Source organism: Micromonospora sp. NPDC047762 (assembly GCF_043204655.1).
Taxonomy (GTDB): domain Bacteria; phylum Actinomycetota; class Actinomycetes; order Mycobacteriales; family Micromonosporaceae; genus Micromonospora.
In genome coordinates, this window is sequence record NZ_JBIDCQ010000017.1 from 1 (window position 1) to 51,675 (window position 51,675).

General features: G+C 67.7%; 40 protein-coding genes and 3 pseudogenes. 27 read left to right on the top strand and 16 right to left on the bottom strand.

The genetic code is table 11. From position 1 onward, the window contains the following. The first annotated feature begins 118 nt into the window (after positions 1-118). The 8 genes from ACGF3C_RS32800 (at position 119) to ACGF3C_RS32835 (ending at position 6,381) form a co-directional block, all read left to right on the top strand. Positions 119-796, top strand: coding sequence for a diguanylate cyclase domain-containing protein (locus ACGF3C_RS32800; protein ID WP_393227618.1), 678 nt, complete (start codon positions 119-121; stop codon positions 794-796). Between the two features lie 107 nt (positions 797-903). Next, positions 904-1,491: a hypothetical protein gene (locus tag ACGF3C_RS32805; RefSeq protein ID WP_393227620.1), complete on the top strand. Its 588-nt coding sequence runs from the start codon at positions 904-906 to the stop codon at positions 1,489-1,491. Positions 1,492-1,699: 208 nt separating this feature from the next. Then, the gene (locus tag ACGF3C_RS32810; protein WP_393227621.1) at positions 1,700-2,098 is read left to right on the top strand and encodes a hypothetical protein; all 399 of its coding nucleotides are present in this window, start codon (positions 1,700-1,702) and stop codon (positions 2,096-2,098) included. A 136-nt stretch (positions 2,099-2,234) separates the two neighbouring features. Continuing rightward, a complete protein-coding gene (locus ACGF3C_RS32815) occupies positions 2,235-2,648 on the top strand; it encodes a hypothetical protein (RefSeq protein ID WP_393227623.1) in 414 nt (137 codons plus the stop codon). Between the two features lie 126 nt (positions 2,649-2,774). Continuing rightward, positions 2,775-3,866 carry a M23 family metallopeptidase gene (locus ACGF3C_RS32820; protein ID WP_393227625.1) on the top strand — a complete coding sequence of 364 codons (1,092 nt, stop codon included), beginning with the start codon at positions 2,775-2,777 and terminating at the stop codon, positions 3,864-3,866. A gap of 99 nt (positions 3,867-3,965) precedes the next feature. Beyond that, positions 3,966-4,637, top strand: a complete 672-nt coding sequence (locus tag ACGF3C_RS32825) for a hypothetical protein (RefSeq protein WP_393227627.1) — start codon at positions 3,966-3,968, stop codon at positions 4,635-4,637. Next, positions 4,634-5,803, top strand: coding sequence for a DUF4314 domain-containing protein (locus ACGF3C_RS32830; RefSeq protein ID WP_393227629.1), 1,170 nt, complete (start codon positions 4,634-4,636; stop codon positions 5,801-5,803). Before ACGF3C_RS32825 ends, ACGF3C_RS32830 begins: the two co-directional genes overlap by 4 nt. Before the next feature lie 95 nt (positions 5,804-5,898). Beyond that, positions 5,899-6,381, top strand: coding sequence for a hypothetical protein (locus ACGF3C_RS32835; protein ID WP_393227631.1), 483 nt, complete (start codon positions 5,899-5,901; stop codon positions 6,379-6,381). A gap of 91 nt (positions 6,382-6,472) precedes the next feature. On the opposite strand, the gene ACGF3C_RS32840 is transcribed toward ACGF3C_RS32835, so the two are convergent. Further along, entirely contained in the window at positions 6,473-6,622 is a 150-nt protein-coding gene (locus ACGF3C_RS32840; protein WP_393227633.1) for a hypothetical protein, read from the bottom strand. Between the two features lie 117 nt (positions 6,623-6,739). On the opposite strand from ACGF3C_RS32840, the gene ACGF3C_RS32845 reads away from it, so the two are divergent. From ACGF3C_RS32845 to fxsT, 9 genes are all read left to right on the top strand, one after another. Continuing rightward, the gene (locus ACGF3C_RS32845; protein ID WP_393227635.1) at positions 6,740-7,918 is read left to right on the top strand and encodes an AAA family ATPase; all 1,179 of its coding nucleotides are present in this window, start codon (positions 6,740-6,742) and stop codon (positions 7,916-7,918) included. Positions 7,919-7,955: 37 nt separating this feature from the next. Next, a complete protein-coding gene (locus ACGF3C_RS32850; RefSeq protein WP_393227636.1) occupies positions 7,956-9,593 on the top strand; it encodes a VWA domain-containing protein in 1,638 nt (545 codons plus the stop codon). 260 nt (positions 9,594-9,853) lie between these two features. Beyond that, complete coding sequence (locus ACGF3C_RS32855) at positions 9,854-10,465, top strand: hypothetical protein (protein ID WP_393227638.1); 612 nt, start codon at positions 9,854-9,856, stop codon at positions 10,463-10,465. After that, positions 10,462-11,004, top strand: coding sequence for a hypothetical protein (locus tag ACGF3C_RS32860; protein ID WP_393227640.1), 543 nt, complete (start codon positions 10,462-10,464; stop codon positions 11,002-11,004). Before ACGF3C_RS32855 ends, ACGF3C_RS32860 begins: the two co-directional genes overlap by 4 nt. 106 nt (positions 11,005-11,110) lie before the next feature. After that, positions 11,111-11,479, top strand: coding sequence for a hypothetical protein (locus tag ACGF3C_RS32865; protein ID WP_393227641.1), 369 nt, complete (start codon positions 11,111-11,113; stop codon positions 11,477-11,479). Positions 11,480-11,495: 16 nt separating this feature from the next. Continuing rightward, a complete protein-coding gene (locus ACGF3C_RS32870; RefSeq protein ID WP_393227643.1) occupies positions 11,496-11,957 on the top strand; it encodes a DUF4262 domain-containing protein in 462 nt (153 codons plus the stop codon). Positions 11,958-12,606: 649 nt separating this feature from the next. Beyond that, positions 12,607-16,320, top strand: coding sequence for a hypothetical protein (locus ACGF3C_RS32875; protein WP_393227645.1), 3,714 nt, complete (start codon positions 12,607-12,609; stop codon positions 16,318-16,320). 193 nt (positions 16,321-16,513) lie between these two features. Further along, positions 16,514-16,711, top strand: coding sequence for a hypothetical protein (locus ACGF3C_RS32880; protein WP_393227647.1), 198 nt, complete (start codon positions 16,514-16,516; stop codon positions 16,709-16,711). 827 nt (positions 16,712-17,538) lie between these two features. Next, complete coding sequence (gene fxsT, locus ACGF3C_RS32885; RefSeq protein ID WP_393227649.1) at positions 17,539-19,317, top strand: FxSxx-COOH system tetratricopeptide repeat protein; 1,779 nt, start codon at positions 17,539-17,541, stop codon at positions 19,315-19,317. A gap of 694 nt (positions 19,318-20,011) precedes the next feature. Here fxsT and ACGF3C_RS32890 read toward each other — a convergent pair. From ACGF3C_RS32890 to ACGF3C_RS32905, 4 genes are all read right to left on the bottom strand, one after another. Then, complete coding sequence (locus ACGF3C_RS32890; RefSeq protein ID WP_393227651.1) at positions 20,012-21,310, bottom strand: hypothetical protein; 1,299 nt, start codon at positions 21,308-21,310, stop codon at positions 20,012-20,014. A 215-nt stretch (positions 21,311-21,525) separates the two neighbouring features. Then, entirely contained in the window at positions 21,526-24,348 is a 2,823-nt protein-coding gene (locus tag ACGF3C_RS32895) for a BTAD domain-containing putative transcriptional regulator (RefSeq protein ID WP_393227652.1), read from the bottom strand. Positions 24,349-24,721: 373 nt separating this feature from the next. Next, positions 24,722-26,821: a hypothetical protein gene (locus tag ACGF3C_RS32900; RefSeq protein WP_393227654.1), complete on the bottom strand. Its 2,100-nt coding sequence runs from the start codon at positions 26,819-26,821 to the stop codon at positions 24,722-24,724. A gap of 1 nt (position 26,822) precedes the next feature. Then, complete coding sequence (locus ACGF3C_RS32905; RefSeq protein ID WP_393227656.1) at positions 26,823-28,562, bottom strand: Hsp70 family protein; 1,740 nt, start codon at positions 28,560-28,562, stop codon at positions 26,823-26,825. A 325-nt stretch (positions 28,563-28,887) separates the two neighbouring features. On the opposite strand from ACGF3C_RS32905, the gene ACGF3C_RS32910 reads away from it, so the two are divergent. From ACGF3C_RS32910 to ACGF3C_RS32925, 4 genes are all read left to right on the top strand, one after another. Further along, a complete protein-coding gene (locus ACGF3C_RS32910; RefSeq protein WP_393227658.1) occupies positions 28,888-29,865 on the top strand; it encodes a DUF6745 domain-containing protein in 978 nt (325 codons plus the stop codon). A gap of 152 nt (positions 29,866-30,017) precedes the next feature. Then, positions 30,018-30,176: a hypothetical protein gene (locus tag ACGF3C_RS32915; protein ID WP_393227660.1), complete on the top strand. Its 159-nt coding sequence runs from the start codon at positions 30,018-30,020 to the stop codon at positions 30,174-30,176. After that, entirely contained in the window at positions 30,176-30,409 is a 234-nt protein-coding gene (locus ACGF3C_RS32920; RefSeq protein WP_393227662.1) for a hypothetical protein, read from the top strand. Before ACGF3C_RS32915 ends, ACGF3C_RS32920 begins: the two co-directional genes overlap by 1 nt. Positions 30,410-30,543: 134 nt before the next feature. Next, complete coding sequence (locus ACGF3C_RS32925) at positions 30,544-30,795, top strand: hypothetical protein (protein WP_393227664.1); 252 nt, start codon at positions 30,544-30,546, stop codon at positions 30,793-30,795. A gap of 53 nt (positions 30,796-30,848) precedes the next feature. Here ACGF3C_RS32925 and ACGF3C_RS32930 read toward each other — a convergent pair whose 3' ends face one another. Next, positions 30,849-31,517 (bottom strand): HNH endonuclease family protein, encoded by a 669-nt coding sequence (locus ACGF3C_RS32930; protein ID WP_393227665.1) that lies wholly within the window; start codon positions 31,515-31,517, stop codon positions 30,849-30,851. Positions 31,518-32,343: 826 nt separating this feature from the next. On the opposite strand from ACGF3C_RS32930, the gene ACGF3C_RS32935 reads away from it, so the two are divergent. Then, entirely contained in the window at positions 32,344-33,525 is a 1,182-nt protein-coding gene (locus ACGF3C_RS32935; RefSeq protein WP_393227667.1) for a restriction endonuclease, read from the top strand. A 640-nt stretch (positions 33,526-34,165) separates the two neighbouring features. Here ACGF3C_RS32935 and ACGF3C_RS32940 read toward each other — a convergent pair. Further along, positions 34,166-34,837 (bottom strand): hypothetical protein, encoded by a 672-nt coding sequence (locus tag ACGF3C_RS32940; protein ID WP_393227669.1) that lies wholly within the window; start codon positions 34,835-34,837, stop codon positions 34,166-34,168. A gap of 72 nt (positions 34,838-34,909) precedes the next feature. Here ACGF3C_RS32940 and ACGF3C_RS32945 point away from each other — a divergent pair, with 72 nt between their 5' ends. Beyond that, positions 34,910-35,533 carry a hypothetical protein gene (locus tag ACGF3C_RS32945; protein WP_393227671.1) on the top strand — a complete coding sequence of 208 codons (624 nt, stop codon included), beginning with the start codon at positions 34,910-34,912 and terminating at the stop codon, positions 35,531-35,533. Positions 35,534-35,950: 417 nt separating this feature from the next. On the opposite strand, the gene ACGF3C_RS32950 is transcribed toward ACGF3C_RS32945, so the two are convergent. Both ACGF3C_RS32950 and ACGF3C_RS32955 read right to left on the bottom strand, forming a co-directional pair. Further along, positions 35,951-36,124: a hypothetical protein gene (locus tag ACGF3C_RS32950; RefSeq protein WP_393227673.1), complete on the bottom strand. Its 174-nt coding sequence runs from the start codon at positions 36,122-36,124 to the stop codon at positions 35,951-35,953. 769 nt (positions 36,125-36,893) lie between these two features. After that, entirely contained in the window at positions 36,894-37,691 is a 798-nt protein-coding gene (locus tag ACGF3C_RS32955; RefSeq protein WP_393227675.1) for a hypothetical protein, read from the bottom strand. 487 nt (positions 37,692-38,178) lie between these two features. Between ACGF3C_RS32955 and ACGF3C_RS32960 the strand changes: the two are divergent. Beyond that, positions 38,179-38,960: pseudogene (locus ACGF3C_RS32960) on the top strand (transposase family protein). Positions 38,961-39,693: 733 nt separating this feature from the next. Here the strand turns inward: ACGF3C_RS32960 and ACGF3C_RS32965 are convergent. Both ACGF3C_RS32965 and ACGF3C_RS32970 read right to left on the bottom strand, forming a co-directional pair. Continuing rightward, positions 39,694-40,590 carry a hypothetical protein gene (locus ACGF3C_RS32965; RefSeq protein WP_393227676.1) on the bottom strand — a complete coding sequence of 299 codons (897 nt, stop codon included), beginning with the start codon at positions 40,588-40,590 and terminating at the stop codon, positions 39,694-39,696. Between the two features lie 632 nt (positions 40,591-41,222). Continuing rightward, positions 41,223-41,927, bottom strand: coding sequence for a hypothetical protein (locus tag ACGF3C_RS32970; RefSeq protein WP_393227678.1), 705 nt, complete (start codon positions 41,925-41,927; stop codon positions 41,223-41,225). A 116-nt stretch (positions 41,928-42,043) separates the two neighbouring features. Between ACGF3C_RS32970 and ACGF3C_RS32975 the strand changes: the two are divergent. Next, a pseudogene (locus tag ACGF3C_RS32975) lies at positions 42,044-43,336 on the top strand (IS701 family transposase). A 272-nt stretch (positions 43,337-43,608) separates the two neighbouring features. Here the strand turns inward: ACGF3C_RS32975 and ACGF3C_RS32980 are convergent. The 3 genes and pseudogenes from ACGF3C_RS32980 to ACGF3C_RS32990 form a co-directional block, all read right to left on the bottom strand. Next, positions 43,609-44,319, bottom strand: a complete 711-nt coding sequence (locus ACGF3C_RS32980; RefSeq protein WP_393227680.1) for a hypothetical protein — start codon at positions 44,317-44,319, stop codon at positions 43,609-43,611. A gap of 225 nt (positions 44,320-44,544) precedes the next feature. Further along, positions 44,545-45,006, bottom strand: a complete 462-nt coding sequence (locus ACGF3C_RS32985; RefSeq protein ID WP_393227689.1) for a hypothetical protein — start codon at positions 45,004-45,006, stop codon at positions 44,545-44,547. A 32-nt stretch (positions 45,007-45,038) separates the two neighbouring features. Beyond that, positions 45,039-45,245, bottom strand: a pseudogene (locus ACGF3C_RS32990) (helix-turn-helix domain-containing protein); the annotation flags it as partial. Positions 45,246-45,655: 410 nt separating this feature from the next. Between ACGF3C_RS32990 and ACGF3C_RS32995 the strand changes: the two are divergent. After that, positions 45,656-47,662, top strand: a complete 2,007-nt coding sequence (locus ACGF3C_RS32995; protein WP_393227682.1) for a site-specific DNA-methyltransferase — start codon at positions 45,656-45,658, stop codon at positions 47,660-47,662. Next, complete coding sequence (locus ACGF3C_RS33000) at positions 47,659-50,199, top strand: DEAD/DEAH box helicase (RefSeq protein ID WP_393227684.1); 2,541 nt, start codon at positions 47,659-47,661, stop codon at positions 50,197-50,199. The genes ACGF3C_RS32995 and ACGF3C_RS33000 overlap by 4 nt, the downstream gene beginning before the upstream one ends. Before the next feature lie 450 nt (positions 50,200-50,649). Here the strand turns inward: ACGF3C_RS33000 and ACGF3C_RS33005 are convergent, their stop codons facing one another. Both ACGF3C_RS33005 and ACGF3C_RS33010 read right to left on the bottom strand, forming a co-directional pair. Continuing rightward, positions 50,650-51,006 (bottom strand): hypothetical protein, encoded by a 357-nt coding sequence (locus tag ACGF3C_RS33005; RefSeq protein WP_393227686.1) that lies wholly within the window; start codon positions 51,004-51,006, stop codon positions 50,650-50,652. Between the two features lie 37 nt (positions 51,007-51,043). After that, positions 51,044-51,559, bottom strand: a complete 516-nt coding sequence (locus ACGF3C_RS33010; protein ID WP_393227687.1) for a hypothetical protein — start codon at positions 51,557-51,559, stop codon at positions 51,044-51,046. Between the last annotated feature and the right edge of the window lie 116 nt (positions 51,560-51,675).

Here is a 51,675-nt window from a genome sequence, read left to right on the forward strand (position 1 = left end):
ATCTTCTTCCCTAGACAAGAGGAATGATCGACCAAGGGCTGTCCCCATGATCAGCCGGGGTCGATGCCACCGCCCCGCAGGTTAAAGATCAAGCTTAACGCACAAGGAGCGACGTCAAGTGTGTCACCTGAGCTCGTATCTCGCGGCGGCCGGCGGAGTCCTCGCCGGTCTCGCCGTCGCCGCGGCACTGCTCGTCCGGCAGCGGCACCTCATTCACCATCTGCGGCGGGCGTTGGGTGCCCGCGACCGTGACCGGTCCTACTGGCATCGGCTGGCCACGCACAACGACACGACCGACCTGCCGAACCGGCGGGCCCTGTGGACGCACCTTGAGGCCACGTTCTCGCTCGGGGAGCCGCTCGGGCTCGTCCTCATCGACCTAGATCGGTTCAAGCAGGTCAACGACACCTACGGCCACGAGTACGGCAATGACCTGTTGCGCGAGGTCGGACGCCGCCTTAGGGCCCTCGGGCCGTCGGTAGCCATGTCCGCGCATCTCGCCGGCGACGAGTTCGCCCTCGTCGTGCACGGCGACGACGGCGAGGTCGAGGCTGCCGCCGCGGCCGCCCACCGGCGCATCTCGAAGCTCCCGTACGAGATCGCCGGGCAGCAGGTGATCGTCACCGCCAGCGTCGGCTACGCGCTCGCCGAGCCGGACATGCTGGCCCGCGACCTCCTGCACGCGGCCGACCAGGCCATGTATCTAGCCAAACGCACGCGCTCTGACGTCTGCGCCCACGACCCGGACCACACCACGCCGCAGGGCATCGCTATCCGTTACCGCGACCTGCGATAACACGCCCTTGGCGTGAGAACCGCACCCCGTCCCCGCACGCACCAGGAGCCCTGCAGGCGATTCGGCCTGCGGGGCTTCGCGTTTATCAAGGAGCCCGATTCCCCGTGATGTCCTTCGACGCCGTTCACACCCTGACCGGGGGCCTGCTGCACGTTGAGGCCAGCGCCGACCTGCTCGGCTGGGGCCGCCCGCCGCTTTTGCTGCTCGTCCAGGACCGGCCGGCCCCAACCGCACCGCGGGGCACGCGACACCAGGTGCGCGCCGCGCGCCTGCCGTTCAACGACGCCCGCATGGGCCGCTACCGCGCCGGACTCGCCGACCTCCTGCCGGACCTCGCCACCGCGCTCGACATCAACCAGCCGGTCGCCCGGCCCACACTGGCCGCCTGCGTCAATGTCGGCCTGATCATGGACCTCCTCGCCGATCCCACCCCCGGACTCCACTTGCTGGCCTGGGCCCTTTGCTACGAGGACGTCCTCGTCGAGTCCGACGACCTGCGCGAAGTCCGCCGCGTTGACGCGGTCGACGCCGACCGCCGCGGCTACCGGATCACGAGCCTGCGGGGCGAATCGCACCCCGTGGTCCGCGTCGACGATCACGCCGACCACGACGACGCCCCGGCTACTCGCACCGCGCTGGCGCGTCTCGTCCAGACCACCACCAGACCCGGCCACTTCACACCGACGGCTCGCTGACGGCCGCCGACGCTGCGCTGGGAGCGCGGGTCCCGACCTCACCAGCGCGCTGAGCCCTACGGCACCAGCCAAGCAGACGACTTGACCTTCATCGAGAGCGAAGCGTCGATCTACAGGTCATTGTCCGGGGCAGCCATCAGGCATAACGCGGCCGGCCCCGACCGGGCGGTGACCCCTGGCCCATAACCCCGACGGAAGGTCGCCCGCCATGTCTGACCGCAGCCGAACCCGCCCGTCCCACCTCGCCCTCCTCCCCCGTGACGTCACCGACCCCCTGCTGTGGCGGCTGGCCGTGGACGTCCTCACCGCCCATCAACCCGGACCCGGCAATCGGTGCGTCAACCTGCAGTGCGCCGACCAGAGCGGGCCGTGTTCGGCCGCGAGGCAGGCGCAACGGGCGATGTGTGCCGCGCGCGCCGCACCACCGTCACAGCCGGCACCTGGCGGAGAACCCACACCACAACCGCCGGCCCGCGACGCTCTCGGATTCGTCGGCTGGTTCACCAACGGCCTCGCCGCCGCTGCCACCCACTTACTGCCGCGGGTCCCGCATCGGCTGCCCCGCCGCGTCCCCGGCGCGGCCCTGACCGCCGTCTGCGCCGCGTAGCCGCAGCCCAGGCCAACGACCAACGCCACCTGGCCCGGACCAATGACCCGTCACGACCTTCGACCGCGTGGCCCACCACGGCCGCGCGGTCGTCGCCGTACCCGAAACGCTCCATCACAACGAGGAGATATGACCCGTGGCAATCATCTGCTACGTCAGCGCTATCGATCCCGCGCAGCCGGGCACCGTCCACGCCCGCTACGTCCACTTCGACGGCTACCCGCTCAGGCTCATCGCGGAACTACGCAGCATCTGGGCCACCACCACCCGCCGCGACACTCAAGTTCTTATCGACGCGGTCCTCGCCTACGACTGGTACTACCTCGGATCCGACGTCACCCCAGACACCCGGTCGTTCCGTCATCAGCATCCCGTCGGCGGTGTGGGCGTGACGTTCGACGACACCGATCCTGAGCCCGTCACTGTCTTTCCGCTCAGCCGTGCCGTCGACCTCGACGCCTCGTGGGTCTACGTCATCAACCCCGCCGACGACACCGTCACCGTGCACACCGGCGACGGCGATCCGGTGGGCGTCCACAGCCTCGGCTAATCGGCATCTCGGAGGACCAGTCATGTCCGATCGCGCCTCTTACCTCGCCCGTTTCCAGGTCACGCCCGACCGCGCCTGCGCCGCGCGGCCCGACCGTACCCGCCCGATCATCCGGCGGGAGCCGACGTGACGCTCCGATCTCTGGTACCCGTCGCGGTGGCGCTCGTCGCCGTTTTCATGCTCTGCGCCGGTGGGCTCGGCGGATTCCTCGGCGGCGGCACGGCTGCCGCCGAGTGTGTCCCCACGGCCACCTCACCCGGCTTCGCGTCAACCATCACCGCGTCGTCACCCGCGCCGCCACGCCGGTGGCCGGCGATCGGCGACTGGGACAGCGACCAGGTCGCTAACGCCGCCGCGATCGTCACCACCGGCGCCCGACTTCGGCTACCAGCGCGCGGCTGGGTGATCGCGGTCGCCACCGCCCTGCAGGAGAGCACCTTGCGGAACCTGCCCGGTGGTGACCGGGATTCGGTCGGGTTGTTCCAGCAGCGCCCCAGCCAAGGGTGGGGCACTCCCGCCCAGCTTCAGGACCCCGTCTACGCGTCGGAGAGGTTCTTCGAGAAGCTGGCCACGCTCAAGGGCTGGCAGGCGATGCCGCTCACCGAGGCCGCCCAGGCCGTGCAGGTCAGTGCCTTCCCCGACGCCTACGCGACGTGGGAGGGACCGGCCACCCACCTGGTCACCGCGATCGCCGACGCCGCCGGCCTACCCAGCGATGGCCTGGCCACGTGTGGGGCCACCGGCCCGTGGACGCAGCCGATCCTCGCCCCTGTCGGGTCGGGCTTCCGCGGCTCGGACCGGCCCGGTCACAACGGCGTCGATCTCAGCGCCGCGCGCGGCACCATCATCCGCGCCGCGTCCGCCGGGACCGTCCGGACCGTCGCCTGCAACGCCGTCTACGCCGACACCGGCGCCGATTGGGGCTGCGACCGCGACGGCGACCCCGCTCGCACGCGGGGGTGCGGCTGGTACGTCAACATCGACCACCCCGGCGGCCTACTTACCCGCTACTGCCACATGGATCAACCCCCGATGGTGACGGTTGGGCAGCCGGTCGCCGCAGGCCAGCCCATCGGCGTCGTCGGCTCCACCGGCCACAGCTCCGGCCCGCACCTGCACTACGAGTTGCACCACAACGGCGATGCCAGCCCGAACGGCGCCATCGACCCTGTGCCCTTCATGGCGGCACATGACGCCCCGCTCGGCACAAGGTCCTAGCGCGATGCCGGCGGCCCCATGGTCACCCAGCTCGACGGCCGTTCCGTTTGCGGACGACCGCCGCAACCCCGATCCACGAATCCCCCAGGAGGAAGGCACGTGAGCACACCCGTCCTGATCGGTGTCGCCGCACTCCGCGGCGGGTACACCGCCCGCTCCATCCAGCTTGCCGAGGACCCGGAGGTCCTGGTGCCGCTGCTGCGCCGGATCTGGACCGACACGTTCGGCCGCGACACCGACGCCCTGGCTGCCGCGCTGCTGGCCCGCACCTGGTCAAGCCTCGCCGTCAACCCCACGCCTCGGCGATGGCATCGGCAGCCGCCCGTAGCGGGGCTGGGCTGCACGGCCGTCACCGAGAACGACATCATCCGGCAGGGCTCGCTGCGGGAGGACCTCGACGGGGTCGACGAGTGGATGTACCTGCTGCGCCCCGACCAGCGGCTGCTGGTGGCGTACGAGGCGACGGTCCACGGCCGCTGGCTGCGCCACGGCGTCCACCACCTCGACCCGGTCGAGGACCTGTTCGTCACCACACCCGCCCTCGACGAGGGCGGTCCGGAGATGACCGTCTGCACCGTCTGCGGCGCCGTCGACGAAATCGACCACGTCGAGAACCCGTCCATGGCCGGCTACGGCCACGACACCGCCACCAGATGCACCCGCTGCGACTCCTCGGTCGCCACCGACCCGATGTTCGGCGCCCACATCACCCGCAAGCCCTGGCCACCGCACGCCCCCACCAAGGGTCACGCGACAGGCGGCACCCGATGAGCACGCCCGACCCGACGCCACCACCGCCCGCCGCTGGCGACGGCCTGTCCACTCACCGATCGGAGAGCACCATGACCTACCAGCCCGGCCAGCGCGTCGCCCTGGTCCACACCAGCGACCCGCACACCCAGTTGCGGCCCGGCGACGCCGGCACCGTCCGCCGCCACGACCAGCAGCAGCACATCGTCGAGATCACCTGGGACAGCGGCTCGGCCCTGTCGATGTGCCTCGACGCCGGCGACCGCATCCAGCCGGTCACCACCACCCCGCCGGCCACCGGTGGACCAGTCGACGAGGCCGCCGGATGGGCCGCCGCACTGCGGCGGATGGGCGCCGCCGGCATCGAGGCCGGCCACACCGCCGCCGAATGGTGGGCCCAGGACACCATCGGTACCCGGGCCAGCAGCGACACCCGCCTGGCCGCCCGCCGGGTCCTCGCCGGCATCGGCGAAGGAGATCCCGCCGTCCTCGGCGCCCTACCCCGCTACACCTCGGCTGGGGAGGCGGTCGACACCGCCGGATGGGAGCTGTTCGCCGACGCCACCGGCGACGCCACCGGCTGGTTCGGGCTGCGCATCCAGCAGCGCGACGAGGCGATGACCGTCTACCGCGACGCCTTCGACACCGCCGCCACCGACCGGATCTCCGACCTGTGTCACCTCGCGGCCAGCCCCACCGGCCACGACGTGTCCCACCTGCGCCCCGAGAGGGTCCGTGTCGGCGACGTCGGCGTGTTCTCCGGCGAATGGGCGCTGACCACTGGCCCGGACGGCGACGACCGCATCGCGGTCGGCTTCGTCGGCACCCTGATCGACCACTGGAACGGGTGGGCGGTGTTCTCCTGCAGCCGCATCGTGGCTGAGGCGATCGTCGCCGAGCATCAGCGGCACCGCGACCAGTATCGCGACAGCCTGCGGGACGAGGGCGTGCCGGCGGACGAGCTGGACCGTCGGGTAGACGCCGCGCTGGCCAACCTGTCCTTCGACGGCGACGTCATCATCGCCGACCAACGCGCCCTGTCCGACGACCCGGACGCCATCGACCGCATCGCCCCCGACGGCGACGGCCGGTACGTGGTGATGGGCCGCAACTGGCGCTGGGAAGCCGTCGACCCGTACGCCTGCGATCGGATCGTCGGCGACCTGCCCGACCCCGATCAGGCATAGGCCGGCCCGAGAAAGCCCCACCCCCGCGTCACCGCAAGCCGGGCCGACATCGGCCGCCCCCGCCACGACAGGTAAGACCAATAGGAAGGAACCCCATGGCCATCCGTAGCCAAGAGGAAGTCGTCACCCGGGTTTGGGCTCTCCGGGCCAACCTCGGGGACATCTTCGGCTTCCGGGAGGAGGTGCTCGTGGAAGCGCTCGATCTCGACCACGCCCGCCAAGTCCTCACCCCCCGCCACCCGAGCGAGTGGAACCAGCGGGTCGACCACGAGACCTACGCCCGGGACTACTTGCGATTCGCCATCAGAAAGATCATCGACCACCGGGGCAACTCGGCGAACCGATCGGTGGACAAGCTCGGAGAACTCGCCTGGCTCCTCGGCCGCGACGACATCGCTGCAGCCATGGACCACGCCGGCTACCCGATGTACGGAGCACCCAAGGTCAAGGCGTTCGCCGACGGGTTCGACTGGCCGTTCCTCGACGGCCTGGACAGCGACGACCAGCGGGCCCTGGCCCGGATGGCTGACGGACAGCAGTGCGACCCGCAGGGCTGCGAACGGGGCTGCGCCGACTGACCACGACCGGGCCGGCGGCGTCCCGTCCCGTCCCGTCCCGACTCTTACGTGCACCCGCGGTCAGCGGGCACCCCCGCTACGCCGCACCCGCTCATCCATTCGACTTGATCGACTGGGCTGTGGGGCGTTGCATCGGCGGCGCTGACACCGCCCGCGCGACGTCGACACCGACCAGCACGCACCAGCGGAGAACCTGCGCGTCGCCGTGACCCTTCAGCACCACCGGGGTGTGGTCGCCCACCCGCACGGCCTTCAGGCCAGCAGGGGTTGGCCCCACCCGTCTCCGCTGCGCGGTACCCACCGCCCGCGCACCCGGAGGCGGGTGCGCGGGCACGACCCTTGGAATCGAGGCACCCACATGACCACCCCACACACGCCGGTCCCGCCCGCCGATCCACCGCAGGACGACCCGGCCCAGGCCGGCACCGGCGAAACGCCCCCTGTTGAAGCAGCCTCCGGCCGGTCCGGCTACCTCTACCGCAGAATCGCCCTGCACCTGACCGACCACCCCGACGCCATCCTCAAGGTCGGCGAGATCACCCGGGCGATCGGCGCACCGTCCTCCGGGGCGGTGTTCGAGGCATTGAAGAAAATGGCCGCCGCCGGGCACGCCACCCACCACCGCGACCCGCACCACCGCTTCCAGATCACCCAGGCCGGCATCGACGCCGCCGGCACCCTCCCACCCGCCGCGCCCCGCACCCGCTCCCCCGGCAGCGGTGGTGGCGGTGGCCGTCAGTCCCGGCCCGCGCCGATACCGCGCCCGAACGGGACGCTGTACCACCTGCGGCGGCTCGGCAAGGGCTGGGACGTCGAGGAACTGCGACGGCTCCGCGCCCAGCAGGTGCCGGTGCTGCTGTACGGGCCGCCCGGCACCGGCAAGACCGCCATGGTCGAGGCCGCGTTCCCCGACCTGCTCACCGTCGCCGGAACCGGCGACACCGTCGTCGACGACTTCCTCGGCTCCTACAACCCGATCCCCGGTGGCGGCTACGAGTTCGTCCACGGGCCCCTCGTCACCGCCATGCGCGACGGGCGGGTGCTGCTGGTCGACGACGCCACCCTCATCCCGCCCCGCGTCCTGGCCGTGCTGTACCCGGCCATGGACGGCCGCGGTGTCATCACCATCCCCGCCAACGGCAACGAGACCGTGGAAGCCGTCGCCGGGTTCTACATCGTCGCCGGCCACAACCCGGGCGTGCACGGCGCGGTCCTCACCGAGGCCCTGGCCTCCCGGTTCACCGTTCACCTGCACGTCACCACAGACTGGGACCTCGCCCGCCAACTCGGCGTCCCCAAGCAGGTCGTGGCTGCGGCGATCGACCTCAACGCCGACCTCACCGCGGGCAAGACCGTCTGGGCGCCGCAGCTTCGCGAACTGCTCGGCTTCGTCACAGTCCGAGACCACCTGGGCATGACCGCCGCCCTGGCCAACCTGGCCGGCATCGCCCCCGAGGACGCCCGCGACGACGTCACCGCCGCCCTGTCCCGGCACACCGGCACGCCCATCACCGCGCTCGCCCTCGGCAAGCGCTGACTGCCATCCACCTCAGAGTTCTGGAAGGAGCCAATCCGTGTCACACCCCAGCACCCACCTGCGGCAGGGCGCACCGCCGACGCCGCCCGGCGCCAGCGACTGGCATGACTGGTCCGCGGCTTGGACCAAACACGTCCCGCTGCTGACCGGCCGTACCGACCTCACCGTCCTCGTCGCCCCCGGCGCCGCCGGGAACGCACCGGAGTGCTTCTACCCCGACCTCCGCCGCATTGAGGTCGACGCCACCTACATCGCCGACAGCCCTGACGTCACCGACCCGGCCAAGGCCCGGCACAAGCGCATCGTGCCCACCGGGTACGGGCTGCTCGTGCACGGCGCCGCGCACGCCGCGCACAGCCGCTGGGCCACCCCGCCCGGCACCCCGCCGATCCTCGCCCACGTCGCCGACATGCTCGAGGAATCCCGGGCCGAGGGACGCCAACGCACCCGCCGCCGGGGCGACCGCCGCTGGCTGCGCCACGTCGTGAACACCCTCCTCGACCCCGACAACGCGGCCGTCGACGACCCATGGCACGCCGGACAACTCGCCGCCCTGCTCCTGGCCCGCGTCGACGCCCGCATCGTCACCAGCAAAGACGTCCGCCCCGTCCGCGCCGCCGTCACCGGCGTCCTCGGACGCAAACGCCTGCGTCAACTGCGGGACATCTGGCGGGAGGCCCAGATCTGCGACGACACCGACGCCGACACCATGATCGCCCTGGCCCGCCGCTGGTGTCAGGTCCTCGGCATCGACCCCGACCAGCAGTACGACACCCCCGTACCGGACGCCGGCCTGTTCCCCGGCCGCCTCGCCGCGGCCCTCGTCGACTACCTCGCCGTCGCCGCCGGCGTCACCCCGGCCGAGTACGCCGCATCAATGCTGGCCCGCCGACACAGCCCACCCTCGCAGTGGGACCGCCGGGACCCGACCGAGCAGGAACACCGCGCGGCCCGCGACCTCGCCAACCGGCTGCGGCAGGCCCGCACCAGCCACCCCGAACCCGGCCGGCGGCCCTCCGCGATCCCACCCGGTCGGCTGCGCACCCGCCACGCCATCACCGCCGACGCGCAAACCGCCGCCGGGCAACTGCCAACGGCCGCCCCGTGGCAGCAACGCGCCCAACTACCGCCCGAGAAACCCCGTCTGCACCTGGCGATCTTGGTCGACCTGTCCGGCTCGATGGACCAATACACCGAGGCGATGTCCGCCGCGGCGTGGATCTTCGCCCACGCCGCCCGCCGCGCCGACGCGACGACCACCACCATCGGTTTCGGCGACCGCACCACCGTCCTGGTACCTCCGCGCACCTTCCCCAGGCAGGTGCTGCACATGCGCACCGACTTCGCCACCGCCACCTTCCCCGAAGCGGTCAAGGTCGCCGATCACCTTCTCGACCTGCGCCACGGCCGCACCCTACGGATGCTCGCCGTCGTCTCCGACGGCTACCTCGACGACATCCCCGCCGGACAGCGCCTCGTCACCACGCTGCACCGCGCCGGTTGCGCCGTGCTGTGGCTACACCCCGCCGACCCACCCACCGCGGGCGAGCCAACCGACCCGGACCAGATCTGGGGAAACACGTTCACGCACACCACCACCCTGACCGTGACCGACCCGGTCGAAGCCATCACCGCGATCGCCGACGCCGCCGTCACCGCGCTCGCCCAGGCCTGAACCCCGGCCAAACCCGACCCGTCCGGGCGGCAAACCAGTCCCACCCCGCGCGCGGCGCTGCGACGAGCTGCGGCCGGGCAGCGCCTCCTGCGGCGTCGCCCGAAGCACCCTCAGCCCCGTCGACCGCGCGGCCCGCTGCCGGTCCGCGACTTGACCATCCGCCGTCATCGAAGCGTGCATGCATCGCGTCCCCGACAGGCCCAACTAGCCGACGGGACGCGGACGCGAGACGGCGATGCCCATCACAAGGAGTTCACCCCATGCGCTACAGCACCGACAGCGAACACCCCTTCGACACGGACAACCGCGCCTGGCGACGCCTCGGCGACGTCGTCGGCGAACACTTCGACGTCATCACCTGGAACCGGGGATCGGACGGCCGGCCAGTCATGCTCACCCTGACCGACCTGCGAACCGGGGACACGGTCACCCTCGCGATCCTCGACTCCCTCGAGATCCGCGACCCGTACACGCTGCTCGCCGTCCACACCGGCGGCGAACTCGCCGCGCACGGCCCCACCAGCGGCCCCACCGCGGCCGACTCCCACGCGGCGACGCACGCGCTCGACAGCACCACCCTCGCCGCGACCAGGCCCACACCGCTGCACGACCCCGCCGCCACGGCCCTGCCCGCCACCTGCTGGGTCGACCTGCCCACCGACCTCGCCGCGGCCCTACGGCCCGCACTCGACGACGCCCGCACCGCCGTCCTCGTGCTGCTCGACCGCACCGGTGGCCGGCTCGCCGCCGTCGGCCCGTTCCCCACCCACACCGCCGCCGACACCTGGCAACCCGACGACGGCCCCGGCCGCACCGCCGACCGGCTCATCGTGCCCCTGCACCCGGTCACCATCCAGGAGGCCCGGCCGTGACCCTCACCCCACCGCTGGCCCGCCCCACGCTGGCACCGATAGTGGCCGTCGACGTCGACGGCGTTCTCAACCCCGACGACCCCACCCACGCCACGACGCTGGGCTACCAGCCGCACCGCTACGACGGGCCCGGCCCCGACGGCCAGCACGTCACCGGCACCGTCTGGCTGCACCCCGACCACGGGCCATGGCTGCGGGAACTGGCCAACCACGCCCAGCCGGTGTGGTGCACCAGCTGGAACCACCTCGCCGTCGAATGGATCGCTCCACGGCTGGGCCTACCGGCCACCTGGCAGCACGTCCCCGTTCAGGCGGGCGGTGTCCGCTTCGGCCACCAGAGCAAACTCGGCCGCCTTTACGCCTGGGCTGCGCGGCGGCCACTCGCCGTCCTCGACGACGAGTTCGGCGGCAAGGACCCCTTCACCGCCGACCAGCGCACCGCCGACGGCGCACCCACCCTGCTCCGCCCGGTCAACCCCTACCACGGGCTACGCCGCGTCGACATCGACGCGGTGCTGACCTGGCTGAGGCAGCTCTGACAACCGCACCGGCGCCCACCCAGCGCCGCGCCATCCCCTTCACACGGACTCGCGGGGCCCGCATCCATGGATGCGGGCCCCGCGCCGTAACGACAAGGAGTTGACGATGGACAGCACGCCACAGCCCGCTGACGAACCGGCCACCGATCGTCCAGCCCGGCTCAACGTCGGTGACCCGGACCTGCGCAAAACCCGCCTGCTCGCCCGCGAATGTGCCACCTGCATCTTCAAGCCCGGCAACCCGATGCACCTCGACCCCGGGCGGCTCAAGCAGATGGTGGCCGCGGCGCGCGGCGACGCCGGCTACATCATCTGCCACTCGACCCTGCCGTACGCCGGCAGCCCGGTCCCGCCCGCGGTCTGCCGCGGCTTCGCCGACCGCTACCGCACCTGGCAACTCCAGGTCATGGAACGACTCTGGGGCTTCGTCGAAGTCGAACCACCTGACCCCGACCCCACCCGTACTCCCGAGTGACCAGGAGACACCCACCATGCCGAACATCGACGACGTCCTCCGACGCCAGGAACAGATCATCGACACCATCGGCTGGGCCGTCACGCACGTCCTGCCCACCGACGACGACCCCGACACCACCACCCCGTTCGCCTACACCGTCGGACTCACCGCCCACCACTACCCCGAACTACTCACCGCCGGGCTACCCCCCGAGGTCGCCCACTGCCTGCTCAATGACCTCGCCTGCCGGGTCTATGACAGGGCTGAACGGTTCAGCCACGGCCAGCGCATCAGCGACCTCATCGCGGGCTACGACGCGATCATCATCGACGGGCCACCCACCCATGACCTGCTGCCCGGGATGGCGATCGCGCGCTACGGCCGTCACCAGATCCGCCTCCAGCAGCTCGTCTGGCCCGACCAGCAGGGCCGGTTCCCCTGGGACAGCGGGTACAACTTCGAACCGCAGGCACAGCCACTGATCGCCCAGACGTAGCGCGACCAAGCGGCGCCGCCCGGGATCCGGACGCCCCCAGGCGCCGGATCCCGGGTACGGCCGAACCGCTGGTCCACAAAGGTGGCAGTACCAGCGAGGGCAGCTGTCGGCGTGCAGATCGGAGTACATAGGTAGGTACGCCGTTACGTACAAAGATCCGCATGACGATGGAGCGCAGGATGGTCGACTCGAGTTCCCTTCGTCACTCAGGCGGAGTTACTCCGTCCGGCTACCCTCGGTTACCCCATCGCAGACGCATGCGCGCCTGGAACGCGGCAGAAGAGTGCGTAGGCCCGGTCACGGCTCAGATCAGGTCCGAAGGCGGCCGACCCATGTCAGGTGGTTCTTGGCCACCAGGTTTTCATGCGGGCCCAGGTCCCATCGGCCGCCCAGCCGGTGAAGCGTTGATGGGCGGTCTTCCATGGCCCGCGGGGTCGGGGTGATGGCGTTGGCGTTCGGTGTCGCCGCAATCTACGTCTGGTTCCCATGTCGGCCCGTCCCCGACCGTGTACGTAGTCGCGCCGCTCGACTGGCTCCGTATTGCCGGTGTTCCTGAACGGGTGAAAAGACGTGTGTTCGGCGGAGGCGAGGGCTATCCTTCCGCCCCGGAGATGGTCGGCGGTTTTCCGGTGCAGGACAGGGGGCAACCGTGGGCAAGGGCAAGAAGGGCGCGCGCCCACCGTTGGATCTGCGTCGGCGGTTAGCGGCGCGCGACCAGGCCAGTCTCCTCAGTCTGCTAACTGCGGCGGGGGCCAGTCCGGCAGTGCGTCACCGGTGGCCGTCGGCGGCGCTGCTGCTGAACATGACCTTGCGCAGCGCCCGTACCGGAGGCCGCCCGGTCAGTGGGCACGAGCTGCCGGCATTGCTGCGCGATTGCCTCCGAGACGAGCCGATGGTCCGCGGTCAGGAGGACTTCCTTCCCCAGGATCCGCGTGAGGTGGTGCTCGCTCGTGCCGGTCATACGCTAGTGCGCCTGTTCCCCGGCTCGGTGGAGCGCCCGGTCGCGGATATCGCACGGTGGGCGCTGGTCGCCGAGGCGGTCGACCGGGTACTGATTCCCCGCTTTGGTTTCGGCGTGAACCACTACGTCGAGTTGGCGTTGCGCTATACCGATCACGTGATCGGTATGCTGGCGCCATCGTGGCCCGCGGGCGACGACCTCGCCGAACGGGTGACAGCCGTTGAGCTGGAGGCGGCCGCCACGTTGATGGACACGCCGATTCCGCCGCGGTTGCGGCTGACACCTGAGATGCGGGCAGCTGCCTCGTGGGCGACAGCCGCCTCGCCCCGCGTGCTGCCGTTCGACCTCAACGACCGGCAGAGCATCTTCGGCCGCCACCTCGCCGTCGATTTGCCGCAGACGGACGGGGCACCGGCTCGCACCTTCTGGCTTCCGCCAGCCTGGCTGCCCGAGGCCACCGGTTATGGGGTGGTCGAGCTCAGTACCTACGCACACGACGACATCGACGCCAACATGCGGTTTGCCCAGTTGGCCGCTGACCAGGTGCGCCGCGCGTTGCACCCGTTCTCCGACGCCGTTTACGGGGCTCCGGATCTGTCTGACGGCCCGTGCGTGTCCCCGAAAGACGCGGTGCAGTGGATCGCACGCTGCGGTGACAACCGCGCGATCGCGGTTCAGCTGTTCACCTCGTTGAGCGGACGCTCCCCGCGGGTGCCGGGCGAGCCTGCAGCGGTACGCGCCGCCAGGACCGCGCGACGCCACCCAGACCGGCTGGTCAGCATCGAGCTCGCCGTCGGTACTGCCCGGCTGGAGGCCGGCTTGGAGATCGTGCCGCTATTGGTCTTCGCCTCGCCCGGGCACATCGCCGTGCGGCAGCTGCCAGAGGCGGCCAGCATGTCGCTCGATGATCTGCTCTGGGCCGCGTCAACGATGGACAACGATACGGACTTGTTTCTGTTCTGCCGGGAAATGGCCAGCCCACGGCGTCCGCAGCTGCACGTGTTCGAGGCCGTCAACATCTGGCAGTCATGGCAGGCGAACGGTAAATCCCTGCATCCCGGCGCTGTCGCGCCCACGCTGATCTCGGTGGCGCCGCACCAAGCGGACGAGGAATGGTCGCGCAGCGCTGGCCGGGCGGCGCTCGAACAGACCCTGACGGTGCTCGACCTGCCCCCGGTGCGGGACTGGGCAAGTGTTGCGGGCTCTGGTGATGGCCCGTTTCAGGTTTACGGCTGGTCGACGGCTGCCCTCTCCCATCAGGCGTGGGGGCCGGTCACCGACGAGCGTTTTCTGGAACCGGTCGGGTGGACTCTGCATACCGGCCCGGTTCCGGTGGCGTTGCGCTGCCTGCAGCCGGACTGGAAGGGTAACGCCCGCGATTTGCTGCACGATCTCGCCGGAGCGTTCGCGTTCGCGATTGGTCACATCGCCGATACCTGGGCGCAGGCACACGCCGGGTCCGGTGTCACCGGATACGTCATCGATCTTGAGCCGACGGAGGCCGGCGAGCCCGCTGGGGACACCCTGGCGGTCGCCTCAGTCGGACGTGGCGATGGTGCAGCGCCCGATGTGGTTACCGCACGGCTGGTGGTTGACTGGGCGACGTTCGGCGACCTCGCTGCCGCCGACAGCGGCGCAGGCCGTGACATGATGGCGGCGGCGATGCGTCAGGTCATGATCGGCGCCGGGCTCAGCCTCAGCGTGGATGACGCTGTTGCCCGGGCGTGGCAGGCCATCGCCCCCACCATCCAGGTGGACATCAACGAAGACACGAGCGCTGCGGCGCAGCTGCTTGCTTCGCCCTGGCCGATCGATGAGGCGCTGGTTTCCGCCGCGGACCGGGTGGTTGCCGCAGCGGTACGCGCGGCCGGCGTTCAACCCGGCACCTACCACGGGGCCGAAGCCAAAAAACTCGACCGTGACGTCCTGGCCCCGGCCGCGCTCACAGCGCTCACGCGCCTGCTGGCCCGCTACGACGTCAATGAGGTCGTGGCGGTGGGTATGCGGCAGCTCGACCGGGCCGTCGCGGACAAACGCCGCAGAGCTGCGGACATCCAGCGGGCCCGGCGCATGACGCTGACCTGGGACCCCATCGCCCACGCCGAAGGCATCGACCGGACCCATCTGACGCTGCGCCGCTGCAGCGAAACCGTCGTTGAGGCAGCCCTCCGTACCCAGCCGAGCGGATCAGCGCCGGTGGACAAGCTGGCCTACATGGAGATCATCGCGGCCGCACACGCCTACCTGCAAGCGACCAACCGCAGCGAACTCGTGCACCACCAGCTCAACCCCACCGCGCTGACAATCAGCGAATCGTTCGCGATTCGGACCGCGATGGACTCCGCCGCCACCGGTGCTGGCACCAGCTCGACCTACCGCTTTGACGCCGACGCCTACCGGCACGCCCGCCTGACCGATCTTCTCGGGCCCGCTAAGCGCGACGCCGACGACGACACCGCCGCTGCGGAAGCCGCCGTACTGACCACCATCGACGACGCCATGCTGCGCGCCTACGGCACCAGCGGCACCGACCTGCTCACTACCCTGCTGGCGCTGACCCAATGGCCGGTGACCACCGAAGGCGACCACATCGCCCGCGCCGATACCGGCAGCGTGATCCAGCACGTGCTGGACACCACCGTGCTCGGTGAGCAGCCCGACGGGCCGGACCGCATCCGCGCCGCCGTCGACCTGCTCACCAGCAGCACCACCACCATGAACGCCACCGACTGGAAACCGTGGCACGCCCGCAGCCGTCAGCACCGCCTGCTCACCCAGCCGCTCGTAGCCGGCGCCGACGGGGCCCTGACGATCTCTCCGCACCTGTGTTACGCCGTATTCACCGTCTACGGCAACTACCTCTCGCAGGGAGTGCTGCCGTGGACCCAGCCACCACCGCGACCGCCCGTCGATAAGGCTCTGGACAAGTACCGCGACCGGCGTAACCGCCAACTCGAACACGACGTCGCCGCCCTACTTACCGACGCCGGTTACATCGTGCGGGAACGCATCAAGCCCAGCGACCCGCAGCGACTCGGCGTCCCGGAACTAAGCACCGAGATCGACGCGGTGGCAGGCAGGCCCGGCTCGTACACCCTGTGGCTGCTCGAAGCCAAGGACTCTGCCGACACCGTCGTCACCCCGGAGGTGCGCAGGCACCTCAACACCTTCTACACCGGCCACCGCAAAAGCCCGGCCTACGCCGCGCAGCTCGACCGTAAACTCGCCGACCTGCAACCGCATGCAGCGCAGGTGGCCGTGGCCCTGGGCCTACCGCCCGCCGAACCCGGCTCCTCGTATGAGGTCAAAGCCATGTTCGTCACCCGCCGCCCGGTACCGGCCTCCTTTGTCGGCTCCGGCTACCGCTTCACCACCCTGACGACACTGCTGAACGACCTCTAGAGAGACTGACCAGCGTGGGACAGATCGCGCTGGTCACGCACCACGAACTGACCGGCTAGAAACTGCCTTGTGCCCCACTGGCAGCGGCATGAGAGCGCACCCGTCGTAGCTGTCTCCGCACGGCTATTGAGCCGGTTCTGCAAGCTTCCAGCAGCTATCCAATGCAGTACCGGTTGGGCGCTAAGGTTGATCGATGCATGAGTCCAAGAACATCGCCGTGGTCAATTTCAGTGCGAGTACCCCTGGCTCTCTGTTCGCGCAGGCTGCCGAGTGGTGCAACGCAAACGACGGCAGATATGAGATCGAAGCCGTGCAATTCACCGAGAACCTCCACGGCGTCGCTCCCGACGAGCGTTACAACCTCGGGATCTACGTTGGGCTTCAGGGGTAGGCGAAGCAGGAAGAGGCTGCCGTCACCCATCCGACAGAGCGGGCAGTCCGCGAGCATCGGGTCAGCACCCTTCAGAGGCCGTCTCGGCGAAGGTGTGCCCGTCGTTGCTGGTGAGCACGCGGATCGCGGCAGAAGAGTGAACACTGACGTGATAGCGCACTGCCGCACCGACTGTGATCGGAGTCGGGGCCTGGGGAGACCGGCGTTCAGGCCCTTGACGGCCGTGCCGTGTGACCTGTGACCACCGGCCTACCCGAGTGCGGTGCGGGGATCGTACGGTCGGTGGCACCATAGATTGCGGACGTGTTCTGTCGGAAGATGGCCACGTGAGGTAGTGAGTCAGAGAAGACCCGCACGGCGATGATGGAGGTGTGCTGCGTAGGACTGCCGGTTCACGGTCCCCACTGTGGTGGGTGGCGGGCATCGCCTGCCTCGGGGCCTTGGTCGCCGTGCTCGGACACTTCGCACGGGTGCCGCGAGTGTTCCTAGATCTAGCCGACAGGTTGGCCAGCGTTGGTGGACTTCTCATCGGTATCGCCGGGTTGACGATCGCGGGGGTAAGTCTTCGTTTGGCGGTGCGGCAGGCGCTTGCCACACCAGTGGCTGAATCTCCTACTGCAAATCATGCTGTTATCGAAGGGGACCAGCGACGCACATGCGGTGCGTCGCGCGAGGATCAGGATCGGATCCAGTGGCCGTCTACGCCTTCTCTAAAAGTAAGTGGCGTGACGAATGGCCAAGCGCGAACTCATGTGCTGACCTCGTGTGCAGCGGAGTTTTCTTGGCCGCAGTACCCCGCCGTAGCGCCATTCGTCTATAATGCCCCCTTGTGCAATGCTTCCTTTGTTGGTCGAGATGAATTGCTCCAGACGTTGCGGGAGGGCTTTGTCGACACCGGCATCGGGATTCAGGTGCTCTGCGGGATCAGTGGAGTCGGGAAGAGTCAGCTCGCGCTAGAGTATGCACATCGGTTCGCTAACGACTACGACCTTGTTTGGTGGATGTCCGCGGAGCATCCAGAGGCAATGGCCGAGCAGATGGCTGCGCTTGCCACCGAGGCAGGTTGGCTGTCCCCGAGCGCTGGAACCGATGCCGCCGTACGCATGGCCAGGATGCAGCTGAGAAAATCGAGCCGATGGCTACTTGTGTTCGACAACGCTGAGGACCCGACGGTCTTACGCTCCTGGTTGTCAATCGGACCTGGGCATATCTTGATCAGTTCACGCGACCCCGGGTGGTTCGAGGTGGGCAGGCCACTGACCGTCAACGTGTTTGATCGTGTCGAGTCGATATCGCTTCTCCGTGACCGACTTCCCTGGATTGCGATGGACGAAGCAGAAGAGCTGGCCCGATCTCTGGGGGATCTGCCACTAGCGGTGGCCCAGGCTGCGAGCCTACTGGTTGAGACGGGCATGACGCCCCAAGCATACCTAAGCGAGTTGAATGCGAATGCTCGAAGGCTGCTTGGCGCAGGCCGGGTATTGAGCTATCGTTCGCCGCTGGCCGCAGCTCTTGAGCTTTCGATTGATCGACTGGCCGACGAGGACGATCTCGCCCTTTCGGTAATGCAGGTGAGCGCTTGGCTGGCTCCGAATCCCTTGCCGCTACGCACACTCGCCGCGACAAATCATGTCGGAATAGACAGAATTGCTCCGACGGACGCCGTAGCGTTTCAGCTTAGTCTCGGGCGAATCGGGCGGTACGGGCTCGCGCGCATCAACAAGCAGTCGATCGAGATCCATCGGCTAACACAGGCTTTCATTCGCGGTCGACTCAACCCTCAAGAATCACGCTTAGCGCGGGCCCGGGCGGCGAGGGTGGTAGCCACCGGACGACCAGAAAATGATGGTAGCGACCCAGGTACCTGGCCGGAGTGGTCTGCTCTCCTGCCACATATACTGGCTCTCGATCCAGCCGTCGGCAGTAGTCACGCCTTGCGGAATGCCGCCCGCGACGTTCTGTGGCACCTGCTATGCCGCGCTGAGTATGCGACCGCTTTGCGATTGGCGCAGACGTGGCGGTCAGATTGGACCGCGGGTCTCGGGCCCGATCACCTCCAGGTCCTAGACATGAACAATCATCTCGCCGAGGCGTACCGGCATCTTGGTGCTTACGGGCAAGCCAGGCGCCTTGACGAGGACACGTTACGTCGACGCAAACGGATCCTGGGTGAAAACCATAATAAGACTCTCCGATCCGCCAACAACCTCGCAGTCGACTTTTTTATGATGGGAGACTTCGAAGCTGCCCGCGTTCTGGATGAGTTAACTCTGACCCAATGCAGAGAAGTCCTCGGCGATAGCCATCCTGACACGCTGCTATTGACCAGCAACTTCGCAGCTGACCTACGCGGGCTTGGTAAGTATGAGCAGGCCCTACATCTCGATGAGACAACGCTCAGCCTTCGGGTGTGCCTACTGGGCGAGTATCATCCCGGTACGCTTCGCTCAGCCCGCAACCTCGCTGCCGATCTGCGTGGATTGGGGAGGCGGAGGCAGGCCCGAAGCCTTGATGAGCGAACCTATAGCCAATACCTCCAGGTTCTGGGTAAGGATCATCCTGACACCCTTCGCGTAGCCCGCAACTTGGCGGCAGAGGTGAAGTGAGTTGGCGCTGTCGGCCACGGCCAACGACCCGGCCTGCATAGGACTGCGCGTAGGTTCATCGGAGCTCCGAACGTCGGACGACTCTGAGCGGACAGAAGGCGCGACGGGACGCCACAGCTCAGATGGCCTGAGCGCGGCAGGGTGTGCCGATGGCCCGTCCGGTGAACACTCCCGCACAGGGCCGCCATCCGCGACCCCTACGCTCATTGGCGGCACAGGAGCGCCGACCGTTCGCGTGGCGTGAGGGTCGACGTCCAGCCTCGACGACATGCCTCGGGCCGACTTGCCACCAGGTCAAATGACATCGACTCCATCAAGGCCAGTGCGCGTGGAGTTGTCGACTGGACGCCCCTCACGCAACCTCAGCGACCGGGCATGCCGGTCAGTCGCACAACCGTCAAGGCAGCCGACCATCAAAGTCGCCTGCCCCGGTGCAGCCTTGTACGTCAAGCCGTACCTGTCTCCGCACGGTGGCCGGAACGCCGATAGCAACCTGATACCGCTGAGCAGCAACGAAATCCGTCGCCTGTTCGCATACCCTTTTCGGCCATCCCTCAAAGAGGGCCACATCCTGTACTGGTCTCCCTTCCACAGTGTTAGCCGACCTGCGGGCTCTCGAGTAGGAAGTGCGGCCCTTTCCTCGTTTGTCGGGCGGGCGTGGTGCCTGTAGACATCACTCGCTGTGGCACGCGCGTCAAGCGGGACCGGGCTGGCGTCGGGTCCGTCGCCTGGCGATCCCCGGTCGGCGGGGGTAGTCCGGCGGCAGGTATCGGTAGACCGATCGCAGTGACTTGCCGATCCTCTCGGCGAGCAGTTCAGGGTCCAGGTTCGGCTCCTTGCGCAGCCAGTAGGCCACTGCCTGCGCGGTTCCCCGGGGCACTTCCGAGTCCTCGTCGTCGTTGGCGTCGTCGGCGGCAGCATTCTGATCGCCGTCGTCCGTCTCCTCGTCGGCGTTCGCGCCGAGGATGTCCTTGTCGTCCACGGTCCTGTCTGCCAGTCCCGCATCGGGCGGATCGTCCGGGGATAGAGTTTCAGGCGGGCCGACGTCGTGGCTCTCGGCACTCTGCTGGTCGCCGCTGAGGGCCGGTTGAGGGTTCTCCTCTGGCTCTGGTTTTGGCTCCTGCCGGTCATCACGAGGCGTGTCCGCCACCGACGCGGTGGGCGCTTGCGGCGCGGAGGGAGTGGGCTCAGGTGCCGGCAGTGCGTCGGTGAGGCGCTTTCGCCCGAACCAACGACGGCGGTGACGGGAACTGTGAGCCATCATGATCCGCTCCGGGGCGAGGTCAGCGGCCAGGAGCCTGGTCAGCCCGTTGTAATCGGCCGTGGCTGCGAGGCGTGCGGCGATCTCGTCTAGGTCGTACACGTGCACGGCGATGTCGGCGGTCGTGGGGTCCACCCCCGCTCTGATCTTGCGATAAAGGACCTTGGCGATTACGGCGTCGCGGCGTCGGCGGGCGATCGCGGTGCGGGCCGCCGTCAGGGACTCGTACAGGTCGAGGCCGTCAGCTTTGGCGATGGACCGCGCCCGCGAGGTGACGACGGGGTGGCAGATCCAGTGCCCGAACGCCTCGTACGCGGGTGGTGTGGGCGGCAGGCCTCCGGTGACGCGCAGGCGGTCGCGGCGCTGGTTGCCGGCGTGCATCAGCCAGACGAGGTATCCGAGGGCGGACATGCCTGCGTAGAAGCCGCCGGCTAGGTGGGCGGGGTGGGCGGCTCCGTTGAAGGTGACGGCTCCGACGGCGATCGCGGCGGACAGTAGGCGTGATCCGATTGCCCGCTCGCCGAGGCGGCGTCGCACGTCGGCGTTGGCCATCACGACCACGCCGCCCAGCTCAAGCGCCGCGACGGACGGGACTGCGACGACCAGCGGGACGCCGAGCGTTTCGACGGCGCCGGTGACTTGTCCAACGAGGGCGACTAGCAGCACCAGGACGTAAAACGTCTGGCGTATCCAGGTGGCGTGCCGGACTGCTGTGGCCAGGTCGGCGTCCAACGCGTCGAGGGTCGCCGGGGACGAAGCTTGTCGACACGTCGACCCGCCCTGAGGGCTGCGGGCGGGCTCATGATGGCCGGTGAGTACGGCTGATCGCAGGGGCCACGCGGTGCCGCTGCGGTCCCAGTTCGTCGCCTGCGGGCCGTCGCCACTGCGGTCGGGCTGATCGTGGAGGCTGCCACGACGAGCGTCGGGTGCCGCCGAAGGGTCCGGCGTCATGGGTGAAGTCCGCTCTTGTGGGAGTCGGTCTTCCCGGTGGGCATCTGCCGGCGCAGGTCGGCGATGAGCCGGTCGGCGACTCGGAGGGTGTCCTCGCTGGGTTCGGCGTCGATCTCGTCGAGCCGGCGGGTGAGGGCTCGGCGTAGGGAGCGGATCTGCTCGAGGTCTCCGAGTGCGGCGTGGACGCACATCGCTTGCTGGTAGGTGGCTTCGGCGTACGGGTCGTGGCGCATCGCGGCTTCGAGGACGGTCAGGGCTTGTGCCGGGTCAGGGGTAGCGGCGGCGAGGGCGAGGTGGGCGTCGAGGGCTTGGCGGCGGATGCCCTCGCGGTATGCCTCGATCCATTCGTAGTCGAAGCCGTCGGCGAGTGTGCCGTCGTAGGCGTTGACGGCGCGCTGGAGTGCGGCGGTGCGGTCGGTGTCGGTGGTGGCGAGGGCGGCGTCGCGCAGTGCGGTGCGCATGCGCCACAGGTCGGTGTCGAGGGCGTCGCGGTTGAGGGCGTAGCGGCGCGACGGGTGAGTGAGGTAGACGGCGGGTCCTCCGGTGCGGATGAGGGTTTTGCGTAGTGCGGATACGTAGGTGTGTAGGCGGTGCGGTGCCTTCGACGCGGGGGCGTCGGGCAGCAGGTCGTCGAGGATGTTGTCCTGTGCGGCGTCGCCGTCCTGGACGACGAGGTAGACCAGCAGTTCGAGGGCTTTCGCGCGCAGCGGCGTGGTCGTGTTCATGTCCACGATGCGGGCCCCGCCGAGCACTCGAACGTCGACGCGTCCGCCGGTGCTGCAATGCCGGTCGTCGCCCGCCAGGTGCGGTTCATTCCCGGCGTGATCGCGGCGCTCCTGCAGGTGTGCGGCGGCAGAATTCTCGGGTGTGGGGTTCGGCGCGTGGGCGGCGCCGACCAGCCTGTCGAGTGGCATGCGCTGCGCGGGTGCTGGCGGTTGAGGCTCGCCGGTTTGGGACTCGGCGAGGAGCCGCAGCAGTTCCGTGGTCTCGCTGCGGTTGATGACGCTCAGGCGGCCGACGGCGGAAGGACAGCTGTGCTGTTTCGCGTCGTGCCTAATGATGCTGGTGGAGCCGTCTTCGGCGACGAGGACGGTGTCGCCATCGGACCAGGCGCCGAGCAGGACGCCGTGGATGTCGAGTCGGTGCCCCTGAGTGAGCAGCGCGGCGATGCGGGTGCGCTCGTGAGCAGCGGTGGGGGCGGCGATCAGCACCGTCGGCGGCACGGGCTCGGCGATGGAGTCCCGGTCCCGCAGGTCGGTGATCGTGTCGACCTCGTAGTCGCCGCATATGCGGGCGCGGTGCAGCGTCTGCTCCTCGATCAGCGTCAGGGCGTCGTTGAGTCCGCTGGTGACGCTCATCCGCGGCGTGTCCGCCAGTGTGGTGGCGGTGCCTAACAGCGTGGCGAGGGTGTCCGAGGCGATGACGACGTGGTGGCGGCTATCGGGGTCATCTGGTCCGGCGGCGGCGAGGGCGGACACCAGCATGCCTCGGGCCGCTGCCTCGGCTCCGGGCCCGATCAGGCCGAGTCCCGCGGACGGGCACACCTCGATCAGCGGGCGGGCCGGCGCGGGTATAAGCGGCTGCGGCTCGTGCGCCGTGAGGTTGGAGGTCTCGTCGTCGGCCGCGTCTGCCGGGTCAGAGTCAGCATCCACGACGGGTTCGTCGGGCGGAGGGTCGAGGCCGGGGCCGGGGTCTGGAATGGTCTTCGCGCTCGGTGTCAGGGCCTGTAGGCCGCGGCGGATCTGGGTGACCACTGCCGGCATCGGTTTGACGCTCGGGTCGTCGAGGCGTGGGTGCGCGGTGGGTTGCCGGGGGATGTAGCGGCGACGGCGGTGTGCCCAAACGAGGGCAACCGCGGCGAGGACTGCGGCGGCGAGTCCCATGTCGAGCCAGCTACCCGTACCGAGCGACACACCCGGCTGCGGTCGCGGCGTTGGGGCGGTTCCTTCGTCGGCGGTGCGAGTGGTGGGCGTGGCAGCTGGTCCCGACGCCGAAGCGTGGTCGGCTGGCGCAGACGTGGGCGCTGGGGCGGACTCGACGAGGCCGTCGTCGGTGTCCGTTGCGGTCGGGCTGCTGGGCGATCCTGACGGAGCTGGTGTCGTCGGCGTTGTGGCAGGCGTCGGTGGGGGCGAGGGGCGTGGTGCTTCGGCCGTGGGAGGGAGTCGCAGTGTCCAGCCCGGGTAGATGAGGTCAGGGTCGCGAAGTGTCCCACCGGTGTGGGGGAAGCGGGTGCCACGGTTGGCGGTGAAGATTTCGGGCCAGCGGTCCGCGTCGCCGAGGCGGTCCTGGGCGATGCGGGACAGCGTGTCGCCACGCCGCACCGTGTAGGTGTGCTTGGCCTGATCCGTGCCGTTGGATGGTGGGGTGCTCTGGTCGTCGGCGTGGGCACGCGCGGTGGCTGCTGGACCCTGCGGTGCATGGGTCGTCTCCGCGGCGGCAGCTGTGGTCGCGCTGGCGTGGGCGGGCGTCGCGGTGGCCGCCGTGCTGACGGCGGTCGCTCCCAGGACGGCCGCCGTGATGCCCTGCAGTGGCCCGGGCATGTGCAGCCGTGGCAGTTTCCGTGACATCCGGACGGCCTGGGCGTAGAGGCGGGCCGTGATGGCGGCGGCGAGCATTCCCCACAGCAGCCACGCCGCGAGGTAGGCGATGCCGGCGAGGAAGCCGCCGCTGAGGGGCTCCTCGACCCAGCCGCGGAGCAGGGTCGTCGACGAGCCCTGCGGGCGTGGCCACCTGCCGACGCGGACGAGCGTGACCGGCACAGCGACAAGCAGCACCGTGGCCGCCGACGTGTGAGCGGCCGAAGCGACCCTGGACCTCATCGCCCCTCCCCTGCTGCCTTGTGCGGACCCGGACGCCGACCGGCAATGAGCCGGATTGGCAGCGCCGTGAAACGTTGGCCACGAATCGACCGTAGGGCGAGCGGCGGAAGACGACGCGGTTCCGCAGGCTGACAGGACCTCACACGACCTCACACGACCTCACAACCCCAGCTCACAGGCAGCCGATAGGAGTAGAGACGGTGCGACCGACGGCATCCGCTGAGGCCAGGACGCGGCTTCTGCCGGAAGGACGAGCTGGCTGTCTGGAACCGAGCACGGGGCAGCCGGAGGCGGGAACGGAGCCGGAAGCGCAGGGGTAGCACAGTTCGGGCTTTCCCGACGTGGGTTGCCCGTGCGCTCGGAGCGGGCGGCGTTACCGGGTGGGGATGGCGGGCTGGTCCCTGAGGGTGGCTGTCGTGAGCGCCGCGTCTGCGGGGAGGATGCCCGCTACGGCGAGACGACGGGCGTAATCCTTCCGCAGATGGTCCGCCGCGTCGTGGTCGCCGAGGGCGATGAGTGCGCTGACCGCGCGGGTGTGCAGGTCGGCGTTGTACGGGTCGATGCGGATGCCGGCCTGCAGCCATGCCAGGGCCTCACGGGCGTCAGGGCTGGCGCTGGCGAGAGCCGCATGTGCGTCGATGACGTTCCGGCGTGTGGCCTCGCGGATCGGGTCGAGCCAGGGCCAGGTCCGTCGGGCGGCGAGGTCAGCGGAGTAGGCGTCGATGACGGCCTTCCAGGTCGTCGGGTCGGTGGCGACAGTGGTGGTGGCGTCGCGGACCGCGTGGTGGAAGTGCCACAGGTCGACGGTGACGGCGGTGGGGTCGAGGCGGTATCGGTCGTCGCTGTGCTCGATGAGGGTCACCCCGGCGGTGGACCGGATGGTGGCGCGGAGGTCGCTGAGGGTGGTGTAGAGGCGGCCGGTGAGAGAGCGGCGGGGCAGGCCCGGCCAGATGGCGTCGGTCAGTTGTCGGGTGTCGGCGCCGTCGGGGTGGGCGGCGAGGAACACGAGGACTTGGAGCGCGGCGGTACGCCGGATCTCCACCGGGTGGCCGTCCAGCAGCAGTGTCGGTTCGCCCAGCACGCGCAGCTGAAGGCGTCGTGTGTCGGTGCCGGGGCGGACGGGGTGGTCCTGGGCGGTGGCGTCCCACTGCGGGGATCGGCCTGCCAGGGTGGGGTTGCGCGACGGGCCGGAGGTGCCGGGCTGTGGCGGTGCCGTGTCGGGGTGGGCGATGACGGTGAGCAGGTCGGTGGCCGTGACCTGGGTAAGGACGCACATCCGTGGCCCGGCTGACCCGCTGCCGTCCTGGTAGTGGGTGCGCCCCGACGGGTCGACCTGCCATGTCTGGCCGGCCGGCCACCGTCCGAGCACGGCCACCGCGGCGGAAGCGATGGCCAGACTCGCCAGGGCATCGGCGTTGTCCGTCGCGGACAGAGCATCGACGATGAGGGTTGGTCCGGGTGGGCCGGTGCCCTCCTGCGTGTTCCGTTGTGCCTGGTCTTGTCCGGCCAGGCCGCGACCAGGGTGGTCTCCGGAGAAGAACCCTGCTGCCTGTCCGAGGTTGTCGATGACGGCCAGCCCGGGCAGGCGCGGGCCCAGCGTTTCGGCGGTGGGGCCGAGCAACCCGGCCAGGACAGGTCGGGTGACGACCACGGACACTGCCGGGTGATGACGCCCTGCTAGGAGGCTGGTGACGAGCAGGCCTCGCGCCGCGTCCTGCGCCCCCAGCCCGGTGAGACCGACCGCAGCTCGGGGGAAAGCCCCGCCAACGGTTGGCCGGTCGAGCAGCGACGAGCCGGCCGAGGCGGCGCCGGGTTCGGTAGCTGGTGGCGTCGAGTCGGCGAGGGCGGCTTGCACGGCTGCCACTGTCGGGGGCAGCGGTACCAGGTCCGTGTCCTCGCGGCTCGGTGGGCCGGGCGGGTGGGGCCGGTAGGAGCGGCGGCGGCGGAGCCACACCAGCGCCGCTGCCGCGCTGACCTGCTCCGCCACGTCGCGCGGCAGCCAGCCACCGGCGACGCTGATCCCCGCGTCGGCTAGGACGTCGCCGTCTGGTGGCGTGGGCTTACCGGCCTCATCCAGGGTTCCTGCCGCTACCGGCTGCGTGGGCGGCGGTGGCGGTGCGGTGATCGCGTGAGAGCTGACGCCGAGGACGGCGGCGCCGGCGATGCCACCGGCGGTGGCTTGCCAGGGTGTCGGTAGCGGCATGCGCCTCAGCCACGACACGGTCGCGCTTAGGCGGGTCAGCACCCGGGTCGTGACGGTGTAGGCGAGTAGGAGCCACACCAGCCAGGCCGCGATGGTCAGCGCGGCGGTGAGGGTCTGTTCGGTCAGCGGGTTCTGCACCCACTCCCTGGCCTGCGCGGCGGTCGGCCACCCTTGTATGGGTGCTCCGATCAGTGACAGCAGCACTATCGGGGGGCCGGCCAGAAGGGTGAGGACGAACAGCAGCGACATCAGCTGCCGCGGCCAGCGCATGTCACCCGCCTCCACCCGGCGATACGTCCGCTCGAACCGGGCCCGTGGGCGGTGCGGTGCGCGCGGGTGGGGTGGGGCGCAGGACACGGCTCCAGAGCCGAGTAGCCCACCAGGTCGCGACGGCGATGGCGTAGATGACGCCGAGCATGCCGGCGGCCCGTCTACTGACGATCGCCGCGAAGATCACCGCCAGCGGGGCGGCGAGGATGAGGCGGAACATCAAGGGTGTCACCACTGCCATGACCACGGCGACGCCGAGAAGGAAACCGCCGACGCGGCCGGCTATCTCGATCCACAGGATCCAATCCGGCCATCGATCGGCGGTCAGGGAGTACTGGATCAACCCCATGCCGAGCGTGGCGGCGACGATGGATCCGGTCGGCGCGGCCAGCAACGCCGACCAGCCGCCGTGCGGGGAACGCCACTGCCGGGCGGCGACGAGCGCCATCGCCACGGCCATCACCGACACCGGCGCGATGGGCCACAGCGCCCACTTCAGGTACGGGCCGACGGGCATACCGAAGTATTGGCTGGTGACCACCGCGTACAGGCCAGCGATCGCCGCGCCGAGGGACACCGCGGCGAGGATCCCGACGCTGACCCTTCCCCCTTCGGTTCGGGTGCCGGGGGTGGGACTGCGGGCGGCGATCAGCGAGCCGAGGACCGTGCCCGCGGCCAGGCACGCCAGCAGAGCCATCACCGCCGCCATCGTGAACTCGCCCCAGTTCACACTCACCGAGTAGTACACGCCAAGCACCCCGTGCTCCTCGGCGGTCAGGAGGCATTGCCAGATCAGGGCGAGCGACGCGAAGCCGGGCACGGCGATCGCCGCCGCCCGCCGCACGGGCGGGACGTGCACCTCCACCCGCTCGACCGTTCCGGTATCGACGGCGCCGACGTCCGCGGCGCCCCTAGCCGCGACCAGCGCCGGCTCGGGCACGACGACGGGTGCGGCGCCTGTGTGCTCGGCGATCGCCGACGCCAGGTGCGGTAACTGGGCGCTGCCGCCCACACAGTAGATACCGGCAAGGTCGCCGACCGTCAGCTCAGCGGCGGCGACCGTCTCCTGCGTCAACTGCGCCACGCGCCACGCCACCGGCCGGACGGCCTCGTCGAGCATCGCGCTGTTCGCGACTACCGGCGGCCGGTCCGGGAGCGGAACCGTGACAGCCGGATGGCTCACCAACGCTTCCTTGGCCACCCGAACGCTGTCCCCCACCGACGCGCGCGACGCACCCTGGCCCTCTCCCATCGACGCGCCTATAAGGGCGTCGGCGAGCGCGTGATCGACTGCCGTGCCGCCAGCCGCCGCGTCGGCGAGGGTCGCGAGGACCTCGAACCCGGCCGGCCCGCGGCGCAGCACCGTCACCTCCGCGCCAGCGCCGACATCACAAACGACAAGGAACGCACCGACCGGCACCCGCACACCAGTGGTGAGCAGATACTCGGCGACCGCCACCGGGGCCTCCACCAGACGCGGTTGCGGCAACCCCGCCCGGTGCGCGACCTGCCGCATCCAGGTCCGCCGCCGGGGCCCCCACCCCGCCGGGACTACCACCCGCACATCCCGCACCGGCTGACCGACGACCCGCTCGGCTTCGGCGGCGACCCGGCGCAGCGGCGCCGCCGCCACCTCCAGCGCGTCGCCGCCAGCGTCACCTGCCGTCGCGTCCTCGACCGGATGGCGCGGGCGCGGAATGGGCGCCGCGGGTTGCCCCGCCGCCTGTCCGTTCGCGGGCATATACGACGCGCTGTGTAGGGGTGGATTCCCGTCGAATGACAGCACGTGCGCGCTGCCATCGGCCCACGCCAGGACGGCTTGGGTGCCGGCGCTGCCACAGTCGATCGACAACCGCGCTTCCCCCGACCCCATGTCCATAGTCAAACATGAGGATCACATTCACGTCACCTGTCAATCACTCACGGCCAGCAGAGGCCATCCGAAACCGCACCAGCGTCACCCTCCGCCGAACCGCCGACGAACCTCCCCGAGGAACCCTCGTGGATAGGCCGTCTCCCGCCTGCGTGCCTCTTGCCAACGACACCAACACGCATTGGATGGAATCGTGAAGCCCTCGAACACACCCGCCCACCCCACCGACGGCATCGCCCGCACATGGACCCGCACAGTCCTGACAACCGAACCCGCCGACCACGACACCGCCGAAGCCGCAGCCCGCGCCGCCTACCGCACCGCAGGAAAGCCCGAGCCCACAGAATTCATCTGGTGCCCGTCTCCCTGGGCCGCACTCAAGCTCATCAGGAGTTTCCTCGAAGAAGGGCAAGCTCCACTCGTCAATTCCGTGCGTCGCACGGTGTTGAACCAGGCGCTGTCCGCAGCCCGCACCCCACTCATCGATCGGGCCAGCGACACTGACCGATTCACCGCCTTCGGCGAATTCCACTACCACTTCGAACGCAACGGGTTCTACGGCGAGCAACGCTACGACGGCATGGACGAGCGATACGACCTGATGGAGCGGCCCTACCTGTGCCCGCCTGTCCTGCCGTCCGAGCGATCGGCGCTGCGGCCCGTGCTTCACGCCGTGCATCAGACCTACCGGCACGTCCTGAGCCCAGCCTGGTCAGCGATTGACCGCGCGATCAGCACCGATTACACGCTCCAACCGGTCTGGTACTGGCCCGACGAGCACGGGCTCGTCGACCAGAACGATGAGGCTCGTGCCGTCGTCCGCTACAGCACACCCGAGCTCAACGACCGATTCTTCGACCCGGCCTGGTGCTTCTACCCCGACCTCACGGTCCTGGCGGCCATCGACACCTACCGCAGAATCTTCGATACGGACCCCGGCACCGCCTGGCAGGGATGCCGCGACGTCGCCCTCACCAGCGGCCCCTGGTGGCCCTTCCCCCACACCGTGGTCATGAGCGAGCGACCCACTCTGCTCACACTCGACGAGCAGGACCGTCTCCATGGCGGCGACGGGCCAGCTATTCAATGGCGCGACGGTCACCACGTGTGGGTCCATGACGGCGTTCTCGTCGACCCGCCACGTTCGGGATCGGCGCCGAGCGGCGCATGATCTCAGGAGCCCGCAGTGATCATCTGGTTATCCACAGGCACCTGAGTTGTCCACAACTTTGCGCATCAGGCATTGATCGGCCGGACTACCCCTGCTGAAGTACCTGCGCAGGGACGACGCCACGTCCCCTCCAACGACGAAGGAGCGCAGCCATGACCCGGGGTGGACGCAGCCGATCACGGCGCACGGACAGGCCGACACCGCTGGAGCACCTCGCCGGGGTCAGCGGCCTCATCGGCGCGACGGCCGCCCTCATCGCCGCCGTCGCCGGGCTGCTGACAGCCGCCGCCACACTGACGGTGAGCCGCTGATGCCCGCCGTCGAGGCATGGCTGCTCGGCGGACCCGCCGACGGCCGCTTCACCCACATTGAGGTTGACGACGACGGGTCCCTTCCGCAGGCCATCGTCCTGGCACAGAGCGGCGCCTACCTCGGTGCCCGCGAGCATCCCAGCCCGCCGGTGCAGCACCGCTACCTCCGCTGCGCCGGTGAGGTCGACCCGCCAACCTTCCGGTACGACGGCCCTGCCCCCCAGGACCAGTGACGTCGGCATGGCCTGCCGACCGACCTAAGCCGCGGCGGCCTGTGTTCCGACCGGACAACCACACCACACCACCCCAGCCCGGCCGCACCGCTACCCGACATCATCCGCTGATCGAACGCTTGTACGATTCGCTGGTGGAGGATGTGGCGGCGCGCTGGTGGAACGGGATCTGGGGTCGCCTGGGCCGCCGGGATGTGTGGCTCGTCCGCGAGGTCCGGTGGAAGGTCACCGCCCGAGCCGGCGACAGCGAGACTGGCCGGGTGCTGCGGTGGGAGTTCGACACCGAAGGCGAGGCCCTCGCCATGGTCAAGCGGCTGCTCGCCGCCGACGCGGGCGGCCAGTGGCGCAAGCAGTCCGGCGACAGCCAGCCGCCACGGCAGACCTAGCACCCGACTGATGGTCCGCACCTCGGGGGTGCAGACCGCCAGCCGGATCGTGGTCAGGAGCTGCAGGTGTTGAGCATGCTCTGCAGGGCGGACTTCTCCGACGACTGCAGCGTCAGGCCCCAGCTGTACTTCACAGTGATCCAGATCTTGCTGTAGGTGCACCGGTACGACGACAGAGGCGGCTGCCAGGTGGAGGGGTCCTGGTCGCCCTTGGACTGGTTGACGTTGTCCGTCACCGCGATCAGCTGCGGGCGGGTGAGGTCGTTGGCGAAGCTCTGCCGGCGGCTGGTCGTCCACGAGTTGGCCCCGGAGCGCCACGCCTCAGCGAGCGGCACGACGTGGTCGATGTCGACGTCGGAGGCCGCCGTCCAGGTCGCGCCGTCGTACGGGCTGTACCAGCGGCCCGAGGTGGGGGCGCAGGAGCTGTCGACAACGACGGAGGTGCCGTCGCGCTTGAGGACCTGCTCACGGGTGTTGCAGCTACCGCTGATCGTGACCCAGTGCGGGAACAGGTCACGGGAGTAGCCGCTCGTTGAGCCCTGCGTCGCCACGGTCAAGGCGTTGAGCTGCGACTGGGCCGTCGCCTTCGAGGGGATTCCGGGAGGTGTGGCGGACGCGGGCTGCGCGCTGACGCCGACCAGGGCGGCGACGGCGGCGAGGACGACTGCGGCGGCGTAGCGCGCGATGCGTGGGAAACGGGCAGAGACTGGGGTTACCCGCATAGGGGCCTCCTCGGGACTGGGTGGACGGCAACCGTCTCTGACGATCGTTGCCATCGAAGGGCGCCTTTGTGAAGGGGTGAGGAAGCAGTCAGGAAACTTTGAAGCGCTCTGTGGCTGGCGTGCGGGCACGAGCCGGGTCGGCTCAACGCAGCCTCGCCGGCTGCCTGTTCCGGATACGCGAAGTACGGCGTCAGCTGTTGCACGACTGCACGCCCAGCTCCCAGCGGCGCAGGTCGACCGGAGACTACTTCGCACGCATCGCCCGATGTTCTCCCGGAGGTGGCGCAGATGCAGTGCTCATCAAGTGACGCGCCACCGAGGAGCCCTGGTTGACGCCGTGGCTCTCGTCGCGTATCACGGTCCGCACCACCAGCCGTGATACGCGGGGGCGGGCGCCTACCCGCTACCGTAAACCCATCGGGGATCATCGCTGGGAGGTTTGGTGCGGCCGAGTCGACGTCCACCCATTGCCTTCAGCTATCGCTGCTCATCATCGCCGTTCCGCGGCGAACTTCTTCGCCAATGCCGACACGTCACTCCCGACCGCCGGGATCCGTCAGGTTGCCGGTCCGACGTTGATCATCTTGCTGGTGGTGCATCTCGGCACGAGAGCGGCCTCGGCCGCACGCGCCTCATCGAGCCAATCCCCGCGCACGCTCGTGGCTGATAGGCGGATGCGCAGTGTCCGGTACGGTCGGGCGGTTTTCAGGGGCACATGCCGGGCTGCGTTGCGCGCTGCAGCTCTCGCACTTCCCATGGCACCGCCGGTTGACGCCACCGCGAAGCTCGTCCTCGCCGCAGAGCGCGGATAGGTATGGTCCGCTACGTGCCTGAGGAGACGGCCATCCCGTCGCAACTATTAGCACTCTTGAATGCAGGCGGCCAGCAGGCATTGGCCGATGCCATCGGCGACCGGGTGCGTAACTGGCTCATCCAGCATGGCTGGGTGGACAGCCTTGACCAGATTGGGTTCAAGACGTTCCAAGATCATGTCAACCTGCCTCCGCGCGACTGGCCGGTCGCCGCAATCATGTACAACAACAACCAGCAGGTCGAAGACCGCCTTTGCACGGAAGGACAGGACGACTTCTGGGAGTGGTTCGGCTCGCTTGGCCTGTCCTTCTCGACGACGTCCCCTGGCCTCCACGAGATCTGCGTTCCTGACGACGCACCGTTGAGCCTGCAGCTGCACGCCCGGCTAGCCTCGCTTCAAGCGTTCGAGTGGCACGCTCACCTGGTAGCGCCCGACTACACGGCGATCTACCGCACTGTCTTTGAGCACTTCGGCCGTTACCCCGAGCATCTCGTCAACCTTCACTGGCGCAGATTCGAGGAGCTGTGCGCCTCCGTGTTCGAGGCCCAGGGCTACACCACCGTCCTCGGCCCGGGAGCCAACGACGGCGGAGTGGACATCCACCTAAGCGAGCATCCCGTATACGGCCAGCAACTCACCGTCGTGTCGGTGAAGCGCTACCGGGAGAAGATCGGCCTGGAACTGGTCGCCTCCATCCTCGGCGTGGCTCATGCTCAGAGCGCCGACCGAAGTCTTCTTATTACCTCAAGCAGCTTCCTGCCCTCAGCCCGAAAATTCGCCCAAGTCAACCAAAGCGCGATCCCGCTTCACCTTGCTGACGGACAGGACATCGCCGAATGGTGTCGTGGACTACTGCCAAATCCTGACTGGCTCACGCAACAGGCAGCATCCTGGAATCTCGACAACGCGAAGATCATCGTCGCGGACGCCGGCGTCGAGATGATCTACTCAGCCTGGGCAGCTGTCGTTGCAGAAACTCCCCTGGCTGCCCGCCTGGTCCCACTCAACGGTGTTTACATCCCACAGCCCTCCGATCCCATGCTGGGCACGGAAACCCCTGACCTCTCCCGCCGCCTGCCCGCGGCAGACCAGTCCTTCACCGCCCGACGCCATGGCAATGTGTATCTGGCCGACGACGGCCGCTTCTACCACGCCTGGAACGGGACGCCCCGGCACTTCAACCACGCCGACTGAGCGCTTGAGCGCATCCCTGCCCATGTCCAATCCTTCAAACTATCGGCGGCATCACGCGCCTCCTGGCCTGGCAGTCCGAACAACAACGGCGCACCCGCCTACCAAACTCGGAAGAAGCTGACCCCACATCAAGGGGGTAACTGTCGGATGTCCTCGTCTAGCCGCTGTCCGCGCACTGACGGGTTTGTGGATTTAAAGGTGTTGCGGCCTGACCTGCCGAGCGTTGCGCCTGGTGAGGAGGGGGCCGTGATGACGCGAGCGCCGGTTGAAACGGGTCGGGGACGAGTACGACGCCGAGGAGATCACCAAGGCTGAGTAGCGCCGACGCCGAGCCAAGATTGTGCAGCAGCTTCAAGCCGACCAGGCAGCACTCGCAAGGGCCCGCGCGGTCACGCGTTCACACCCGCCTGCCCGCTGGTGCTGAGCTACGCGCGGTGTGGCCTCACAAGGACAACAGATGGAAGCGGACGATCCTCGCCTCGGTCATCGAACGCATCGAGGTTTCCCGGCATCCGGCGGGCGTGGCCAGCAACCTCACAAGCCGACGGGGCGAAGATTTTCAGAGGTTCGGGCAGCGGCTTGATCTCCACCGCGCGCAGGTTCTTCGTCAGCAGGTGTCGGTGCAATGGTGGGTGTAAGCCTACCTTCGGCGCTTCTCGCGTCGGAGCACCGCAACTTGCATATGAAGGCTTGCTGCATGCTTCGCGGCGACGGACCTACCCCAGAGCCAATTGAGAGGGTCGGACACCGGCCAGAGATACAACCATGCCAGGTTGAGTAAACTCCGCTCAGTGTCATCAAATTCGATTATCCGATCAGGAGATAGCCCTCCCTCCCGCCTCCATTGAAGCCCAACAGCATCATAAAATTCTGCGGCACAGGCCAGATGGTCAAGGCCCACCATTTCCGCCGAATACGTATCTCGGAAGTTCAACATTCCACGGTGCGTCTGCCCCGGTTCAAGAACACGAAGTGTTTCTAGCTCCTCGGCACCCTCGAAGACCACCTCGGTTGCCGCATAGTTGGCAACGATCCATGCCTTTAGGTCGAAAATTGGGGCTGAGCTATGGTTTGCCACATACCAAGAGGCACCCCGGACCTCGTCGCCCCGGACGTCGATTCCTGCAACGCCGCAGACAATCAACCGAGCCTGCGCAGCTTCATTATCCCGCTGCTCCTCGCGCCGTACCCGAATCTCATGACGGAACAGCAAGCCGGTAAAGATCACAGCAGCGGTTGACATCACGAGACCGGCCAGGCTCCCCCACGCCTGCATCCAGTCGGTGATCTTCGGGGCTTCAGCAACGAGCACCGGACCAGGGTAGTGCCGGACCAGGGTAGTGCCGGACAACAAGGGTCGCATCAAGCAACTAGCATGCGTCGCGTGGGATGGGTTGAGGCGACCGTCAAGATCGTCACAGGGCTGGCGTGGCCCACCGTGGTGGGGCTTTCAGTGTTCCTCTTGCGGCGTGAACTCGCCAAGCTGATGAAGCGCCTCACCCGGTTTGCGGGCCCTGGCGGCATTGAGGCTGAGTTCAAGGAGGATTTGGCCGCAACGAGCGAGCTGGCCGAAGTGGCGGCACCCTACAAGCCAGAGGAACTAGACCTACAAGTCCCTCGCGGACACACGGGGCGGCTGACCTCCAACCCAACGCTCACCGATCTTCTCGATGAGGCCGAACAGCATCCTGTTGGCGGCGTCATGCGGGCGTGGCACCTGGTAGAGGACGCCTTGACACCGGCTGACCAGACCAGACCTCTTCCGCCCTACCTCCGGCTGCGGGACATGCATCGAGGGGGCGTTATCAACGATGACCTCCTCGCCCTTGCACGACGGCTACAGGACCTTCGGAACCGGGTAGTACATGGTCGGGTCATCCCCGACCCGCCCGAGGCACGGGAATTCGTAACCGCCGCATGGCGGCTAGCAGCTGCCCTCAACAATGTCGTCGCCAAACCCGGTTCGATGCCAACTGATGGAGACAGAGCCTCAGACCAGGTGGGGTAGGGGCTATGCCAGCTTGCGGTCCTCTCACCTTAGGCTTGCTCCATTAGGGAGCGTGACAACCGAGGAGGACATCATGACGGAGCCCACCCCGGAAGACCATCACGACGAAGGCCACGGAGGCCGCCCGCAGAACCCGGCGAAGAAGGCCATCGCGGCTAAGCTGGAGTTCGCCCCCAAGGTCACTGACAACGGCCGGTTGAACCACTCCGACTGCGGCCACGAGCACGGGGCCAGGGCCGGGTGCATCCTTCGCACAGCCACACCGGGAGCCTCCGCTCCTCTTGCTGGACGAGGGCTTCGAATTCCTCACCCTCGGCTTCTTCGATCTCGTCAGGGGTGAGGACTCAGATGGCCTCGCCGTCGACCACGACGTGTAGGTCGAGCACCCGTGCGGTCGCTGCCATCGGGCAGCCTTCTTCACCAAGGCCCGAGGGCGGACGGCCTTGCGTTCATTGCGACGGCCGACAGATCGAGTACATGTCCTCGATCAACAGCCAAGCGTCCGAGCGTGTACGTCACGCCGAACAGCGATTCGAGGTAAAGCTTGTACGCGGCCAGATCGCTTGCGTAGGCCGTGAAGTGGTACGGCATCAGCCAGACGGTGGTCGTTCACGACCTCGGGCATCGGGCGGGTGTACCCGGCCAGCAGATTCAGGAAGTGACGCTCACCGCCCCAAGATGCTCAGCAAGGTTTCCATGTAGCCGCAACGCCGCAACAGCAGACGGGCCGGCTGGGGTCCGAACCTGGACATGTAAAATTCCCATACTCCCATCGGAAGCACAGGGTGGTGACCGCTGATCAACCACACAGGCGGAGCCGGCCGATGACTCTCGCCATGCTCGACTATGACCGTCCATCTACCTCTGACCTAGGCGACCGCTGATCGCCCGACGGTATATCCAGGGCACCGCGTTGACGACCACGATCCCCCCAACACCTAGCTAGTCCGGCGGCTCAGAGTCCGTCACAGCCCGTAGCAGAGATGCACCCCGCGTGGATACCCGCCCCGTACGTGCCAAGCGCCTCCGAACGGACTCGAGGGCTCCTGTCACCGCTTCTTGCGGCGTCGGCGACGGCCCCACCGCCGGGGTACCAGCGGGGTCTGCTCATCGTCCGCTTGATCGTCATCCCCGGCGCATAGCTTGCCTACGATTTCGATCGCGTCCTTGCGGCGCTCCTGCCCCCCGAGCACACCGAAGAGCGTTGCGATGGTGAGGGGTGACTCAAGGAAGCGGCGGACCGCTCTGTACCCGAAGTAGGCCACCCCCAGCGGCACGAGGGCTTCCGAAGGCAGGTGATCGATAAGTTCCGAAGGCCAGGTTGGCACGTAGGGCTCCCGCTAGACGAGGGAGCGCGGATCTACACGGCCGCTAGCTCCCGAAAGACAAGGGATGGCAAGGTCTTTCGGGCACTTCCAGGCGCACGGCTGCGGTGGCTTTCGATCGAGTAGTCGACGTCGGCGGCCGCTAGCGCAGCATGCGTTAGCCTGACGCTCGTCCGGCCGAGCATCCGTCGGACGAGGACCAGTGCACGGCGCAGCAGTACGCGTCGGATGTCCGCGCCAAACGCAAGACCGCGACCCTCGTCCTCAACTGGCGTAACAGGGGCGGCAAGGGCTAGGGAGAGGGCCCAAAGCGCCGACGTCGACATCTTCGGGCGATAAAATCCGGACCAGCGTGCAGCCTGCTCTTGCTCAAGCCGCTCTAGCGTTGCAGGATCTCTTAGCTCCTGCTCGACCGCCGACAGCTTCTTCGAGATGGAGCGGTATAGCGCAGACCACCACGAGGCGCTAGCCCGCTTATGATCTGCGGCGCTCGCATCGTTGAACGCAGGCACAACTTCGACAGACGCATCGAGGGGTGTGAAGTCGATCTTAATTGACTCGTTGTTGGGCAAAGAACCAGCCCAGCCCCACGCACGTGCGATGGAGCCAGCGATCAGCCTGGTGACCGGCCTGTGATCAGGATAGGCATCGAACGTCGAACCGGTGGCCTTGTCGTAGTACCTGGACAGCTTGGTCGATAGCTGATTTGCCAGGAGACCGGCCAGGAGAGCAGTCTTGCCCACGCCGGGCTTCCCCAACAGGGACACCGCGTCCACGTCGCTGATCGGACGCACGGCCGTGAACCGCGCATACGAGCCAGCGATGTATTCCACGGGGATCAGAGTAGCGGGTCAATACGATCAAGCCCTCGTCCACCTCGCCAGCGCGGCCGGTGTGCGAAACGGTGTCACATCGCAGGCACGGAGCCCTGACCACCATCACGCGCCGTCTGCGCAGGTAGGTCGCCCTTCTCTTGAAGGCTCCCCAGCGAGGGGGTACAGACGCCCTGAACACCGGACTACGGCAGCGCCGCGGTCCAGCTGCGGCGGCTCAGCGGTCTTGGTTCGACAACTCGCGCACCCTTAGGCACGGCCGTAGTAGGCCGCTGCGTCTGTCGTCTGTCCGTCGTAGCGGTTGCACACGGCTCAACCGCATGTTGACGCCGGTGCGGCACCCGTCCCCGGTTGGTAGTGTTCTCACCTGCGGCTGACGGTTCGATGGGAGTGCCGGATGGGTCATTCTCATCCCCGACCGAGCGATCTAAGGACGTCACGTAACCCCGGTGTCTGTCTGCTGAGGATGGTCGGTCAGGATGCCTGGGTGCAGGTGATCACGGCGGCCCTCCCGGGGTGGATCTTTCCGTTCGCCGGGTTGCAGCCCGCACAGTTCCGCAGCCTGGTCAGGTTGTCGCTGAGCGCGGCGGTGAGGGCATCGCTGACGGCCGGCCGGGCCGGCAGTAGGCAGCCCTTGACCTGGCCGACAGGGTGTTGCTGGTGGCTGCGTACTGGCGCACGAACTTGACGATGCGCCAGATCGGGCCGCTGTTCGGGGTGTCGCACTCGGCTGCGCATCGGGTCATCGACGCCCTCGCGCCTTTGCTGGCCCTGGCGCCGGTGCGTAAGCGGCCGGTCGAGCAGATCGCGATCGTTGACGGGACGCCTATCCCGACCCGTGATCACCGCCTGGCCGGCCGGAGCAAGAACTACCGGTACTCGACGAACGTGCAGGTGGCTATCGACGCCTCCGCCCGTCTGGTCATCGCTGTCGGCGACCCGCAGCCGGGCAACCGCAACGACACGATCGTCTACCGCACCTCGGGCGTCGCCGAGACGTTGGACGGGCGGCCGGTGATGGCCGACGGCGGCTACCGCGGCAACCCCGAAGTGATCATGCCGTACCGCAAGCCGTCTGACGGCAGCGAACTGCCGGACTGGAAGCAAGCCCTCAACGTCGAGCACCGCACCGTCCGAGCAGGGGTTGAACATGCCCTGGCCAGGATGAAGTGCTTCAAGATCCTGCGCGACTATCGCCGTGCTGGCCACACATTGTCCGACGCCGCTTCCGGCATCGCCAACCTCCACAACATCATCCTCGCCGGCTGACCACCAAGCCGGCACAAGGCAACGCCTTCACCCAGTTACGACACGCCCCTTAGGCGATCCTCAACGGAACGAATTGGTCGGCCCCGCACATCGTGGCCATCGTGGCGGCGCTCGTGGCAGCTGGTGGTATCACCACTTTGGCGCGACAGCGGAATCGGTGACAGCGTGCCGAGGCGAAGCGGTAGGCGGCAGCCTGAGCGACGCTACTGGTCGGCTTCTGCTCGTTGCTGACGGAGATCGCGTTCCATAAGGGTCACTATGGTGTTCCCCTTGAGAACACTCCCTGTCTCGGCCTGGACCGAAGCGCCCCTGAAGTGTAGGCACGCTAAGTTGGCGACGCCGGGAGGGTTTGCCGCCCATTCGCATTTGGGACACAGGTCGGGTTGCCTATTTAATTTGCTGGCCTGTGGAGCATCCGATGAGGACCTGAGCCTGCGGTACACGGTAGGAAACCGATGCTCTATCCCCTGAGCTACGGGGGCGCGAATGGTCAGTGTAACGACCTGCGGGTCGACCCGCGTTGGCAGGGAGTGGAGTGACCCTCGTTGACCGGCGTTGACCCGGCGAGTCACACCGGCCGACGACCACACGCCGACCACACCAGGCGGGGTCAGCGACCAGATCGTTGACCCCGATCAACCTGAAGTGGCGCGGATTGACCCGGGCTGCTTCCCGCTGGAGACTACACGGCGACCACATCATCAAGATCAATGAGGGCCTATCGGGCGGGCCCCTACCCCGCACCCAACTCCTGATCGGCCCCTCGCGTCTGAGACATCCACCCGCGATGTTCGTGTTCGACAAGTTGTAGAAGCCGGTCACGGTATGCCTCCCACGCTGTCAAGGTTCCGGTGACAAGCATGCTGAGGGAGAGAATGACAAGTTGTCGTACCCTCGGCCGGGGCCGAGGGCTGAGCATGACGGTACTGGCTTGTTGCCACATCGGGTCGGCCTGCAGCGTCCGAATCATCTTTGCGTCGAAGCGGTTGAGGGGTCCAAGGTCGGGACGGGATCCCGCGATGTCCAGAGCCCCGACTAGGAGAACAATCGCTTGGTAGAGGCCGATGATGGCGATGGCCTGGACCGCGCGGCTCAGCGTCTCGATGCTGGCCGTGGCGGCGACCCGGCGCAGAGTCCTCAGCGACAGCGCCTCGGCGACGCGGCCGAGCGGGTCCTCGCCGAGCAACTCCGCGTCGCGCTGAGCGCGCCGTATTTTCTCACGCTGTCGGTCCGTTATCCCGAACAGTCCGAAGATTTCGATTACGTCGTCGGCCAATGCCTCATCACCGTGGCTGAAGGCATGCATGAAGCCCTCGGCAGCCGCCCGCCGCCTGTCGGATGGCAGGTCGGGGGCAGGGTCCTGCCCGTCAAACGCGGCAATGAGATCCTGCCAGGTTACCGTCCGAAGTTCTCGGGCAGCCCGGTCCGCGATGGTGTGGCGCGTTTGCCATGCCTCATCGGTGTTGCCAAGGTCGGCGCCGGTGAGACGGGCCAGATCGTCCAGCACGGCCTCGAACGCCTGGCGGGCGTCGTGTTCGTCTACTGGTTGGCCCATTGCGAGGCGTTCGATTACGTGGGTGCCCATGCGACGCGATCCGCGTCGGGAGCCGTTTGCCAGGGCGATCGCCATGTTGAGGGTCGGCTCGTCGGGCTCTTCGGAGGCGACCCCTCGGCCTCGACCGAGGCCGCGCCGCGTTGGACGTGGCAGGGCGCCGCTGGCACGCCACCGCTCGATTTGGTACTGGGACACCCGCACCCCGCGCTGGGCTAGGGCGTCAATGAGAGCGGCGGTGGCGCCGCCTACCGGTCCACGGGGCATCGGCCCACGTTACAACCCCGCGAACTTCGCTTCTGCACAGAATTCTGTGTGTGGCGTAATCAGTTCCGGCAAGTCCACTCGCACGGGCTCGCGCTGGGGTTGGGGCGTGCGTAATGAGGGGGCAACATGACGGCTAGCGAGGCGGCGGCAATGTCGGTGATCGGAATAATGATCGGGTTGTGCTGCCTGGTAACGATCTGCCTTCGCGGCACCTCGCCGCGCGAGCGGCCCGGGATCTTGCGAGCACTCGCGGAGGTGATGGGAAGTGTGTGGCCCTGGGGTGGACCCGGTCATAAGTCGAGCATCGACCGGGGTGCGCTTGGACGCTTGAGTGAGGAGCGACCGCAACTGGCGCGACGACGAGGCGCTAACCGACCTCGGGCAGTTCGAGTGGGCGACGCGGCGGACCCAAGCTGACTCACGGTGCGGCCGTTTGCTGCGGGCTACTCCCCGTCTGACTGAACTGCGGGTGGGGCATCGTCACGCTCCAGCGCGGCACCCACCGTTTGGAGATCCTCGATAAGGCCTGCCCACTGCTGACGAATGACCGGATCGGCGAACTCAGGAAGGTTGTGCCGCATCACGTCGCGGACCTGCGGCCACACGCGGGTAAAGGCTGGTGACCAGCTCGCCTCCGCCAGCTTGGCGCGGAGCGCCTGGAGGAACTCGGTCGCGGCGGGCATGGATGCGGCGAGTCGTGCAGACGGATGGATCACTGTCAGCCCGTCGTCGACCTGAAGCTGGCCTACGGCGTTGAGGAAGGCCCCTTCGACAGCGCCTTGACGGTAGGCCGTCGGCCAGCGGGCATCGTTTTCGTCCCGGACAGGTGCAGTCAGCCCTTCCTCGCGTACGAGGAACGTCCCCCGCGAGGCGCGTTGTCCAACCGCAACACCAAGGCGTCGCTGGTCGTCCTGGCCGAGGCCGGGAATGTTGGCTTGGAGGAGCCGTTCGGCGAGTTCACCGCTGTGAAAAACGTCGTGCTGTAGGTCGTTCAACAGCGGGGCCAACGCCCCAGCGAGTAGGTGTTCCAGGCGCCGCAGCGCCCATCGTACCCAGACCAGCGCGCCGTCGAGCGCGAGCAGGACCGTCTCGTCCTCGACGGCGGGAACGTGTGCACGGCCGTGGCCGGTGCCGTAATCATTGCGCAAGTCACGGAGCCGATTCGCCATCTTCTTCGCGTCTGATGCGACGCCGAGAGCGGTCTGGCTTAATACTGCAACGGCAGTAGGCGAATCGAGTTCGGTTCGTGTTCGTTGGTCTGCCTGTGACGGACGTTGATGTCGATCAGTGGCATGGGGAGTTGGACCGGTTGCATGCGCGGATCGGGCCTCGGTCTCGGCGGTCGGAGCCGCGGCTGCGGGTGCGTCAGTACCTGTGTGGGCTGGTGTCGGGTCTGGGCCGTAAGAATGGCTGGACCCTGGCTGAGCAGGCCGGTGATGTGTCGCCGGATGGTATGCAGCGGTTGTTGCGGTGGGCGGACTGGGACGTTGACGCGGTCCGTGACGACGTTCGGGACTACGTGATCGAGCACCTCGGTGACCCGGCCGGTGTGCTGATCGTCGACGACACCGGGTTCGTGAAGAAGGGCACCCGGTCGGCCGGGGTGCAGCGCCAGTATTCGGGCACCGCTGGTCGGACGGAGAACTGCCAGGTCGGAACATTCCTGGCCTACCGGTCGGCGAAGGGCCACGTGCTGATCGACCGGCAGCTTTACCTGCCGGCGTCGTGGACCGATGACCGGGACCGGTCGGGCTGCGGGGATCCCGGACGAGGTGCAGTTCGCCACGAAGGTGCAGATGGCCCGCCAGATGCTGGCCCGCGCCCTGGACGCTGGGGTGCCGGTGGGGTGGGTGACGATGGACGAGGCCTACGGGCAGTCGAAATCCCTGCGGGTGTGGTTGGAACACCGGGATGTGGGTTATGTGGTCGCGACCCGCCGCAACGACGACATGATCACCACCGCGATGGGCACCGCCCGGGCGGACAAGTTGATCGCCGCCCTGCCGGCCCGAGCGTGGTGCCGGCTGTCCGCTGGCGCCGGTGCGCACGGCCCGCGCGAGTACTGGTGGGCGCGGGTGCCGGTGCGGATCTGCTGGCAGCCCGGCCGGGGGCACTGGCTCCTGGCCCGGCGCAGCATGACGACCGGCGAGATCGCGTACTACGTCTGTTACGGACCCCGCCGAACCCGGCTGGTCGACCTGGCCCGCATCGCGGGGGCGCGGTGGGCGATCGAGGAGTGCTTCCAACAGGCCAAGAACGAAGCCGGCCTCGACGAGTACCAGGTCCGCGACTGGCGAGCCTGGTACGCCCACATCACCCTGTCCATGGCCGCCCACGCCTGGCTGTCCGTGGCCCGATCCCTTACCGCAAAAGGGGAACCAGCTCCGACGACGACATGATGATCGGCTACACCGTACCGGAGATCCGAAGACTGCTCACCGCACTCGCAGTCCGATCAACGCACCCAACAGAGCACGTCTGGGCCTGGTCCCGATGGCGCAGACGACGCCAACACCAAGCCCGAACCTGCCACTACCGACGACACGGCTACCCCTGACCATCTGCCGTTGCAGTATTAGAGGGGTCAGCACTCGGGCCGGTGGCGCTTCCGGTCGTTGATCACGTGCCTCATCGCCGTCGGTCTCAACGGACAGCCCTCATCGAACCAAGACCAAAGCACTCAAATTGGCAGATCGGTAAGCGCAATTGATGCGTGGGCTATTCGCCGCGACTTGCCTTGGGTAATCGCGAAGTTGCGTGGTCGCCCGCGTGTGGAGCGTGCCATGTCGACGGGAAGATCCGGCCGGGTGGCTCCCGGCCGGGCCATGGTCACTCGTCGCCGCTCGTCAGACGGAACGCGTCCCTGATCTTTTCGTTGCGAAGCGGCACGTACGCGCCCTCGACAAACCGGCCGCCCTCAAAGATCTTTATGAACGCGGCCGACGTGTCCTCGCTGAGCAGCGAGGAGTTAACCTCCAGCATCCGATTGACGGTGTCCGTGAGGTCGGCGGCGGAGAGCTTTGCTAGTGCGGTTCGGATTTCCAGTGGCGCCTCAGTGTCCTTAACGCAAGCGTGGGACAGCGCTCGGATCTGGTCTGCGATGAAAGCCGCGGCAATCATGATCATCGCGATCCGCCGTTGTGCTTCCTCGCTGCTCATACCTGCTCGGAAGTCCTCCAGCGCCAGCTCCACCTGCTGCGTAAAGCTGGTCTCGGCGTCGCTATCCAGGGCCGGCTGGCTATCAGCCTCGCCGCTGAGCTTTGATCTCAGACCGTTGATCCAGCCCTTGATGTGCGGCGCGGCCTTCACCGTGAGGATGGTGCCACCGACCGCGACCGCACCGGCCGCGAAGCCAATCACTACGTGCTTAAGTTTGGCCTGCTTGAGCAGCTTCGCGATCTCCTCGTCGGCCGACAGCAGGTCTGCTCGTCCGAGGTTTCGGGCGGCGTCAAAGGTGTTCGTGCTGAAGGCACCGATGTTCCTAGCCGATGCCGCGAGGTCGTGACCTGCATCGACGATGACCCGGTAGAAGTCAGGCATATATCTTCACGCGCCGCACTGTACTGACTATTCGGCGCCCGGACCGACCGGAATGTCGCCTCGCAGCGTGATCCGGTGCACGCTCCGCCCAACAGCCAGCAACCTCGAACGCAGCGCGGCATGCGTGTGAACGAGGCGACGCCGATCACGTCGTTGTCATCACGGCCCAGTCTCTCCTGCCGCGTCGGCGACTTGCACGGCCGCGGAGGCTTTCGTAGCCACATTCTAGGATTCCGCGTAGAAGCTAGAGCCTCCACTCATCGGCAAGCAGATCCGTGTCCGCGTCATGGTCGACATGATGTGGTGCGATACGGCACCGACAACAGGCCGGCCGTCACCACACAAGGCCCGTTCGGAAGCCGTGGAACTGCCGCACATCGTGTTCCTTGTGGTGGTTCGCCGGAAGCCGGCCGGGATGGTCCTGCCGGTGCCAGCGGCACCGGCATGGGGGCGGATGGTCAGCGGTCCGAACTCGTCGAAGGCGAATGTCCGAGCAGGGAACTGAGCGGTGACCTGCTCGATGCGCGCCAGTTTCGCCTCCCGCTGCGGGTCGGTGGACTCCTTCCACGTCTTCGTCCGCTGGAAGCTGATCTCATACTTGTGCAGCAGTACCCGCAGCCGTTCCCGCCCGATCTGGACCCGCCGCAGCCCCTTGCTGTAAGCGAGCCAGTCGGCCAGCTTGCGCAAGCTCCACCGGGTGAACGGCCCTCCAGCTTCCCGGGGCGGGTGGTGGCCGTCGCGACGATGAACCGCTCGTCGTCCTCAGTGATCCGGCGGGGACGGCCACCCGCCCACTGAGGGTCCAGGCTGGCCAGGCCCATCTGATTGAACCGGTGGATCGCCTGCCGCACCGTGTCCTCATCGGCTTGGACCAGCCGGGCGCTCGCCGCCACGGTGTTCCCACCCGCCGAAGCCAACACCACCATCCCCGGCGCAACCGAGTCGGTGAACCCGTTCCGCGTCGCACGATCTGTTGCAGCCGCTGACCCCCATGATCACTCAGTCGGCGTACCCGAACTGGTTCTGCCATCCCAACAGCCTGAATCGACGGGCCCCACCAACTACGAACCTCGACCCGGCGTGTCAACCCACCCAGCCAACGTTCCGGGTCGGAGTACTAGCATCGTCGACCGAGGAGCGGATGGGCCGTCGACTGCGCGGTACGCCCGCTGTTCCCGCCGGGCTCGCATTCCGCGCTCGGGCACGCCCCCTCGGCGAGTGCGAATCGATGTTCTACGCTCAGCACCAGCCCCGCGACCCGCTGGCGTCGTCCTGAAGTCTTCACAGACCCCGGCGCGGTTGGTTCGGCCGCGTGACCAAGGAAGGAGCTGGCCCCTTGGGGGACGAGACCAACGTACTCGACCAACTGATCGGACAGATTGCGGATGAGGCGCTACGAGCGCGCCTTGCCCGCGAGGTCGAGTTGCTCCGTGGTTCCCGACGGTTCGGTTTGGTCTTCGATCGGCATCTTCCCGAGTCCGTACGCCTCGTCGAGCACCCGATCCGCAAGGGCGTCAAGGTCACCCTCCGCGATGAATCGACTTCCGACTCCTGGCGCGTGCTTGGCTTCACCGATCCCAGCAGGACCACCGCCGTCCTCGACGGCGACGGCGGTCAGCGGGACGCGGACGACCTCGTCGTGATCCGCGAGTTCGGGGAGGCCGTCTTTCCTGGTCTCCGCAGCGTCGAGCGCATACAGAAAGGTCCGGCCGACGCGCCCTGGCATACCGTCATCAACGGCGAAAATTACCACGTGCTTCAGGCGCTCCGAGTCACCCACCGGAGCAGGGTCGACCTAATTTACATTGACCCGCCCTACAACACCGGAAACGACGGTTGGATCTACAACGACCGTTATGTCGACACCAATGACCGCGCCAAGTCGAGCAAGTGGCTATCTTTTCTGGAGCGCCGCCTGATCATCGCCCGTGACCTCCTCAAGGAGACCGGGGTCATCATCGCGGCGATCGGCGATGAGGAGCATCACCGGCTGCGCATGCTGCTCGACCAGGTCTTCGGTCCGCAGAATTTTCTTTCCGACGTTGTTTGGCAGGGCGGGCGCAAGAACGACTCCCGTTACGTCTCGAACGGCGCGGACTACATGCTCATCTACGCCCGCGACGAGACTGCGCTTTCATCGGCGGGGATCCGCTGGTTCGACCGAAAGCCCGGGGTAGACGACGCGCTTGCCGCGGCGAGTCGGGCATGGGCAGAGTCGGGCGGTGATCAGGACGTCGCCCAGAAGACCTTCCGTTTGTGGCTGCGCGAGCATCGGTCGTCGCTCGCCGACGGGGTGGCCCGCTACAACGCCATCGATTCGAGCGGACGGGTCTACTTCGCCGGCGACCTGAGTAGCCCGAATCCGCGACCGAACCTGCAGTACGACGTCCCCCACCCGACAACTGGGGAACCTGTCAAGAGACACCCGAACGGCTGGCGGGTGAGCCCAGAAGTGATGGACCGTCTGATCGCCGAGGACCGCATCCTTTTCGGCGTCGATCACACCTCCACGGCATACTTCAAGCGATTCCTCGCGGATCAGACGGACGAAACGGTCGGCTCCGTCTTCGAGCGGGACAGGCGAGCCTCGCGGGCACACCTGAAGTCGATCCTGGGCGACGCGCGGTTCCCCAACCCCAAAGACCATGAGGTCTTGAAACGGTGGATCCGGATCGCCGGCTCGGATGATGCCGTGATCCTGGACTTCTTCGGTGGGTCCGGAACCACCACCGAGTCGGTCATGCGCTTGAACGCCGAGGATGGCGGCACCCGCCAGTCGATCCTCGTGACCAACAACGAAGTCGGGGCCAGGCAGGCGAAAGTCCTACGCAAGGCCGGCTACCATCCGGGCGACGCCGAATGGGAGACAAACGGGGTCTTTCAGTACGTCACTCGGCCTCGCATCGGCACCGTCGTGACGGGCACCCGACCGGATGGGTCCAAGTACTCCGAAGGTCTGCCGGCGAACGTCGAAATGTTCGACCTCACCTACCTCGATCCCGGAATGGTTCGCCGCGGACGCGAGTTCCAAGCCATCGCGCCCCTGCTGTGGTTCGAAGCAGGTGGCCAGGGCGAACGTATCGACGAGATCAGCGAGGTGGGCTGGTCACTCACCCCCCACTACGGTGTGCTCTTCACCATCGACGCCCTCGCGCCCTTCGCGTCCGCTGTCACCGAAGCGGCGAAGAACGGTGCGCCTCCAAGAGTCGTGTTCATCGTGACCGACTCACCGGTGGAGTACCAGACGGCCGCGGAGCGGCTCCCGATCGGTGTCGAGACGGTTCGGCTCTACCAGGACTACTTGTCGAACTACACGATCAACGTCGAGGAAGGCGTCCGGTGAGGTTTTCCCTGGAGGAGTACCAGCAGACCGCCGTCGACCGCCTTCTCACCCAGATATCGAAGGCGCGTCGCGATTTCGCCGACGACGGCGAGCGCAGCGCCGTAGGCCTCACCGCCCCGACCGGTGCCGGGAAAACGGTGATCGCCACGGCGGTGTTGGAAGGCCTGTACCACGGCACCTCGACACGCGAGGCCGAGCCGAACCTCACCATCCTCTGGGTGACCGACGACCGATCGCTGAACACCCAGACGATCGGGAAGATCCTGCAGGCGTCCGGCGGGAAAATAGACGTGTACCGGATCCGGTTCTTGGGCGACACCGACGCCCGAACGCTGGAGCCGGGGTACATTTACTTCGTCCACATCCAGGCGCTGCAGCGCAACTCGACCCTTCACGCCGTGCGAGGTGACGGGTCCCGGTCGGACCGGCGCACGTATGGGGCGTGGGAGATGATCGCGAACACCGTCCGCGAACGCGGCCAAGACTTCGTGGTGGTCTGGGACGAGGCCCATCGGGGGTCTGGCACGTCGTCGAGTGAGCGCAACACGATCGCGGGCACGATCGTCAACGGAGGCACTACCAACGTGGGCAGCCAACAGCCGGCTGCCTCCGTCGTCGTCGGTATCTCCGCCACGCCGGAGCGGTTCCGCGCAGCGATGTCGGCCGCCGGCCGGACACTGCGCCTGGTCGATGTACCGCCGGCAGATGTCCGCGAGTCCGGGCTGTTGAAGGATCGGATCTTGATCCGCAACATCGCTGAGGACCAGGCGGCCGACAATACTATGCTGGCGCTGGCCGTCGCGGACCTCAAGGCGTCCGACGACGCCTGGCGGGCACACCACGCCGCCACCGGGGACCGGCTGGTCCAGCCACTTCTGGTGGTCCAGGTCGAACCGAAGGTTACTGACGGCCGCCTGAACGAGATCCTGACGACCATCGAATCCGCCTGGCCCGAGCTGACCGACTTCGCGGTGGCGCACGCCTTCGGTGACCCACACGGCCCACTCCAGGTCGGCGACCGAATCGTGCGGTACCTGGCCCCGGAGGCCATCTCCAGTGATGACCGCGCCCGGGTAGTGCTGTTCAAGTCCGCGCTCACCACCGGCTGGGATTGCCCCCGAGCCGAGGTGTTGGTGTCGTTCCAGGATAAGGAGTCCTACACCGAGATCGCCCAACTGATCGGCCGGCTGGTCCGTACCCCGTTGGCCCAGCGCATGGAAGGCGGCGACGACCGGCTGAACGAGGTGGCCGCCTACCTACCCGGATTCAAGACCGAACATGTGACCCGAGTGGTCAACGCGCTCACCGAGGACGAGACCGTCCAGGTCGAGGTCCTCATCGCCCCTGAGATCTGTGTCCGATCCGCCGAGGTGCCCAGCGCCGTGTTCGAGCTCCTGGACTCCGTGCCGTCCTTTGAACGGCCACGGGGCGCGTTCACCACCCGCACCGCGCAGCTGATGAAGCTGGCCGCCGCGTTGAACGAACACCACCTCCTCAGCAACGCCTCAAGCAAGGCCAAGCAGTGGATCGTCGACCAGCTCCGCGCCGCCGACACGCAGCGACAGGAAGAGGTCGACGCCAAGGTCGCCGACATCCTGACCCTCACCGTCGGCACACTCACCGTCGGAATGGGCGCCGACATCACCACCGAGACCGCGATCGCCGCGGTCGCCACCGCCGAGCGCGACCTTGATAGCTACTTCGGCCGCGCCGAGCGCGTCCTACCCGATGGCTCAGCGTCCTGGTACTACAACGACCTCTGTGACCGCGGCATGGACGAGGTCGAGGGCGGCGTGCGACTCGCCGCGATGGCAGCCCTCGGATTCAAGGCCGTCGTCGAGAGTAAGGCATCCGAGCAGATCCAGACCTGGCGCGACATGCACGCCTCCGCCGTGGCCCGGAAGCCGCGCAGTGTCCGCAACCTCATCGAACCGCTCTGGTACCTGGGGCCCTCATCGACGCACCCGAGCACGGTCGAGGCCCGCGAAACCTACCCGGCATCCACCCAAAAAGCCGTTGGCGATGAGACCAGGACCATCCCCACCTACGGCAAGCACCTCTACGTCATCCCCGACGGTCGACCGAACGCCGGCAAGTTCCCCGTCGACACCAGCAGATCGACCTGGGAACGCCAGGTACTCGAACGCGAGATCGACGCCGAGTCCCTAGTCGGGTGGTACCGCAACCCGAGCTCGGGGCGCCATGCCCTCGCAGTGCCGTACGAGTTCGGCGAAAAGGCGCTGCTGATGCACCCCGACTTCCTCTTCATCCACCGAGACGGGCCGGACCTCGTGATCGACATCATCGACCCGCACCGTCACGACCTCGCAGACGCTGCCCCAAAGTGGGAGGCGCTGGCCCGGTACGCGCGAACACACCCAGAACACCTGCGGCGGGTCCTCGCCGTCATCATCACCACCGCAGGCGAGATGCGCGCCCTCGACCTCACCACAGACGGGATCGCCGAGGAGATCGCGCATGCGACCAACAAAAAGCGAATGGAAGCGGTATTCGCCAGCCGGGGATTCGCCTACTGACCCTGATCACCTTCCGCGGGGGGCTGACCGCCCTCAACATCCGAGCCCCCGGCCCGGCGCTGTGGGCCGGTTGAACAACCAACCTGCAACGCATTTGCGACTCGACACCGCAGCTCAATGCGGGTGCAATCCCAGCTCAAGGCGCCTCGGATGTCTCGTCGTGGTGCAGGTGTATCTCCTGCCGGGGCACGTCACAGAACTGCAAACGCGAAACGTGACCGGTCAGTCACTGATCGTGGAAGCCAGTTTCGGGTTCGAGTAGACGATCAAGGATGCCCCGGCCGAGCGGCCGGGCATGGAAATCAGAGATACCTCAAGGCTGGCACACGTCTTCAGGCGTCTGTCACATGAACGAGGGCAGACCCGTTCGCCCAACGGAGGGATTGCTCGACGCGCTCGTGTGCCTCGCCGAGCTCATGACCGATCACATGTCAAGCGCTCGGTATCGCGTCACACGCGCTGAAACCGGCCCAAGGCCATGCCGAGGCCGGCAAGCCGCCGCATGACATTGGACGGGGCGTCCGCCAGACGGTAATGCGGCCCGTCCTGGAAGGCACCGCGGACAAGATCGTGCGTCAACAGTTGGAGACACTCGTCGATCGCGGCTTTAGTGGGTCGGGGGTTCATTGACCTGAGCGCATACGAGATGTTCTCCCGGCTGATCGCGCCACCCTTGAGCGGTTCCTCGTCGTTGGCCTCGTTGTACAGCAGATCCATCAGGCGGGTGATCAGATCGATGGATCGTTCGGCGCCGTTGTACTGCTCCTCGATGTCGGTGAGGTCGTCACCGGTCCGCTCGAACAGCACACGGAGTTCGGTTAGGGTGAGTGGACTGATCTGATGCCTACCGAGCAGGGCCGCGAGGTCGTCGACGGTCAGTCAGCGTGAAGCCGTTGTTGACTGCCCATTCTTGGATGCGGCCGCCGAAGCCGGGACCGACGATCAACCCGTAGTCGGCGAGGTGCTTACGCTGGTGGTCCTTGAGCGCGTCAAACTTGATGCTGTTTTCCGCGACCATCCCGGTGGCCGAGGACTTCACCTCGACGATGGCTTGGTACCGCTCGGTTGCGGCCAGCTCGGCTGTCAGCAGCACGTCCGTCCGGCCGCTGCCGCCGAGATGCTCCGCGCGGAACCCGAGGAAGCGGAACGTGGTCGCCACAGCTGCCTCGAACTCCTCGCTCGCGTCGCTACGGTATGCGCATGCGCGTAGTTGACCCGCGAGCGTCTCCGCAGTGGCCGGCGGTTCGTCGGCGTTGACGGCCTGCTCGTCGGGCGCTCCATCGACGCGTTCGCCGAGCAGCTCCGACAACGGCAGCTCAGCGGCGAGCAAGCGACCCAACTCTGTGGTGCGATATCGCATCCAGTCGATCCGCTCGACTAACTTGATCTTTAACCTGCGGGGCGGTGGCATCGACCCCGGCTGATCATGGGGACAGCCCTTGGTCGATCATTCCTCTTGTCTAGGGAAGAAGATCG

Coding starts and splice junctions, on each gene's coding strand:
- ACGF3C_RS32805 (WP_393227620.1), top strand. CDS start 904: ATGTCCTTCGACGCCGTTCACACCCTGACCGGGGGCCTGCTGCACGTT.
- ACGF3C_RS32810 (WP_393227621.1), top strand. CDS start 1,700: ATGTCTGACCGCAGCCGAACCCGCCCGTCCCACCTCGCCCTCCTCCCC.
- ACGF3C_RS32830 (WP_393227629.1), top strand. CDS start 4,634: ATGAGCACGCCCGACCCGACGCCACCACCGCCCGCCGCTGGCGACGGC.
- ACGF3C_RS32835 (WP_393227631.1), top strand. CDS start 5,899: ATGGCCATCCGTAGCCAAGAGGAAGTCGTCACCCGGGTTTGGGCTCTC.
- ACGF3C_RS32845 (WP_393227635.1), top strand. CDS start 6,740: ATGACCACCCCACACACGCCGGTCCCGCCCGCCGATCCACCGCAGGAC.
- ACGF3C_RS32855 (WP_393227638.1), top strand. CDS start 9,854: ATGCGCTACAGCACCGACAGCGAACACCCCTTCGACACGGACAACCGC.
- ACGF3C_RS32865 (WP_393227641.1), top strand. CDS start 11,111: ATGGACAGCACGCCACAGCCCGCTGACGAACCGGCCACCGATCGTCCA.
- ACGF3C_RS32870 (WP_393227643.1), top strand. CDS start 11,496: ATGCCGAACATCGACGACGTCCTCCGACGCCAGGAACAGATCATCGAC.
- ACGF3C_RS32880 (WP_393227647.1), top strand. CDS start 16,514: ATGCATGAGTCCAAGAACATCGCCGTGGTCAATTTCAGTGCGAGTACC.
- ACGF3C_RS32895 (WP_393227652.1), bottom strand. CDS start 24,348: ATGAGGTCCAGGGTCGCTTCGGCCGCTCACACGTCGGCGGCCACGGTG.
- ACGF3C_RS32900 (WP_393227654.1), bottom strand. CDS start 26,821: ATGCGCTGGCCGCGGCAGCTGATGTCGCTGCTGTTCGTCCTCACCCTT.
- ACGF3C_RS32905 (WP_393227656.1), bottom strand. CDS start 28,562: ATGCCCGCGAACGGACAGGCGGCGGGGCAACCCGCGGCGCCCATTCCG.
- ACGF3C_RS32915 (WP_393227660.1), top strand. CDS start 30,018: ATGACCCGGGGTGGACGCAGCCGATCACGGCGCACGGACAGGCCGACA.
- ACGF3C_RS32920 (WP_393227662.1), top strand. CDS start 30,176: ATGCCCGCCGTCGAGGCATGGCTGCTCGGCGGACCCGCCGACGGCCGC.
- ACGF3C_RS32930 (WP_393227665.1), bottom strand. CDS start 31,517: ATGCGGGTAACCCCAGTCTCTGCCCGTTTCCCACGCATCGCGCGCTAC.
- ACGF3C_RS32950 (WP_393227673.1), bottom strand. CDS start 36,124: ATGCCGTACCACTTCACGGCCTACGCAAGCGATCTGGCCGCGTACAAG.
- ACGF3C_RS32965 (WP_393227676.1), bottom strand. CDS start 40,590: ATGGCGATCGCCCTGGCAAACGGCTCCCGACGCGGATCGCGTCGCATG.
- ACGF3C_RS32980 (WP_393227680.1), bottom strand. CDS start 44,319: ATGCCTGACTTCTACCGGGTCATCGTCGATGCAGGTCACGACCTCGCG.
- ACGF3C_RS33010 (WP_393227687.1), bottom strand. CDS start 51,559: ATGCGATATCGCACCACAGAGTTGGGTCGCTTGCTCGCCGCTGAGCTG.